General features: G+C 68.4%; 48 protein-coding genes and 2 pseudogenes (2 of these 50 cut by a window edge). 31 read left to right on the top strand and 19 right to left on the bottom strand.

The features are described 5' to 3' along the window. From U4Y91_RS25985 to U4Y91_RS25960, 6 genes are all read left to right on the top strand, one after another. Nucleotides 1-547, top strand: the final stretch of a protein-coding gene (locus U4Y91_RS25985; protein WP_321807488.1) for a sn-glycerol-3-phosphate ABC transporter ATP-binding protein UgpC. 608 nt of this gene lie to the left of the window's left edge; only the last 547 of its 1,155 coding nucleotides appear in the window; the start codon falls outside the window, past its left edge; its stop codon occupies nucleotides 545-547. A 63-nt stretch (nucleotides 548-610) separates the two neighbouring features. Next, complete coding sequence (locus U4Y91_RS25980) at nucleotides 611-1,849, top strand: ABC transporter substrate-binding protein (RefSeq protein ID WP_321807487.1); 1,239 nt, start codon at nucleotides 611-613, stop codon at nucleotides 1,847-1,849. Between the two features lie 97 nt (nucleotides 1,850-1,946). Next, the gene (locus tag U4Y91_RS25975) at nucleotides 1,947-2,864 is read left to right on the top strand and encodes a sugar ABC transporter permease (protein ID WP_321807486.1); all 918 of its coding nucleotides are present in this window, start codon (nucleotides 1,947-1,949) and stop codon (nucleotides 2,862-2,864) included. An 11-nt stretch (nucleotides 2,865-2,875) separates the two neighbouring features. Beyond that, a complete protein-coding gene (locus U4Y91_RS25970; protein ID WP_321807485.1) occupies nucleotides 2,876-3,727 on the top strand; it encodes a carbohydrate ABC transporter permease in 852 nt (283 codons plus the stop codon). 36 nt (nucleotides 3,728-3,763) lie between these two features. Further along, nucleotides 3,764-5,734, top strand: coding sequence for a beta-galactosidase (locus U4Y91_RS25965; RefSeq protein ID WP_321807484.1), 1,971 nt, complete (start codon nucleotides 3,764-3,766; stop codon nucleotides 5,732-5,734). Nucleotides 5,735-5,738: 4 nt separating this feature from the next. After that, complete coding sequence (locus tag U4Y91_RS25960; protein WP_321807483.1) at nucleotides 5,739-7,007, top strand: sugar efflux transporter; 1,269 nt, start codon at nucleotides 5,739-5,741, stop codon at nucleotides 7,005-7,007. Between the two features lie 153 nt (nucleotides 7,008-7,160). On the opposite strand, the gene U4Y91_RS25955 is transcribed toward U4Y91_RS25960, so the two are convergent. From U4Y91_RS25955 to U4Y91_RS25940, 4 genes are all read right to left on the bottom strand, one after another. After that, nucleotides 7,161-8,327 (bottom strand): arabinogalactan endo-1,4-beta-galactosidase, encoded by a 1,167-nt coding sequence (locus U4Y91_RS25955; protein ID WP_321807482.1) that lies wholly within the window; start codon nucleotides 8,325-8,327, stop codon nucleotides 7,161-7,163. Between the two features lie 398 nt (nucleotides 8,328-8,725). Then, nucleotides 8,726-9,304 (bottom strand): DUF4337 domain-containing protein, encoded by a 579-nt coding sequence (locus U4Y91_RS25950; protein WP_321807481.1) that lies wholly within the window; start codon nucleotides 9,302-9,304, stop codon nucleotides 8,726-8,728. A 349-nt stretch (nucleotides 9,305-9,653) separates the two neighbouring features. Further along, complete coding sequence (locus tag U4Y91_RS25945) at nucleotides 9,654-10,742, bottom strand: aldose epimerase family protein (protein WP_321807480.1); 1,089 nt, start codon at nucleotides 10,740-10,742, stop codon at nucleotides 9,654-9,656. A 27-nt stretch (nucleotides 10,743-10,769) separates the two neighbouring features. Beyond that, nucleotides 10,770-11,963 carry a DNA-binding transcriptional regulator gene (locus U4Y91_RS25940; RefSeq protein WP_321807479.1) on the bottom strand — a complete coding sequence of 398 codons (1,194 nt, stop codon included), beginning with the start codon at nucleotides 11,961-11,963 and terminating at the stop codon, nucleotides 10,770-10,772. Nucleotides 11,964-12,229: 266 nt separating this feature from the next. On the opposite strand from U4Y91_RS25940, the gene xylA reads away from it, so the two are divergent. The 8 genes from xylA (at nucleotide 12,230) to U4Y91_RS25900 (ending at nucleotide 24,770) form a co-directional block, all read left to right on the top strand. Next, nucleotides 12,230-13,552 carry a xylose isomerase gene (gene xylA / locus U4Y91_RS25935; protein WP_321807478.1) on the top strand — a complete coding sequence of 441 codons (1,323 nt, stop codon included), beginning with the start codon at nucleotides 12,230-12,232 and terminating at the stop codon, nucleotides 13,550-13,552. A 4-nt stretch (nucleotides 13,553-13,556) separates the two neighbouring features. Continuing rightward, nucleotides 13,557-15,035, top strand: coding sequence for a xylulokinase (xylB, locus tag U4Y91_RS25930; RefSeq protein WP_321807477.1), 1,479 nt, complete (start codon nucleotides 13,557-13,559; stop codon nucleotides 15,033-15,035). Nucleotides 15,036-15,168: 133 nt separating this feature from the next. Then, nucleotides 15,169-16,197, top strand: a complete 1,029-nt coding sequence (gene xylF, locus U4Y91_RS25925; RefSeq protein ID WP_321807476.1) for a D-xylose ABC transporter substrate-binding protein — start codon at nucleotides 15,169-15,171, stop codon at nucleotides 16,195-16,197. Between the two features lie 101 nt (nucleotides 16,198-16,298). Further along, on the top strand, nucleotides 16,299-17,858 hold the full coding sequence (gene xylG / locus U4Y91_RS25920) for a D-xylose ABC transporter ATP-binding protein (RefSeq protein WP_321807475.1): 1,560 nt from the start codon (nucleotides 16,299-16,301) through the stop codon (nucleotides 17,856-17,858). Further along, entirely contained in the window at nucleotides 17,855-19,054 is a 1,200-nt protein-coding gene (locus U4Y91_RS25915) for a sugar ABC transporter permease (RefSeq protein WP_044844279.1), read from the top strand. Before xylG ends, U4Y91_RS25915 begins: the two co-directional genes overlap by 4 nt. A 36-nt stretch (nucleotides 19,055-19,090) precedes the next feature. Continuing rightward, a complete protein-coding gene (locus U4Y91_RS25910; RefSeq protein ID WP_321807474.1) occupies nucleotides 19,091-19,420 on the top strand; it encodes a hypothetical protein in 330 nt (109 codons plus the stop codon). Between the two features lie 515 nt (nucleotides 19,421-19,935). Then, nucleotides 19,936-22,233 carry a LamG-like jellyroll fold domain-containing protein gene (locus tag U4Y91_RS25905; protein WP_321807473.1) on the top strand — a complete coding sequence of 766 codons (2,298 nt, stop codon included), beginning with the start codon at nucleotides 19,936-19,938 and terminating at the stop codon, nucleotides 22,231-22,233. Between the two features lie 185 nt (nucleotides 22,234-22,418). Beyond that, nucleotides 22,419-24,770 carry a hypothetical protein gene (locus U4Y91_RS25900; protein ID WP_321807472.1) on the top strand — a complete coding sequence of 784 codons (2,352 nt, stop codon included), beginning with the start codon at nucleotides 22,419-22,421 and terminating at the stop codon, nucleotides 24,768-24,770. On the opposite strand, the gene U4Y91_RS25895 is transcribed toward U4Y91_RS25900, so the two are convergent. Beyond that, a complete protein-coding gene (locus U4Y91_RS25895) occupies nucleotides 24,749-25,030 on the bottom strand; it encodes an alginate lyase family protein (RefSeq protein ID WP_321807581.1) in 282 nt (93 codons plus the stop codon). The two genes, U4Y91_RS25900 and U4Y91_RS25895, sit on opposite strands and share 22 nt — an antisense overlap. A 17-nt stretch (nucleotides 25,031-25,047) precedes the next feature. Between U4Y91_RS25895 and U4Y91_RS25890 the strand changes: the two are divergent. Then, nucleotides 25,048-25,164: pseudogene (locus U4Y91_RS25890) on the top strand (oxidoreductase); the annotation flags it as partial. A gap of 75 nt (nucleotides 25,165-25,239) precedes the next feature. Here U4Y91_RS25890 and U4Y91_RS25885 read toward each other — a convergent pair. The 9 genes and pseudogenes from U4Y91_RS25885 to U4Y91_RS25845 form a co-directional block, all read right to left on the bottom strand. After that, nucleotides 25,240-25,410 (bottom strand): hypothetical protein, encoded by a 171-nt coding sequence (locus U4Y91_RS25885; RefSeq protein ID WP_170297508.1) that lies wholly within the window; start codon nucleotides 25,408-25,410, stop codon nucleotides 25,240-25,242. 272 nt (nucleotides 25,411-25,682) lie between these two features. Continuing rightward, a pseudogene (locus tag U4Y91_RS25880) lies at nucleotides 25,683-25,799 on the bottom strand (DUF72 domain-containing protein); the annotation flags it as partial. 88 nt (nucleotides 25,800-25,887) lie between these two features. Then, entirely contained in the window at nucleotides 25,888-27,846 is a 1,959-nt protein-coding gene (locus tag U4Y91_RS25875) for a phosphatase PAP2 family protein (protein ID WP_321807471.1), read from the bottom strand. Between the two features lie 238 nt (nucleotides 27,847-28,084). Further along, entirely contained in the window at nucleotides 28,085-29,605 is a 1,521-nt protein-coding gene (locus U4Y91_RS25870; protein WP_321807470.1) for a GGDEF domain-containing protein, read from the bottom strand. A gap of 169 nt (nucleotides 29,606-29,774) precedes the next feature. Further along, nucleotides 29,775-31,247, bottom strand: coding sequence for an NAD-dependent succinate-semialdehyde dehydrogenase (locus U4Y91_RS25865; protein ID WP_321807469.1), 1,473 nt, complete (start codon nucleotides 31,245-31,247; stop codon nucleotides 29,775-29,777). A 107-nt stretch (nucleotides 31,248-31,354) separates the two neighbouring features. Then, nucleotides 31,355-31,846 (bottom strand): Lrp/AsnC family transcriptional regulator, encoded by a 492-nt coding sequence (locus U4Y91_RS25860; RefSeq protein ID WP_006749694.1) that lies wholly within the window; start codon nucleotides 31,844-31,846, stop codon nucleotides 31,355-31,357. A gap of 86 nt (nucleotides 31,847-31,932) precedes the next feature. Continuing rightward, nucleotides 31,933-33,333 (bottom strand): aspartate aminotransferase family protein, encoded by a 1,401-nt coding sequence (locus U4Y91_RS25855; protein WP_321807468.1) that lies wholly within the window; start codon nucleotides 33,331-33,333, stop codon nucleotides 31,933-31,935. A 160-nt stretch (nucleotides 33,334-33,493) separates the two neighbouring features. Next, complete coding sequence (locus U4Y91_RS25850; protein ID WP_257774280.1) at nucleotides 33,494-34,420, bottom strand: 2-hydroxyacid dehydrogenase; 927 nt, start codon at nucleotides 34,418-34,420, stop codon at nucleotides 33,494-33,496. A gap of 12 nt (nucleotides 34,421-34,432) precedes the next feature. Then, entirely contained in the window at nucleotides 34,433-35,293 is an 861-nt protein-coding gene (locus U4Y91_RS25845; protein ID WP_321807467.1) for a GNAT family N-acetyltransferase, read from the bottom strand. Between the two features lie 470 nt (nucleotides 35,294-35,763). Between U4Y91_RS25845 and U4Y91_RS25840 the strand changes: the two genes are divergently transcribed. The 13 genes from U4Y91_RS25840 to U4Y91_RS25780 all read left to right on the top strand — a co-directional run bounded on the left by U4Y91_RS25840 (nucleotide 35,764) and on the right by U4Y91_RS25780 (nucleotide 51,594). Then, nucleotides 35,764-36,432, top strand: a complete 669-nt coding sequence (locus U4Y91_RS25840; RefSeq protein ID WP_044844272.1) for a haloacid dehalogenase type II — start codon at nucleotides 35,764-35,766, stop codon at nucleotides 36,430-36,432. Between the two features lie 211 nt (nucleotides 36,433-36,643). Then, the gene (locus U4Y91_RS25835) at nucleotides 36,644-38,182 is read left to right on the top strand and encodes a methyl-accepting chemotaxis protein (protein ID WP_321807466.1); all 1,539 of its coding nucleotides are present in this window, start codon (nucleotides 36,644-36,646) and stop codon (nucleotides 38,180-38,182) included. 844 nt (nucleotides 38,183-39,026) lie between these two features. Beyond that, nucleotides 39,027-40,610: an ABC transporter substrate-binding protein gene (locus U4Y91_RS25830; RefSeq protein ID WP_321807465.1), complete on the top strand. Its 1,584-nt coding sequence runs from the start codon at nucleotides 39,027-39,029 to the stop codon at nucleotides 40,608-40,610. Nucleotides 40,611-40,689: 79 nt separating this feature from the next. After that, a complete protein-coding gene (locus U4Y91_RS25825; protein WP_321807464.1) occupies nucleotides 40,690-41,643 on the top strand; it encodes an ABC transporter permease in 954 nt (317 codons plus the stop codon). Between the two features lie 30 nt (nucleotides 41,644-41,673). Beyond that, nucleotides 41,674-42,633 (top strand): ABC transporter permease, encoded by a 960-nt coding sequence (locus tag U4Y91_RS25820; RefSeq protein ID WP_321807463.1) that lies wholly within the window; start codon nucleotides 41,674-41,676, stop codon nucleotides 42,631-42,633. Continuing rightward, on the top strand, nucleotides 42,633-44,519 hold the full coding sequence (locus U4Y91_RS25815; protein WP_321807462.1) for an ABC transporter ATP-binding protein: 1,887 nt from the start codon (nucleotides 42,633-42,635) through the stop codon (nucleotides 44,517-44,519). The genes U4Y91_RS25820 and U4Y91_RS25815 overlap by 1 nt, the downstream gene beginning before the upstream one ends. A gap of 112 nt (nucleotides 44,520-44,631) precedes the next feature. Continuing rightward, the gene (locus U4Y91_RS25810) at nucleotides 44,632-45,966 is read left to right on the top strand and encodes an FAD-binding oxidoreductase (protein ID WP_321807461.1); all 1,335 of its coding nucleotides are present in this window, start codon (nucleotides 44,632-44,634) and stop codon (nucleotides 45,964-45,966) included. 25 nt (nucleotides 45,967-45,991) lie between these two features. Next, nucleotides 45,992-46,138 carry a hypothetical protein gene (locus U4Y91_RS25805; RefSeq protein WP_321807460.1) on the top strand — a complete coding sequence of 49 codons (147 nt, stop codon included), beginning with the start codon at nucleotides 45,992-45,994 and terminating at the stop codon, nucleotides 46,136-46,138. Between the two features lie 11 nt (nucleotides 46,139-46,149). After that, nucleotides 46,150-46,602 carry an AraC family transcriptional regulator gene (locus U4Y91_RS25800; RefSeq protein ID WP_321807459.1) on the top strand — a complete coding sequence of 151 codons (453 nt, stop codon included), beginning with the start codon at nucleotides 46,150-46,152 and terminating at the stop codon, nucleotides 46,600-46,602. Nucleotides 46,603-46,718: 116 nt separating this feature from the next. Then, nucleotides 46,719-47,453, top strand: coding sequence for a cupin domain-containing protein (locus U4Y91_RS25795; protein ID WP_321807458.1), 735 nt, complete (start codon nucleotides 46,719-46,721; stop codon nucleotides 47,451-47,453). Between the two features lie 2 nt (nucleotides 47,454-47,455). Continuing rightward, nucleotides 47,456-48,781 carry an FAD-binding oxidoreductase gene (locus tag U4Y91_RS25790; RefSeq protein ID WP_321807457.1) on the top strand — a complete coding sequence of 442 codons (1,326 nt, stop codon included), beginning with the start codon at nucleotides 47,456-47,458 and terminating at the stop codon, nucleotides 48,779-48,781. Between the two features lie 86 nt (nucleotides 48,782-48,867). Next, nucleotides 48,868-50,337, top strand: coding sequence for an aldehyde dehydrogenase family protein (locus U4Y91_RS25785; protein ID WP_321807456.1), 1,470 nt, complete (start codon nucleotides 48,868-48,870; stop codon nucleotides 50,335-50,337). Between the two features lie 36 nt (nucleotides 50,338-50,373). Then, nucleotides 50,374-51,594, top strand: coding sequence for a M20 aminoacylase family protein (locus tag U4Y91_RS25780; RefSeq protein WP_415750497.1), 1,221 nt, complete (start codon nucleotides 50,374-50,376; stop codon nucleotides 51,592-51,594). A 319-nt stretch (nucleotides 51,595-51,913) separates the two neighbouring features. Here the strand turns inward: U4Y91_RS25780 and U4Y91_RS25770 are convergent, their stop codons facing one another. Continuing rightward, entirely contained in the window at nucleotides 51,914-52,219 is a 306-nt protein-coding gene (locus U4Y91_RS25770) for a hypothetical protein (RefSeq protein ID WP_321807579.1), read from the bottom strand. A gap of 692 nt (nucleotides 52,220-52,911) precedes the next feature. Beyond that, nucleotides 52,912-53,058, bottom strand: a complete 147-nt coding sequence (locus tag U4Y91_RS25765) for a DUF3096 domain-containing protein (protein WP_321807455.1) — start codon at nucleotides 53,056-53,058, stop codon at nucleotides 52,912-52,914. 234 nt (nucleotides 53,059-53,292) lie between these two features. Between U4Y91_RS25765 and U4Y91_RS25760 the strand changes: the two genes are divergently transcribed. Then, nucleotides 53,293-53,469 carry a CsbD family protein gene (locus tag U4Y91_RS25760; RefSeq protein WP_321807454.1) on the top strand — a complete coding sequence of 59 codons (177 nt, stop codon included), beginning with the start codon at nucleotides 53,293-53,295 and terminating at the stop codon, nucleotides 53,467-53,469. 49 nt (nucleotides 53,470-53,518) lie between these two features. Here the strand turns inward: U4Y91_RS25760 and U4Y91_RS25755 are convergent, their stop codons facing one another. After that, nucleotides 53,519-53,902 carry a type II toxin-antitoxin system VapC family toxin gene (locus tag U4Y91_RS25755; RefSeq protein WP_321807453.1) on the bottom strand — a complete coding sequence of 128 codons (384 nt, stop codon included), beginning with the start codon at nucleotides 53,900-53,902 and terminating at the stop codon, nucleotides 53,519-53,521. Next, entirely contained in the window at nucleotides 53,899-54,105 is a 207-nt protein-coding gene (locus tag U4Y91_RS25750) for a type II toxin-antitoxin system VapB family antitoxin (protein ID WP_321807452.1), read from the bottom strand. The genes U4Y91_RS25755 and U4Y91_RS25750 overlap by 4 nt, the downstream gene beginning before the upstream one ends. Before the next feature lie 171 nt (nucleotides 54,106-54,276). Here U4Y91_RS25750 and U4Y91_RS25745 point away from each other — a divergent pair, with 171 nt between their 5' ends. Continuing rightward, nucleotides 54,277-55,920, top strand: coding sequence for an MmgE/PrpD family protein (locus tag U4Y91_RS25745; RefSeq protein ID WP_321807451.1), 1,644 nt, complete (start codon nucleotides 54,277-54,279; stop codon nucleotides 55,918-55,920). After that, a complete protein-coding gene (locus tag U4Y91_RS25740) occupies nucleotides 55,917-57,248 on the top strand; it encodes an LLM class flavin-dependent oxidoreductase (protein WP_321807450.1) in 1,332 nt (443 codons plus the stop codon). The genes U4Y91_RS25745 and U4Y91_RS25740 overlap by 4 nt, the downstream gene beginning before the upstream one ends. Before the next feature lies 1 nt (nucleotide 57,249). On the opposite strand, the gene U4Y91_RS25735 is transcribed toward U4Y91_RS25740, so the two are convergent. Continuing rightward, nucleotides 57,250-57,671, bottom strand: the 3' portion of a protein-coding gene (locus tag U4Y91_RS25735) for an amino acid ABC transporter ATP-binding protein (RefSeq protein WP_321807449.1). The gene runs 418 nt beyond the window's last position; the window shows 422 of its 840 coding nt (coding positions 419-840); the start codon falls outside the window, past its right edge; the stop codon is at nucleotides 57,250-57,252.

The following is a 57,671-nucleotide window of genomic DNA, read 5'->3' as shown; positions in this document are numbered from 1 at the left end:
CGACCGGATCGTGCTGCTGCACGCGGGTGACGACGTCGCGCGCTTCGGTAGCATCGCGCAGGCCGGTGCGCCGCTCGAGCTGTATCACCGGCCGGCCAACCGCTTCGTCGCGGGCTTCATCGGCTCACCGCGGATGAACTTCCTGCCGGCGCTCGTCGAGGCGAGCGATGCGCACGGCTGCCGGCTGCGGCTGGACGGCAGCGGCGAAGCGCTCACGCTGCGCGATCGCCCGTTGCCGCGCCACGTCGGCAGCGGCGCGCGCGTGACGCTCGGGATTCGTCCCGAGCATCTGACGGTCGGCGCGTCCGGCGATGCCGACCAGCCGGCGATCGTGCGCGACGTCGCGCTCGTCGAGCAGCTCGGCGAAGCCGCGTACGTGCATCTCGACCAGCCCGGCGGCGTGCCGCTGCTCGCGAAACTGCCGGGCCAGGCCGCGTTGCGGCGCGGCGAACGGCATGCGTTTCACGTGTCGCCGTCGCGCTGCCACCTGTTCGACGAGGCCGGCATCGCGTTGCCTGCCGTCCACGGCGAAGCGGCGTTCGCGTAGCGGCGCACTGCCGACCGGCCGCGCGTGACGCGGCACCCATCACACCAATACCAGGAGACAACAATGAGACTTCGTGCGAGCCGATTGCTGCTTGCCCTGACGACTGCCGCGGCATGCGCCGCGGGGACGGCCGATGCGGGCACGCTGAAGGTGAATGTCGCCGCGCGCGGCAACCAGCGTGCGACGTGGCAGGCGGCGTTCGACCAGTTCCACAAGGCGAATCCGGATATCGACCTGAAGGTCAGCTACGTCGGCGAGGAGGCGTACAAGGTGCAGATGTCGGGCTGGCTCGCGACCGATCCGCCCGACGTGCTGAGCTGGAACAACGGCGAACGGCTCGCGTATTTCGCGAAGCGCGGGCTGATCGAGGACCTGAGTTCCGACTGGCAGAAGAACGGCTGGAACGATACGTATGCGGCCGTGAAGCAGTCGTCGACGTACGGCGGCAAGCTCTACAGTCTGCCGCTCGGTTACGACGCGTACGGGCTCTTCTACCGCAAGGACCTGTTCGAGAAGGCCGGCATTCATGGCGAGCCGGCCGACTGGCCGCAGTTTCTCGACGCGTGCCGCAAGCTGAAGGCGGCCGGCATCGCGCCGATCGCGGTGGCCGCGCGCGATGCGTGGACGCTCGCCGCGTGGTTCGACTATCTCGACCTGCGGATCAACGGCTATGCATTCCACCAGAAGCTGATGGCCGGCGACGTCGCGTATACCGATCCGCGCGTGCGGGCCGTGTACGCGGCCTGGAAGAAGCTGATCGACGACAAGTATGTCATCGACAACGCGCTGTCCTACGATGTCGATTCGCTGAGCCCGCTGATCGTCAACGGGCAGGCCGCGATGACGCTGATGGGCACCTGGTATTCGGCAGGCCTGCTGAGTGCGGCGCGCAACCCGATCGGCTTCTTCCGCTTCCCGGTGATCGATGCGTCGGTGCCGCTTGCGGAGGATGGCCCGGTCAACGTGCTGATCGTGCCGGCGAAGGCGCACAACAAGACGGACGCGCGCCGCTTCCTCGCGTTCATGGGGCAACCGGCGGTGAGCGGCGAGTTCGCGAAGGGAATGGGGCAGCTGCCGTCGAACAACAAGGCGCCCGAGCCGCAGGACCCGATCTCGAAGATCGGCTTCCGCACGCTCGCGACGACGCCTGGCGGCATCGCGCAGTTCTACGATCGCGACATGACGAAGGAAATGGCGGACGAGGGGATGAAGGCGATGCAGCAGTTCCTGTCCGACCCGACGCAGCTCGATGCGATCCTGCAGCGCCTCGAGCAGACTCGCAAGCGCATCTACCGGAAATAACGCGCCGCGCGGCCGGGCCGGCGCATGCCGGTCCGGTGCTTCGTTGTCACCGTCTCGTTCATTGGGTTCGTTTGGTTCGTTTCGTCGAAGGTCACTCATGTCAACCAGCCTGTCCGAAAGCGCCGCGCGCCGCGATGCCGGCCCGCAGCGGCATGCGCGCGCGTCGCTCGCGCGCCGGCGCAACCGCGCGGCCCTGTGGTTCGTGCTGCCGGGATTCGCGCTCTTCACCGTGTTCGTGCTGTATCCGATCGTCAGCAGCATCTGGCTGAGCTTCCATCACTGGGACGGGATGACGCCGATGACGTATGCCGGGCTCGACAACTATCGCGAGCTGCTGCAGTCCGACACGTTCTATGTCGCGCTGAAGAACAACGTGCTGTGGCTCATGCTGTTCCTCGCCGCGCCGCCGCTCGGCCTCGCGCTCGCGCTGTACCTGAACCAGAACGTGTTCGGGATCCGGCTCGTGAAGTCGCTGTTCTTCGCGCCGTTCGTGTTGCCCGGCGTCGTCGTGGGCCTGGTGTTCTCGTGGTTCTACGATCCGACCTTCGGACTGCTGAAATTGATCGTCGGGCATGGGATCCCGGTGCTCGGCGATCCGCGCTATGCGACCTACGGCGTGATCGTCGCCGCGCTGTGGCCGCAGATTCCGTTCTGCATGATCCTCTACCTGACCGGGCTCACCGGCATCAACGGCGAGATCGTCGAAGCGGCGCGGATGGAAGGCGCACGCGGCTTCACGCTGCTGTGGCACGTGATCCTGCCGCAGCTGCGGCCCGCGACCTTCATGGCGGTGGTGCTGACCGTGATCGGCGCGCTGCGCAGCTTCGACCTGATCTCGGTGATGACGGGCGGCGGCCCGTTCGACAGCTCGACCGTGCTCGCGTACTTCATGGTCGACCAGGCGATCAAGTACTACCGCGAAGGCTATTCGGCCGCGATCGCGGTCGTTCTGTTCGCGATCATGCTCGTCTACATCGTGTGGCAGCTGCGCAAGCTGGTGCGCGTCGAATCGTAAGGATCACCAATATGTATCCGATGCCCGTGTCCCGGTGGGGACGTCCCGCCCGCATGCTGTACCGCCTGTCGCTGCCGTGCGCGCTCGCGCTGTGGCTCGTGCCGCTGCTCGCGGTGCTCGTCACGTCGATCCGCTCGACCGACGAAATCATGGCCGGCCATTACTGGGACTGGCCGAAGCAGTTCGCGCTGATCGCCAACTACGGTACCGCGCTCACGCAGACGCCGATGCTGCATTACTTCGCGAACAGCATCCTGATCACGGTGCCGTCGGTCGCCGCATCGATCCTGCTCGCGTCGCTCGCGGGGCACGCGCTCGCGAACTACCGGTTTCGCGGCAATCTCGTGCTGCTCGGGTTGTTCGTCGCCGGCAACTTCGTGCCGATCCAGATCCTGATGATCCCGGTGCGGCAGATCATGCTCGGCGTCGGCCTGTACAACACCGTGTGGGCGCTCGTGCTGTTCCATACCGCGTTCCAGACCGGCTTCTGCACGCTGTTCCTGCGCAACTTCATCCGCGAGCTGCCGTTCGAGCTGATCGAGGCCGCGCGCGTCGAAGGCGCATCGGAGTGGGCGATCTACTGGCGCGTCGTGCTGCCGCTCGTGCGGCCGGCGCTCGCCGCACTCGCGATCCTCGTGTTCACGTTCGTGTGGAACGACTACTTCTGGGCGCTGTGCCTCACGCAAGGCGACGACGCGGCGCCGATCACGGTCGGCGTCGCCGCACTCAAGGGGCAATGGACGACCGCCTGGAACATCGTGTCGGCCGGCTCGGTGCTCGCGGCGCTGCCGTCGGTCCTGATGTTCTTCGCGATGCAGAAGCACTTCGTCGCGGGGCTCACGTTCGGTGCGACCAAGGGCTGATCCGTCCCATCCATTTTCTTCTGCAAGGAATCCACGATGCACCTCGGCGTTTGCTACTACCCTGAACACTGGCCGCGCGAACAATGGGACCGCGACGCGCAGCGGATGGCCGAACTCGGCCTGACCCGCGTGCGGATCGCCGAATTCGCGTGGAGCCGGATGGAGCCGGAACCGGGCCGCTATGACTGGGCGTGGCTCGACGAAGCGATCGACACGCTCGCCGGCCAGCGACTGAAGATCGTGCTCGGCACGCCGACCGCCGCGCCACCGAAGTGGCTCGTCGATCGCCATCCGGAGATCCTGCCCGTCGGCGCGGACGGCGGCGTGCGGCAGTTCGGCTCGCGTCGCCATTACGACATCGCGAGCCCCGTGTATCGCGAGCACTGCGTGCGCATCGTCGACGCGATGGCGCGGCGCTACGGCGCGCATCCGGCGGTGATCGCGTGGCAGACCGACAACGAGCTCGGCTGTCACAACACGCTGCCGAGCTATACGCGCGCGGCGCTCGAAGGTTTTCGCACATGGCTCGCCGTGCGCTACGGCGATATCGGCACGCTCAACCGCGCGTGGGGCAACGTGTTCTGGAGCATGGAGTATCGCGGCTTCGACGAGATCGAACTGCCGCGTCATACGCCGACCGACGCGAATCCCGCGCATCTGCTCGACTTCCGGCGCTATCAGTCGGACGAGGTCGCGCGGTTTCATGCGGCGCAGGTCGACACGATCCGTCCGCACGCGCCGGACCGCGACCTGCTGCACAACTTCATGGGCTTCTTCACCGAGTTCGATCACTACGCGTTCGCGCGCGGCGGTCTCGACGTCGCCGCGTGGGACAGCTATCCGGTGCCGCGCACCGAAGTGCTGCCGCTCGACGAAGCGGACAAGCGCCGCTGGGCGCGCACCGGCCATCCCGACGTGTCGGCGTTCTCGCACGACCTGTATCGCGGTGTCGGCAACGGCCGGATGTGGGTGATGGAGCAGCAGGCGGGGCCCGTCAACTGGGGGCCGTACAACCCGGTGCCGCATGCCGGCGCGGTGCGGCTGTGGACGTGGGAAGCGTTCGCGCATGGCGCGGAACTCGTATCGTATTTCCGCTGGCGGCAGTATCCGCACGCGCAGGAGCAACTGCATTCGGGGCTCAACGCGCCGGACGACCGGCTGTCGCCGGGCGGTCATGAGGTGGCGCGCGTCGCGCGCGAACTGGCCGCACTGGAACCGGCGCTCGTCGACGGCGCGCACGAGGCGGCCCGCGTTGCGCTGCTGTTCGACTATGCGGCCGACTGGATGATCCGGATCCAGCCGCACGGCGCCGACTTCGACTACCAGCAGCATGTGTTCGACTGGTATCGCGCGCTGCGCGAACTCGGGCTCGACGTCGACATCGTCGCGGCCGATGCGGACGTGTCGCGTTATGCGTTCGTCGTCGCGCCGACGCTGCCGGTCGTGCCGGATCGCGTCGTCGAGCAGGTCGCGCGTGGCGATGCGCAGTGGCTGTTCGGGCCGCGCACGGGTTCGCGCACCGCGGACTTCGCGATCGCGCCGGGCCTCGCCCCCGGCAAGCTGCGCGACGTGCTGCCGATGCGCATCGCGCAGGTCGAGTCGCTGCGGCCGTCGCTCGCGCCGCGCGTTTCGTTCGATGGCGTCGACGGCCATGCGCTGAAATGGCGCGATCACGTCGACCTCGATGCGGAGCCCGGCATCGACGTGCTCGCGGCCTGCGACGACGGCGTGCCCGCGCTCGTGCGGCGCGCTCACGTGACGATGGCAACCGCGTGCTTCGATCGCTCGCTGTTGCGCGCGATCGTCGGCCGCTGCGCGCGCGATGCCGGACTGCCGGTGCGCGCGCTGCCGGACGGCGTGCGCCTGCGCCGGCGCGGGCGGGTCGTGTTCGCGTTCAACTACGGCGATGCGCCGTGCCCGCTGCCCGCGCCGGACGGTGCGCGTTTCGTGCTCGGCGGCCGCGAACTCGGCGCGGTGGACGTCGCCGCATGGGTCGAGCCGGACTGACGCGATGCAGTCGTTGCGGCCGCTGCGATTGCAGTTCGCGCGCCTCGCCGGGATCGCGCATTTCGTGCCGCTGTCGGCGGCGGCGCTAATGCTCGGCGTCGCGATGTCGTTTACGGCGCCGTACCTGTCGCTGTTCGGCGTGGAAGCGGCAGGCATGTCGCCGTTTCTCGCCGGCATCTTCATGACGTTGATCGCGGCGAGCGGCGTCGTCGCGAGCTCGTGGGCCGGGCGCTGGTCGGATCGTCGCGAGCGGCATCGGCCGCTGCTCGTCGTGTCGCTTGCGGCCGCCGCGCTCGGCTTCGCGCTGCTGTGCGTGCTGCGCATGCACGGGCAGGTGATCGTGGCCGGCACGATCCTGCTCGGCGCGGGCGCCGTGTCGCTGTCGCAGATCTTCGCGTTCGCGCGCGCGGTGCTGCCCGTCGACGACGATGCGCAGCGCGAGCTCGCGTCGGCCGCGCTGCGCACGATGCTGTCGGTCGCGTGGGTGTTCGGTCCGGCGCTCGGCGCGCTGATCCTCGCGCAGACCGGCTTCACCGGGCTCTTTCTCGCGGCTTCCGCGGGCTTTGTCGCGTGCGCGGCGATCGTCGCGCGGATTCCGGAGCCTGCGCGGCGTCCGGCCGCCGTTCACGTGCGTGCGGTCGACTACGCTTCAGCGCCGTCGGGCGATGCTGCGTCGGTCGTCGTCGTCGCGCCGCGCGCGCGTGTGCTGCGGACCCTCGTCGCGCTGACGCTGATGGGGCTCGCCGCGAACGCGACGATGATCGTGCTGCCGCTGTACATCGTGCGCGGGCTCGGCGGCACGCCGACGAACGTGTCGGCCGCGCTGGGTCTGGCCGCTTTGCTCGAGATTCCGATGATGCTGTGGCTCGGCATCCGGTCGACGCGGCTCGACAAGGCACGCTGGCTGACCGCGTGCGCGGTCGTGCATGCGGCGTATTTCATCGGGCTCGCGGCGGTGACGCGAGTCGACCTGATCCTGCCGCTGCAGTTGTTGAGCGCATGCGTGGTCGCGATCACGTCGTGCCTCGGGATGACGCGCGTATGCGACCTGATGCCCACGCGCCCCGGTACCGCGACTGCGATGTTCTTCAGCGCCGCGCGGGTTGGCTCGATCGCGTCGGGTGTGCTGTCGGGGGCGTGCGTCGACCTGTTCGGCTATCGTGCGACGTTCGCCGGGTGCTGCGGGCTCGCGCTTGTGGCGTGCGTGCTGCTCGCGCTGGATGCGCGCGGCGAGCGGGGCGGTGTGAGCGGAACGGCGCAGCGAGCGGCATGAGCGACACAAACGACGCAAACGACACAAACGACGCAAACGACGCAAACGACGCAAACGACGCAAGCGAAACCACACCGCCCGCACGACACCGCTTCAATCCACCGCACTGACGCACGATGCGCCGGTGCGGTGAAACGGCGATGCCGTGAAGCGTCAACGCTTGCGATATGCGTCGAGCGACGACAGCGCGTTACCGTGGAAGTCGAACAGCGTATTGTTGTCCCACTGATCGCCCGCGCCGAGCTTCCAGCCGACACCCGGCGTCGGGATCCATTCCGGCTCCCACCAGAACACGCCCTTGCCGCGATTGCCCGGCACGCCCTTCACGATGTCGACGACCGCCGCGAGGAATTGCGCCTGGCCAGCCGGCGACGGCGGGAACGCGGTCGAGCCCGTGTTTGTCATCGCGTTCGGCTCCGAGTCGCCGTCGCTGGTGGTCCACGGATACGCGGTCTCGACGACGATCAGCTCCTTGTCGTAGCGCACGGCGAGATCGTTCGCGTTGTTGCGCAAGTCGTCGAGCGAGCCTTGCCACTGCGGGTAATACGACAGGCCGATCACGTCGAACGCGACGCCGCGCTGCGTCGCGCTGTCGAACCACCAGCGGCTTTTTGCGTTGTCGCCGCCGCTGTCGACATGCAGCATCACCTTGATGCGCGGATCGACGGCCTTCACCGCGTCGCGACCGGTCTTCAGCAGCTGCGCGAGGTTGTCCCACTGGTCGTAGCGGCCGAGCGGCCACAGCATGCCGCCCGTGATCTCGTTGCCGATCTGCACCCACTCGGGCCGCACGCCGGCGCGCTGCAGCTGGCGCAGCACGTCGGTCGTATAGGCCGACAGCAGTGCGCACGTGTCGGCGAGATTCTTGCCGGCCCACGCGTGCGGCGGGTATTGCTTGCCCGGATCGGCCCACCAGTCGCTGTAGTGGAAATCGATCAGAATGCGCATGCCGAGCGCGGCCGCGCGCTTCGCGAGCGCCACGACATGGGCTGCGTCGTTGTAGCCGGCCGCATCGCTCTGGTTCGCGGGGAAGAAATCCGGATTGCCGGGATCGTTCCATACCTTGATGCGGATCGAATCGACGCCGTGCGCATGCAGGATCTTCAGGCAGTCGCGCGGATGCCCGCGGTCGAAGTACCGTGCACCGTGCGCCTCGAGTTCCGGCAGCGTCGACACGTCGGCGCCCATCGCGAACGGGATACCCGCGCTGCCTGCGGCGCGAGCGACGCCTTGCGCGACGGCCGGCAACGCGCCGGCCAGGTCGACGCACGCGAGCGCCGCGGTCGAGACACTCCAGCGCAACATCGATCGTCTGTTCATCGTCATCCTCCAGTATCGGGCCCGGTCGATCGATCGCAGGATCGCGGGCTTCGTTGGTTTAAGCGCTTAAATTTCAGCCTCGATACGAGGCCGGATCGAGCGTAGCGCAGCCGCCGATGCCAACGCAAAGAACGCGTGCGTTGCCTACTATCTGGCGACGGGCGTGGGGACGGTGAGGAGAGGCAGGCGGATCAATCTTGCGCCCGGTGCAGAGTCGTGCTTTTCTCAGGTGCCGTTCGTTGGGAATCGAATCTTGAGCCGTCTGACTGCATGAAGCCACGCGGGCCACGGCGATGATCGCCGCACCGGGAGCACGTTGGGCCCGATGCGCGCGTGGCTTCACGTATACAACACGGCACGGTCGAGATATGACTGGGCTGTGACGGCCTCGCCGTCAATCAAACCCCAAAGAACGCCAACCCCGCCATCACGATGCCAATCGCGGCCACGCCGATCGACAGACCCTGCATCCATGAACGGCGCGTGAGGATCGTGATCGCCGCCAGTGCGATCGAGATCTGGATGACGGTCGTCGCCTGCGACCACCGATGGTGTCGGTGCATCCGCGCCTCGCTGGCCGCGTTGTTCTTCTCGACTTCCTTTTCGAGCGCCTCGGCATGTGCCCGGATCGGTTCCTTGTCGGCGCGGTATCGTGCGGCGTCCGCCTCGAACCGCTTCCGCTGCGGCGACGATTCCGGGCTCAACGCGGCACCGAGTTCGGCGAGGTTCTGCTTGTTGCCCTTCGCCTGATAGTAGGCCCACTGGTTCGCAGCCTCGGTTTTCCGGATCGCGGCGTCATTCTTGTAGAGCAACGCGAGGCTTTCGTCGGCACCGCTCTGGTAGGCCGATATCGCACCGAAGCAGGCAAGCACGGCCGTCAGCACGGCGATGCGCGACGTACCCGGATCGCTGCCGTGAGCCGCGTGCGGTTCCACCGCATGGTCGTGAGGGCCATGAACTTCGTATTCTTCAGACATCCGTGACAAACCCGCAAGAGTTGAATGAATCCATCGCCGGCCGATCGCGCGCAGACGCTCGATCGCACGTGGGAGTCTGACACAGGTTCGCGCGCCGGCGATGCTTTCACGCGGCGCGCCAACTCGTCGCGTCTCGCGTCATGCCGGCAAGCGATCCGGATTCTCGTCGGACCGCATCGCGGCCGATAAACGATAGGCGGACGCTGCCGACGCGGAATCCAGAGTCCAGCCTCCGTCCTTAGCGTGCTGACTCGATCGATCTCATCCGCGCGCACGCCACCGGCGGGGGCTCGCGCCTGACGGGGATTGGTGCGTTCGCATGCGATCCGGCCCGACGCGTCCGCTATCGCTACGCGCGAACGCCGACTCGATACCGCGTCGTCTGGCGATACGTGTTGCCCGGATGAAGAATGGTTTCGTCGCGCAACGCGTCCATGTTGACCTGGTTCGGAAAGAACCCGGCTTCGACGCACAGCGCCGCGTGCCGTCGGCACGCCACACCGCCGCTCACGCGCACACCGTCCAGATAGTTGCCCGTATACAGCTGCAACCCGCGCTGATCCGTCGACACGGCAAGCTCCCGGCCGCTTTCCGGATCGTAGATCGACGCGACGGACCGCACGCCGCGCCCAGGGTCGCGCAGTACATAGCAGTGATCGAAGCCGCGCCCGCGCGTGAGCTGCGCATGCGGCCAGTCGAGGCGGGCGCCGATCGGCGCGCTCTGCCGGAAATCGAACGCGCTACCCGTCACGTCGGCGGTGCCGGTCGGGATCAGCGCATCGTCCACTTCGACGAACGCGTCGGCGTCGATCTGCAGCAAGTGCCCGCGCACGTCGCTGCCCGCGCGCCCGCTCAGGTTGAAGTAGCTGTGATTGGTCAGGTTCAGCGGCGTCGGCGCATCGGTCACGCCCGCGTAGTCGATCGTCAGCGTGCCGTCGTCGTCGAGCGTGTAACGCACCTGCACCGTCACGTTGCCCGGAAATCCCGCATCGCCTTCCGGCGAATCGAGCCGCAGCGTCAGCCCGCCACGGTCGTCGACCACGTCCCAGCGCGCGCGGTGAAAGCCGCTCGCGCCGCCGTGCAGCAGGTTGCCGTTCTCGTTGCGGTCGAGCGTGTGGTCGACGCCGTCGAGCGCGAAACGCGCATTCGCGATCCGGTTCGCCCAGCGGCCGACCGTCGCGCCGAGGTAGGCGCCCGATTCGACGTAGTCGGCCGGCGTGTCGTGCGCCAGCACGATATCGGCGAAGCGCCCGGTGCGGTCGGGGGCGAGCCACGACACGACGGTCGCGCCGAGATCGCTGACGACGACGCGCATGCCGTGCGCGTTGCGCAGCGTATAGCGTCGCACCGGATCGCCGCCGGGCAGCGTGCCCCACGGTTCGGACGGAATGCGGCCGACGTCGGATGCCGGGCGGGGAGAGTCGGTGTCGATATGCATGAGTGGGTTCGCTCGTGAGCGGTGAATTCAGTGGGCGGGCGCGGTGCGCTCCTGGTATTCGCGCGGCGTGCAGCCGAGTTCGCGGCGGAATACCGCGTACATGTATTGCAACGACGTGAAGCCGCAGCGGATCGCGACTTCCGCGCTCGACGCGTTGCGGCTCGCGAGCAGCGCCTGCGCGGCCTCGAGCTTGTGACGCAGGATTTCCTGGTGCACGGTGCGCTGCAGTTCGCGCCGGAAGTGCTCTTCGAGCAGCGAGCGCGACACGCCGACATAGTCGGCGACCTGTTCCGTCTTGATCCCCTGGCACGCGTACTGCCGGATGAAATGCCGCGCGCGCATCACGTGCGGGCTCGCGAGCGGCTGGTGGCGCGTCGATTCGAGCACGTTGATCCCGACCGGCGGCACGAGGATGCGCTGTCCGGGAAAACGCGCGCCGCGCAGCATCCGGTGCAGCAGGTGCGCGGCGGTGCGGCCCATTTCCTCGGTGCCCTGGATCACCGACGACAGCGGAATGCGCGTCAGCGTGCGCGTGAGCGGATCGTTGTCGATGCCGATGATCGCGACCTGTTCCGGCACCGCGATGCCGGCGATCAGGCACGCCTGCAGCAGATGCCGCGCGCGCGCATCGGTGACCGCGATGATCCCGACGGGCTTCGGCAGCGCATGCAGCCAGCCGATCAGCTGCTCGATCGCGTGATTCCAGCCCGACGCGCTCGTCGACAGGCCGCGGTAGATCGGCGCGTCGAGCCCGTCTGCGCGCGCGAGCCGGTCGAATGCGAGCTCGCGCTGCTGCGCCCAGCGGTTCTCCTGCGCGACCGGCAGGCTGTACATCGCGAAATGCGCGAGCCCTGCGCCGATCAGGTGCGTATAGGCGAGCGACACGAGCTTCGGGTTGTCGGTCGCAATATATGGGACGCCGTGCGGATACTGCGCGGGATCCTCGTACGACGAGCCGACCGCGACGATCGGCAGCGGCGAGCCGGCGAGCGCGTCGGCGACGGCCGGATCGTCGAAGTCCGCGATGATGCCGTCGCCGTCGAAGCGTTCGATGCCGGCGAGCCGGCAGCGGAAGTCGTCCTCGAGGAACAGGTCCCACACGACACGCGTCGTGTGCAGGTACTGGCCGATGCCGCTGATGATCTCGCGGTCGTAGACCTTGTTCGCGTTGAACAGCAGCGCGATGCGGTGCGGTGTCTGGGCGGAAGAGGCGCGGGTCATGTCGGTCTGGGGGCGGGCGCCGCTCGGGCGTCCCGCCGTTGTCTCCGGGGCGCGCGGACGGTGCCGCGCGATTCTCTGGTGTCCGGCGATTGTAGGACGGAACGCGCACTGCGCGCAGCGGCTGGCAAGAAACGTTAAGCGTGGTGCGCAATTTCGCAATTGCCGGCCGGCAGGCGCGCGGGCACGATCCAGCCAACCGGATTCGGCCGCGTGCGTCGTCGTCGCGACGCGCGTTGCGCTGCAACAAGACCCTACACGGAGACGCCATGTCGTATTTCGAACACATTCCCGCGATTTGCTACGAAGGCCCGCAGTCGGACAACCCGCTGGCTTACCACCATTACGACCCCGAGAAGCGCGTGCTCGGCAAGACGCTCGCCGAGCATCTGCGGATCGCGGTTTGCTACTGGCACACGTTCGTATGGCCGGGGCACGACATCTTCGGGCAGGGCGCGTTCCAGCGGCCGTGGCAGCAGCCGGGCGATGCGCTCGAACGTGCGCGCATGAAGGCGGACGCGGCATTCGAGTTCTTCACCAAGCTCGGCACGCCGTTCTATACGTTCCATGACACCGACGTCGCGCCGGAAGGCGACAGCCTGCGCGAATACGCAGCCAATTTCGCGCGGATGGTCGACTATCTCGGCGAGCGCCAGCAGGCGAGCGGCGTGCGGCTGCTGTGGGGCACCGCGAACCTGTTCTCGCACCCGCGCTTCGCGGCGGGCGCTGCGACGAACCCGAACCCGGACGTATTCGCGTGGGCTGCGACCCAGGTGTGCCATGCGCTCGACGCGACGCACCGGCTCGGCGGCGAGAACTACGTGCTGTGGGGCGGCCGGGAGGGCTACGAGACGCTGCTCAATACCGACCTGAAGCGCGAGCGCGAGCAGTTCGCGCGCTTCCTGTCGATGGTGGTCGAGCACAAGCACCGGATCGGCTTCACGGGCGCGCTGCTGATCGAGCCGAAGCCGCAGGAGCCGACCAAGCACCAGTACGACTACGACGTCGCGACCGTGCACGGCTTCCTCGTACAGTACGGACTGCAGAACGAGATCCGCGTGAACATCGAGGCGAACCACGCGACGCTCGCCGGTCATTCGTTCCATCACGAGATCGCGAACGCGTTCGCGCTCGGCGTGTTCGGCAGCGTCGACGCGAACCGCGGCGATCCGCAGAACGGCTGGGACACCGACCAGTTCCCGAACAGCGTCGAGGAGCTGACGCTCGCGTTCTACGAGATCCTGCGCCACGGCGGCTTCACGACCGGCGGGATGAACTTCGACGCGAAGGTGCGGCGCCAGAGCGTCGATCCGGAAGACCTGTTCTACGGCCATGTCGGCGCGATCGACGTGCTCGCGCTCGCGCTCGAGCGCGCGGCGGTGCTGGTCGAGAACGACCGGCTCGACGCGCTGCGCCGGCAGCGCTACGCGCAGTGGGACGACGCGTTCGGCCGCAAGATCCTGTCGGGCGGCTACACGCTGCAGTCGCTCGCGGACGACGCGCTCGCGCGCGGCGTGGACCCGCGGCACGCGAGCGGCGCGCAGGAGCGGCTCGAGAACATCGTGAACCAGGCAATCTACGGGCTGCGCTGACGCCATGTATCTCGGACTCGATCTCGGCACGTCGTGCGTGAAGGCGGTGCTGCTCGACCGCGACGGTGCGGTGCGGGCGAGCGCGAGCCGCCCGTTGACGGTGAGCCGGCCACGGCCGCGCTGGTCGGAACAGGCGCCGCACGACTGGTGGGACGCCGCCTGCGGCGCGCTCGCCGCGGTCGTCGCCGATGCCCGCGCGGGCGGCATCGATCCGCGCGACATCGCCGCACTCGGGCTCACCGGCCAGATGCACGGCGCGACGCTGCTCGACGCGCATGGCGAGGTACTGCGCCCCGCGATCCTGTGGAACGACGGCCGCGCGGATGCAGAGTGCGCGGAACTCGAGCGGCTCGCGCCCGCGCTGCGCACGGTGGCAGGCAACGTCGCGATGCCGGGCTTCACCGCACCGAAGCTGCTGTGGGTGCGCCGGCACGAACCCGATGTGTTCGCACGCATCGCGCACGTGCTGCTGCCGAAGGATTATCTGCGCTACCGGCTGACCGGTGCGTTCGCAACCGATCCGTCGGATGCCGCCGGCACGCTGTGGCTCGACGTCGCGAAGCGCGACTACGACGACACGCTGCTCGGCGTGTGCGGGCTGTCGCGCGCACAGATGCCGACGGTGTTCGAGGGCAACCGCGTGACGGGCACGCTGCTGCCGGCCGTCGCGCGCGCACTCGGGCTGCGCGAGATCCCGGTGGTGGCCGGCGGTGGCGACAACGCGGCCGGCGCGGTCGGGGTGGGGATCGTGCGGCCCGGCGATGCACTGCTGTCGCTCGGCACGTCGGGCGTGTATTTCGCGGTGTCGGACGGGTTTCGCGCCAACCCCGAATCGGCGGTGCACAGCTTCTGTCACGCGTTGCCCGATACGTGGCACCTGATGTCGGTGATGCTGAACGCGGCCGGCTGCATCGACTTCACCGCGCAACTGACCGGTTACGACGGCGTCGCGGCGCTGCTCGCCGATGCCGAGGCGAATGCGCGCGCGACCCGCCCGTGGTTCCTGCCTTACCTGAGCGGCGAGCGCACGCCGCACAACGACGTGAATGCGAAGGGCGTCTTCTATGGGCTGGCGCCCGATACACGGCGCGCGGATCTCGCGAACGCGACGCTCGAAGGCGTCGGCTTCGCGCTGCTCGACGGCATCGACGCGCTGCACGCGGCCGGGCTCGAGCCCGCCGCCATCACGGTGATCGGCGGCGGCTCGCGCAGCGCTTACTGGACGCAGATGCTTGCCGACCTGAGCGGACGTGCGCTGACGCTGCGCGCGGGTGGCGAGGTCGGTCCGGCGCTGGGCGCCGCGCGCCTTGCGCGTCTCGCGCTCGAACCGGATACGCCGCTCGGCGACGTGTGCCCGCAACCGCCGGTCGTCGCGGTGCGCGAGCCCGATCTCGCGCGGCACGCGTGGTATCGCGACATGCGGCGGCCGACGTTTCGCGCGCTTTACCGCGCGCTCGAACCGGTGTTCGCGACGGGTGCGTGACGCGCGGATGGCGCGCGCGGTTCGCATCGCACGATGCCGCGCGTTGCGAGGACTCGATGCGGGCGGCGCACTCATGCGCCCGCCCGATGTTCGTGAAGTTGTTCGACAAGTTCGATAACAAGGAGTGGAGACAATGAAATCCGTGACACGTCGTACCGTATTGAGTTCGCTTGCCGGCGCCGCTGCGCTGGCGATGTTCGCGCTGGGCGCGCCGCTCGCGCATGCGAGCAAGGACAAGCCCGAGATCGGCTTCTGCATCGACGACCTGCGCGTCGAGCGCTGGTCGCGCGATCGCGATTACTTCGTCGCGGCCGCGACGAAGCTCGGCGCCAAGGTATCCGTACAGTCGGCCGACGCGAGCGAGGCGCGGCAGATCTCGCAGATCGAGAACCTGATCTCGCGCGGCGTCGACGTGATCGTGATCGTGCCGTTCAATTCGAAGACGCTCGGCAACGTCGTCGCCGAAGCGCGCAAGGCCGGCATCAAGATCGTGTCGTACGACCGCCTGATCCTCGACGCGGATGTCGACGCGTACATCTCGTTCGACAACCAGAAGGTCGGCGAGCTGCAGGCGCAGGGCGTGTTCGACGCGAAGCCGAAGGGCAACTATTTCCTGCTCGGCGGCGCGCCGACCGACAACAACGCGAAGATGCTGCGCGAGGGCCAGCTGAAGGTGCTGAAGCCGGCGATCGAGCGCGGCGACATCAAGGTCGTCGGCCAGCAATGGGTGCCGGAGTGGAGCGCATCGACCGCGCTGCGGATCGTCGAGGATGCGCTGACCGCGAACAACAACAAGATCGACGCGATCGTCGCGTCGAACGACGGCACCGCGGGTGGCGCGATCCAGGCGCTCGCCGCGCAGCACCTGGCCGGCAAAGTGCCGGTGTCCGGGCAGGATGCGGATCTCGCGGCCGTCAAGCGCGTGATCGCCGGCACGCAGACGATGACCGTCTACAAGCCGCTGAAGCTGATCGCGAGCGAAGCCGCGAAGCTCGCGGTCGATCTCGCGAAGGGTGCGAAGCCCGCGTTCAACGCGCAATACGACAACGGCAAGATGAAGGTCGACACGGTGCTGCTGCAGCCGACGCTCCTGACCAAGCGCAACGTCGACGTCGTCGTGAAGGACGGCTTCTACACCCAGGCCCAGCTCGCGAGCCAGTAACCGCGCGATGGGCATGATGCACGCGGCCGGCCAGCGAAGTGTGGCCGATCTGGTGCGGCCGCAGCTCGCCGGCCGCGTGCGCACTGCGAGGCAATGAACGTATGACCGAACCCTTGCTGACGATGCGCGGCATCGTCAAGGCATTCGACGGCGTGAAGGCGCTCGACGGCATCGACCTGACCGTGCGCCCCGGCGAGTGCGTCGGCCTGTGCGGCGAGAATGGCGCCGGCAAGTCGACGCTGATGAAAGTGCTGTCGGGCGTCTACCCGCACGGCACGTGGGACGGCGAGATCCGCTGGGACGGCGCGCCGCTCGCTGCGTCCGGCGTGCGCGACACCGAACGCGCGGGCATCGTGATCATCCACCAGGAACTGATGCTGGTGCCCGAGCTGTCGGTCGCCGAGAACATCTTCCTCGGCAACGAGATCACGCTGCCCGGCGGGCGCATGCACTATGCGGAGATGGTGCGGCGTTCGGAAGCGCTGCTGCGCGAGCTGCGGATCGACGCGATCAACGTCGCGCAGCCGGTGATGAACTACGGCGGCGGCCACCAGCAGCTGATCGAGATCGCGAAGGCGCTGAACAAGCGCGCGAAGCTGCTGATCCTCGACGAGCCGTCGTCGTCGCTGAGTGCGGCCGAGACGCGCATCCTGCTCGATATCGTGCGCGACCTTAAGCGCCGCGGCGTCGCGTGCGTGTACATCTCGCACAAGCTCGACGAAGTCGACGCGGTATGCGACACGGTGACGGTGATCCGCGACGGCCGCCATGTCGCGACCGAGCCGATGCGCGCGCTGACCACCGACCGGATCATCGCGATGATGGTCGGCCGCGAGATCCGCAATCTGTATCCGCGCGAGCCGCACGAAATCGGCGACGTCGTGCTGGAGGCACGCAACGTGACCTGTCACGACGTGGCGAACCCGCGCCGCAAGCGCGTGGACGAGGTGTCGTTCAGCGTGCGGCGCGGCGAGATCCTCGGCGTCGCCGGGCTAGTCGGCGCGGGCCGCACCGAGTTGATGCAGGCGATCTTCGGCGCGTATCCGGGCGCGAGCACGGCGACCGTGCGGATGAACGGCCAGCCGCTCGCGATCCGCTCGCCGGCCGATGCGATCCGCGCGGGCATCGCGATGGTGCCGGAGGATCGCAAGCGCCACGGGATCGTGCCGCAACTCGGTGTCGGCCACAACATCACGCTGTCGGTGCTGCGCCGCTTCGCCGCGCGCGGGCGGATCGACGCGGCCGCCGAACTCGATGCGATCCGCACCGAGATGCAGCGGCTGTCGGTGCGCGCAGCGCACCCGTTCCTGCCGATCGCGAGCCTGTCCGGCGGCAACCAGCAGAAGGCCGTGCTCGCGCGGATGCTGCTGGCCGACCCGCAGGTGCTGATCCTCGACGAACCGACGCGCGGCGTCGATGTCGGCGCGAAGGCCGAGATCTACCGGCTGATCTTCGCGCTCGCGAAGCGCGGCGTCGCGCTGATCGTCGTGTCGTCGGAGCTGCCGGAAGTGCTCGGGCTGGCCGACCGCGTGCTGGTGATCGGCGAAGGCGAGCTGCGCGGCGATTTCGTCAATGACGGTCTCACGCAGGAACAGATCCTCGGCGCCGCGCTGAAACCCGTGCGGCAGCCGTCCGAACCCATTGCAGCGAGTGCACCATGAATACCGAACTTTCTTCTTCTCCCGCCGTGCCGCCGGGCGCCGACGCGCGTCGCACGCACGGCCATCCGCTGCGCCAGGTGTTCGTGCGCTACAAGGTCCTCGCGCTGCTGTTCGCGGTCGCGGCGATCTGGGTGTTCTTCTCGGTGCTGACCGATGGCGCGTTCGTCACGCCGCGCAACGTGTCGAACCTGCTGCGGCAGATGTCGATCACCGGGATGCTCGCGTGCGGCATGGTGTTCGTGATCATCGCGGGCGAGATCGACCTGTCGGTCGGATCGCTGCTCGGGCTGCTCGGCGGTGTCGCGGCGATCCTCGACGTCAATCGTCACTGGCCGGTCGCCGTGACGGTGCCGGCGGTGCTCGCGCTCGGCGTGCTGGTCGGGCTGTTCAACGGCTGGTGGTCGACCTACCGGCGCGTGCCGTCGTTCATCGTCGGGCTGGGCGGGATGCTCGCGTTCCGCGGGATCCTGCTCGGCGTGACGGGCGGCTCGACGATCGCACCTGTGTCCGACGGCTTCGTGTTCATCGGCCAGGGCTATCTGCCGCGCGCGGCCGGCGACGGCCTCGCGGTGCTGCTGTTCGCGCTCGTCGCGCTGCTGGTGCTGCGGCAGCGCGCCACGCGGCACCGCTACCGGCTCGCCGTCGCGCCGCTGTGGCAGGACGTCGCGAAGGTCGTCGGCGCCGGGGCCGTGCTGTTCGCGTTCGTCGCGACGCTCGACCGCTACGGCGGCATTCCGGTGCCCGTGCTGCTGCTGCTCGCGCTGCTCGGCGCGTTCTCGTGGATCGCGACGCAGACCGTGTTCGGCCGGCGCATCTATGCAGTGGGTTCGAACCTGGAGGCGACGCGGTTGTCGGGCGTCGACACCGATCGCGTGAAGCTCGCGATCTTCGCGCTGATGGGGCTGATGTGCGCGTTCGCGGGCATCGTCAACACCGCGCGGCTCGCGGCCGGCTCGCCGTCGGCCGGCACGATGGGCGAGCTCGACGCGATCGCCGCGTGCTTCATCGGCGGCACGTCGATGCGCGGCGGGTCGGGCACCGTCTACGGCGCACTGATCGGCGCGCTCGTGATGGCGAGCCTCGACAACGGGATGTCGATGCTCGACGTCGACGCGTACTGGCAGATGATCGTCAAGGGCGCGGTGCTGGTGCTGGCCGTGTGGATCGACGTGGTGTCGCGTTCGAACCGGCGCTGAGGCGGCGCCCCGGCCGCCAGTTGGCGGGAGGTGGACATGAAACGGAACACGATGCCGATGCCCGGCATCTCCACGCTGACGGCGCCGCCGGTCGCGTCGCCGGCCGTCGAACACGACCACGGGCTCGCGCTCGGCCTGGGTAATCCGCGCGACCGCCGGATCATCGCGGATGCGCTGCGCACGCTGCTGCGCGAGCGCTCGGAAGCGCTCGCGTTCGCGTTGCGGCTGGCGGACGAGCACGATCGTCCGAGGCCGGACGCGAGCGATTTCGCGCTGACCGACATCATTCGGCTCGCGCGCATCGTCGAGCGAGCGGAGCGCTACGGCGACGCCATGAACGAACTCGTCCCCGGCGGCACGCGCTGACACACGAGCGGCGCGGCGAACGACGTTCGCGGGCCGGGCTGCACGCGCCGCCGCCAAAGCAGTCCCGTCAATCACGCTCGATCTTCACCGCCTTCTTTCTTCGCACGATTGCCTCGGGCCGATCGGCCGGCGCGTCGACCTGAATCGATGCGCCCGATCTGCGAACGCATTGCAGATCCCTCGATAAAAGCCGGCTTCGCACGACGAACGCCGGATAGCGCACGCATTGCGCGCATGTATCGAATGCCGGATGCGTCGCGCAAACCGGCGTTTTCGGGCGAGGTTGCGCGTCGGCCGACGGGGCGAGTCCGCCGCCGGAATATTTTTGGACTGGAAAGTTACTCAGGGATGCGGATAATTCGCCGGCAGTTTTCTGCCGCGCGAATCTGATTCGGGGTGCTGGTCATCTGCATGTCACGGTTGCTTGCGAGCCTCCGTGATCCGCGGTGCCTGCCGGCCGGTGTCGCCGCGGATAAAACCATACCAAGGTCAACGAATATACGAGGTCGGGCAACGTGAAAAAAGAATGCAAGGCGGGTGAAAGGATCGAATCGATCCTCGCTACGGAGGCGGCGGTCGGCAACCGCTCGCGGCGGCGGTTCGTGGCCGGGCTGGGGGCCGTCACGTTGTTGCCGGCGTACGGCGGGTGCGACGGCGGCAATGGCGGTGTCGCACCCGCGCGCGTAGCCGCGACGCAGGCGAGTGTCGCACCGGCCGATACGGTGCTGCCGGCATCCGGCGCCGCCGCCGTGACGCCGGGTGGCTTCAGCCACCCCGGGCTATTGCTCGCCGAAGCGGACTTCAAGCGGATTCGCGACTGCATCCAGGCTGGCGAGCAGCCGTGGTCGCACTGGTGGGCGACGCTGTGCGCAAGCTCGGCGACCGATCTCAACGGCAAGCCGGATGCGCGCAGCGCCGTGTATCGCTCCGACCGCAGCGTCTATGCGATGTACCGGGACATCCAGCGCGCGTATTGCTGCGCGCTGCGCTGGAAGATTTCGCAAGACGATCGTTATGCCGATCTGGCGGTGGCGACGCTGGATGCGTGGTCGGCCGTGCTGAAGACGGTATGGTCGAAGCCGCCCGGCTCCAGTGCGCCGGAAGACTGGACCGGCTGGCTGATCGGCGGCATTCAGGGGCACCAGTGGGCAAACGTTGGCGAGCTCATGCGGACGTACTCGAAATGGGCGCCGGACGCCGTCGCGCACTTCCGGAACATGCTGCTGACGGTCTTCGCGAGCCTGGCATCGGGCTGGCTGACGGATACCAGCACGAAGGGCCTGCACTTCGGCTCGTTTGCGAACTGGGATCTCGCCGCCCTGTGCGGCACGTTCGCCATCGGCGTGTTCTGCGATCGGGCCGACCTCTATCAGCAGGCGATCGACTACTACAAGGCGAACAACCTCGGCGACTTCCGCGCGGCGTTCGGCAACGGCGCGGCGGCGCACAGCGTGTACTTCATGCATCCGGGCTACCTCGGACAATGGCAGGAGAGCGGGCGCGACCAGGGGCACGCGACGCTCGGCATGTCGCTGTGCGGCGCGCTGTGCGAGATGGCGTGGAAGCAGGGCGAGGACCTCTACGGCTTCGACAACAACCGGTTCCTCGCCGGTGCGGAATACGTGGCGAAGTCGAACCTGCTCGATGCCGACGGCAAGCCTTACGTGATGCCGTTTGCGCGCCAATGGAGCTCGCAAGGCGTGTTCATCGCGGCCAACAACCAGTCGTATCAAAACCTGCGCGGCTGCTGGGAGCCGCTCTACAACCACTACGTGAATCGCATGGGCATCGATGCGCCCAACGTCACGAAGATCGTCGCGAAGACCGAGCAGAACTACTGGTCCGACAACGGCGACGACATGGTGTTCGGGACGCTCACGCATCGCCTGCCACCCTATGCGGGGCCGATGAAGGCACCGGGTGGGCTGTCCGCGGCCCGTACCGGCGGGCGCGTCGTGCTGTCCTGGTGGGGCAGCGTCGGCGCCGCGTCCTACCGGATCAAGCGCAGCACCGTCGCGGACGGTTCGTTTTCCGATCTCGGCACCGTGTCGGCCGGCGACGTGCCGACCTTCACCGACACGCCGCCCGCCGGCGTCTGGTTCTACCGGATCGAGGCCGTCGGCGCCGGCAGTCAGGGCACCGTGGCGTCCGATTCACTGCGGGTGGCGGTGCCCGGCGAGCTGCAATTGTCGATGGGGCTCGACGACGGCAGCGGCGCCACGGCCGTCGGCTGGAGCTTCGCGGGCGACGGCACGCGCCAGCGCGTCGTCGGCACACTCGCGCAAGGCGCGGCGTGGGGCGCGGGGCGGCGATCGGGCAACGCCGTTGCATTCGACGGTCAACAGGCGTATCTGCAGCTTCCGGCTGGTTTGTTCGGTCAACTGAGCGATTTCACCGCCGGAATGTGGGTATACGCGAACGCACTTCATTGGGACAGCTGCCTGTTCTTCGTCGGGGCCGACAACATCGCGTACATGCGGCTCGCCCCGCAAGCGGGCGGCGGGCATCTGCGCTTCGGGATCGCCGGCGCCAGCTACCACGACGAGCAGTTCGTCGAGGCTGCGACCGCATTGCCGGTCGGGCGCTGGACGCATGTGGCGGTCACGCTGCAGGGCAATACCGGCACGCTGTACATCGACGGCCAGCGCTCGGGCAGCAGCGATCAGCTCCTGCTTTCGCCGCGCCAGGTGGGCGACGGGCTGAGCTTGCTCGGTCGCGATGCGGTGCATCCGTCGTTCAACGGCCGAATCCAGGATTTTCGCGTGTACTCGCGCGCGTTGAGCGACAGCGAGATCGCGACGCTGGCCACGTAACGCGCGATCGCGCCCACGCGGGCCGCGGCAGCGGCCCGTATCGACAGCGCAAGCGCGCGCGTCGTGCAGCGGCCTACTTTGCTCCGGTGTCCCGGCGTTTCGGGGTGATGCATTTGCCGCGCAAGCCGCCGCCGTCCGTTCGCCGCTGACTTGCGCGTATTCACAATGACAAGAGGAGTGATTTCATGGATCTGGACAACGTGCCGGCAGGCGAGCCGGCCGCACATCGATCGACGGACAACAGCATCGAAAACCATGCCCGGCGACACTTTCTGCTGGGTCTCGGCGGCCTCGGCGCCGCCACCCTGCTGTCCGCCTGCGGCGGCGCGGACGGCGGCGGTCCGGCGTCGGCGTCGATCAAGGCCGCTGCTGCGAGCGTCGGCGGCGCGGCCGCCCAGCCCGCCTATACGTGGGGCAACGTGCGGGTCGTCGCCGGCGGTTATGTGACGGGCATCGTCGCGCATCCGTGGGAGCGCGGGCTCTTTTATGCGCGTACCGACATCGGCGGCGCGTATCGCTACGACGCGGCGAGCAGTACGTGGATCCCGCTGAACGACTGGACGCCGCCGTCGAATTCGCACTGGATGGGGGTCGAGAGCATCGCCGTCGATCCGGGCAACCCGGACAGGGTGTACATGGTCGTCGGTCTCAATACCAGCTGGTGGGCGCAGAACGGCGCAGTGCTCGTATCGTCGGATCGCGGCGCGACCTTCACGTCCTATCCGTTGGGCCTGCGGGTTGGCGGCAACCAGGACGGGCGGCAGGTCGGCGAACGGCTGCAGGTCGATCCGAACCACGGGTCGACGCTGTTCTACGGGAGCTCGAACGCCAGTTCGCAACCGACCGCCAACGGCCTGTGGAAGAGCGCCGACAGCGGCCAGACGTGGGCGAGGGTGGGCGGCTTCAATGCGCTGTCGAGTGACGACACGGGCGCCGGCGTCGCGTTCGTCGCATTTGATCCGCGCTCCGGCGGAAACGGTTCGCCGAGCCGGATCCTGTTCGCCGGCGTGTCGACCGCCACGGCGGCATCGACCCTGTATCGCAGCGGCGACGGCGGCGCGACCTGGAACGCGGTCGCGGGCGGCCCGGCGAGCCCGATGATGCCGCAGCGCGGCCTGATCGGCCCGGACCGCAACCTGTATGTCACCTACGGCAACGTCGCGGGGCCCAACGGCATGACGGCCGGCCAGGTGTGGAAGTACGGCATCGACACCGGCATCTGGGAGAACATCTCGCCGCCCAATGCGAACAACTACGCATCGGGTTTCAGCGGACTGGCGCTCGACCCGTGGAACCCGGGCGTCGCCGTCGTCATGACGATGGATCACTGGTGGCCGAGCGACACGATGTATCGCACCGGCGACGGCGGAAAGACGTGGACGGATGTCGACGCGAACGCGGTGCGGGACGCGAGCCTGGCGCCGTGGCTGGCAGATGGCAATGCGCAGGCCGGGTTCGGCAACTGGGCGCAGGTCGTGATCGATCCGTCGAACATCGATCACGCGTTCTATGCGACGGGCGCCACCATCTGGAGCACGTCGAACCTGACCGACGCCGATCGCGGTCTGCCGACCCGCTGGACCATCGGTGCGAACGGCGTCGAGGAAACCGCCGTGCTCGCGCTGGCGTCGCCGACGGCGGGCGCGCCGCTCATCAGCGGCCTCGGCGACATCGGCGGGTTCGTGCATACCGATCTCACCCAAGCGCCCGCGCGGTCGGCGGCGAACATCAACGGCGGCAACGGCACGGGCGTCGATTTCGCGCGAAACGCGCCGGCGAAGATGGTCATGGTCGGCACGGGCGTGGCCGGCGGCACCGCGTTCGGCGCCGTTTCGCAGGACGGCGGCACGACGTGGACGGCGTTCGCGAATCAGGCTGGCTCGTCGAAAGGGGCGGGGGCGGTGGCGTTGTCCGCGGATGGCCGCACGATCGTCTGGGCGCCGTCCGACGTGGCGCCGGTCTACTCGACCGACAACGGCGCGAGCTGGCATCCTTGCCTGGGCGCGTGGACGAACACGCCGCTGCCGGTCGGCGTCCTGGTGCTGTCGGACGGCCTCAACGCGAACCTGCTCTACGCGTGGGACGCCACGAACGGCGTGTTCTATACGAGCGGCGATCAAGGCGCGACGTGGCAGCTTGCCGCCAAGGGGCTGCCGAAGGGCGGAAAGGCATCGACGGTGACCGGCATCCAGGGGCAGGTCTGGCTTGCATCGCCGGCCGGCCTCTATCGCAGCAGCAGCTCCGGCTGGAGTTGGGATGCCTTCCAGCCGGGCATCGTCACGTCGGCGATCTCGGTCGGGTTCGGCAAGGCGGCGCCCGGTGCGAACTATCCGGCGATCTATCTGGCCGGCACGGTCAACGGCGTGATCGCGCTGTTCCGGTCCGTCGACCAGGGCACGACCTGGGTGCAGATCAATGACGCGCAGCATCAATGGGGCGGCTACGCGCTGGTGATCGGTGATCCGCGGACCTTCGGCACCGTTTACGTGTCGCCCAACAGCGGTCGCGGCATCATCTACGGTACTTCGTCAACCTGAACGATTGCCGTGCCGTAGCGGCTGAAGCGGGCGTCGGCGCGATATGTGCCGACGCCCGTGAACGTGTTTGCGGCGTGCGTCACGAGCGTCGCGAGGCGGCCGATCGCGCGATCGTTTTCCCGGTAGAGATCGATATGGCACCGCTGCAGGCGTTCGGCCGTGAATACGCGCGGCAGCAGCACGAACGTGTGTTGGCGCAGAGCGCGATTGCCGCGCGTCACTTCGCGCACGAGCGCGCCGTCGGCGCCGATGTCGCGGATGCCTCTCGTCGAGTCGCCTGCTATCCGGCACGTCGTCGGTCGCGCATCTGCGCGAGAATCTCGCCGCCGGCGCGCTGGCGTTGCCGGAGGACGCCGTGCGCGAACTGGACGGCATCGCGTCCGCCCGCGGTTGAATCCCGCGCGGGCGTCCGGCGACAGGTGGCCGAAGCGACGCCTGAATGCTGCGAAATCCGGCGCTTGTTCCGGGGCTACGTCCGGTCGCGATTGCGGGCGCGCGTCGCGCCGGTGATGACCGCGATGCCGAACAGAATGACGGCGACGATCTCGATGATGTGCTGCGACACGTGCAGCGTCGTCAGGCCCCATGCCACGCCGGCGATGAAAATGATCCAGCCGAGCAGGTAGATAAGCAGGGTCATCGCTTTTCTCCTTGTAGTTGTGGGTCATGACGCCGGTTGCCCGCGTTGCAATACGTGCCGGGCACGGCACCGGAATGCCGGGCGGGTGCGGTGAGACGCCGCGCGAGTCGCGCACCGCCGTCGCGGGACAATCGGCAAACGAAAGGGTGCGCATATTTCGTACCCGGCTCCTCCGCATCGCGCCCGGTTCTTGCAGGCATGAGGTTTGCAGACATTGCAGATGCGCACGGCTGCGGCAACGGCTCAACGGAAGGGTGCGGCGCTGACGTCGATCAGGTCGCCGCGTCGTGCGCGCGCAGCCCGAGGCGGTCCATCAACCGGCGGGCGTCGAAGGGCGCATGCGTTTTCGCATCGTTGTCGAAATAGCAGTACACGTCGCGGGTTCGCGCGTGCCGCATTCGAGCGCGGACGATCGTCCGCGTCGAACGCGCAGCGAGCGGCGCACGGCAGCGCCACGCGCGACTCGCTGCGCTGCGATCACGACGCCGACAACCTGACCGACACCCCCGTCGCCGTATAAACCGGCGTCGCCTTGAACCCGTCGACCGTCACCGTCGAGAACTTCGCGGAAGCCGCCGCGCCGTCGATCAGCGCGATCGTGTCGCCGGCCTTCGGCGCATAGCCGTTCACGAACTTCACGTGCAGCGTGCCGCCGGCGACGGTGAGCGGGCCGCCCACGCGCAGGCGTCCGCCGCCGTTGCCGTCGATGTCGAGTTCGAGCGTCGTGTTGTCGAGCTGCGTGTAACGCGTCGCGATCGTGACGGGTGCGCTTGCCGCGATCGTCACGCTGCCGCCGGCGCCGACGTACACGTCCCCGGTGCCGAACGCGCTTGCCGATGCCGCGGCGAGCGTGCCGCCGCTGACCTGCGTGCCGCCCGTATAGCGGTTGTCGCCCGCCAGCGTCAGCGTGCCGGTGCCTTGCAGCGTCAGCTTGCCCGCGCCCGCGATGTCGTTGCGCCACTGGTCGGCCGCATTGAGCCCGCCCTGCGACGCATCCATCGACACGATCACGTTGCCGTTGAACGCGCCGTAGCCGTCGCCCGCGGCGAACAGGTTCAGGCGGCCCCAGCCTTCCGCATCGTCCATCACCGGATAGCCGGACTGCACTTCGGTGGTCTTCAGCACGACGCGCCGCTGGTCGGCGCTCAGGTACGGGAAGCGCGTCTGGAGCAGAACCTCAGCGCCTTTCGGCACGACAGGCGGTGCATCGGTCGATTCGATCGTGCCGAAGCCGAACGTCATGCGGCGCGTGAAAGCGGCCTTGTTGGTCGCGTAATCGGCGAACCGGTCGGTCGCCGTCGTGCCCGAATGCGCGAACGCGGCGAAGGTCGCGCCGGTCGTCCCCGTGAGCTGCTGAAGTGCCTGGTGAGCCTGACCGTACGCGGCCTGCGCGTCGCTCGCGTACGCGGTGAGGTTCGCCGCGCTGACGGCCAGCGCGAGCATGCGGCCGCCGATCACGTCGAGCGGCGAGTGCATGCCGGCGAGGATCCGGTTCTCGCCCAGTTCGAGGCCGCGGCTGACCATTTCCTGGAAGCGCTCCGGCACGAGCCACGCCATCGTCATCGCGTCGCGCGTCGCTTCGGCCGTGTGGCCGCTGATGAAGCCGCCGTCGGTCGCGGGCGTCGTGCTTTCCGCCGGCACGAGCGTCGGCGCGACGACCACGCTCGCGCTCCAGCGGTACGGCCGTGCGTACTTGTAGAAGCGCTTCGACGGTTCGGTCGACGCGTTGTTGCCCATTTCGTTGAGCAGGTCGACGACTTTCCCGAAGTTCGCGTTGGCGCTGCTGCCGACGCCGACGTTGTTGCCGCTGTCGTTGTACAGCACCGTGGTGGCGTCGGCGGGCACGCTGGTGATGCTGGTCGTCTGCTGCGCGGCCGTGCGCCACGCGCCGGTGAGCGGGCCCATGCCGTCGGTCACGCTGTAGCCCTTGCCGCGCCGGTCGTCGAAGTAGGCGGCATCGGCCTGCTGTTGCGTGCGCGCGGTCGTTGCGTTGACCACGTATTGAACATTGGCCGCCAGCACCGTGTCGTTCAGGCTCGTGCCGCACGGTGTGCCGCTGCCGGGCAGGCCCGAGCAGGTCGACGGCGTGATCGCCGGGAACGCGCCGTTCGCGGCCGCGGTTACGCCCGCGTCGACGAGCATCGTCGACGGCTGCCACAGGTCGAGGAAGCGGCTCACCACGCGCACCGCGGCGTTGGTCGACAGCGTCGCATAGCGCGCGTCGCCGCGCTGGTTGGTCGCGATGTTGTCGACGAAGGCCGGCACGCTCGGCACGGGCGCGCTGTCGACGAAGCCGGGGTCGGCCGGCGGCGCCGGCATGGCCGCGCTGGTCGTGGTGGTCGACGCGACATCGTCGCCGCCGCCGCACGCGGCGAGAACGATCGCACTCGACAGCGCTGCGACGTGCAGCGGGAAACGGCTTCGTGACGCAAACATGCAAAACTCCATCCAGTGTGTTGAAGATGGCGGATTGTCGTGGGCGATCGTGACGCAGCCGTTAAGGATTTGTTGCGGGGCGCGATCGAAGCGCGCGAATGCTCACTATTTGGTGAATTCGTGATGCTGAACGTGATGGACGAGGCGAGCGGGCCATCGGCAACGCACGGCAACGCGCCGGCCATGCATGTGTCCGGCAGGTCTGGTGTTCCTCGGAACAACGACGTCAACGGCGCGATCACGCCGCCTCGGCGGCCGATGCCGCGTCGGCGCGGCACACGCGGTTTCTGCCGTGCCGCTTGGCCGCATAGAGCGCAAGGTCCGCCTGATGCGACAGCGCATGCACGGACCGCGGGTGCGCGCGATGGCCGGTCGCGCAGCCGATGCTGACCGTGAACGGCGGAATCGTCGCGTCGAAGCCGTCGAGCCGGCTGTGTTCGACGGCACGCCGGATCGCTTCCGCGACTTCCGCGGCGCCGCTTTCGTCCGTATCGGGCAGCACCGCGACGAATTCCTCGCCGCCGTAGCGTGCAGCGATGTCGCCGCGCCGCCGCACATTCGCGCGGATGCATTCGGCGAGAAAGCGCAGCGCCGTGTCGCCTTGCGCATGGCCGTAGCGGTCGTTGTACTGCTTGAAGTGGTCGGCGTCGATGAACAGCACCGACAGGCTGCCGCCGCTGCCGCGCTGCAGCCGCGCCCATTCGTCGGCGAGCGCGGCATCGAGCGCGCGGCGGTTGTGCAGGCCCGTCAGCGGATCGGTGCGCGTCTGGTCCGTGAGCAGCGTCTGCTTGCGCAGGTTGTCGCGCAGCGCGAACGCGAGCAGCCACACCACCGCGCAGAACAGCGCGCCGATGACGGACGCCGACACGCCGACCGTCCACGTCAGGCGCGTGATGCCGGCCAGCACGTCGCCCTCGGCCGGGGCGACGACCGCGATCAACGGCGTGCCGGGCACGTGCTGGTACGTATAAAGCCGCGCGACGCCGTCGATGCTCGAGCGCGCCACATAGAAGCCCGAGTCGCGGCTCAGCATCTGCTCGAACGACTTCGTGCGGCGCAGCCGGCTGATCTGCTGATCGCTCAACGGCGGATTTCTCGCGAGGATCGTGCCGTCCGCGCGCAGGATCGCGCTGACGCCGTGCGGTCCGACGTTCAGGCGCGACAGCAGGTGATCGAAGTAGGCCAGGTTGATCGCGACCACCACGATTCCGTCGAACGTGTGATCCGGCCGTTCGATGCGCCGCGACAGGGCGATGGATTTCGTGCCGCCGCGCGAACGCGCGCTATACGCCTCGGACACGTAGAGGCCGACGTTGTGCGCATCGCGATGGACCTTGAAGTAGTCGCGATCGCTGAAATCCCAGTTGTGCAGCGGGCCGCAACATCCGTCGATCTGCCGGCCGTCGCGGTTCGTCACGCCCATGCCGGTCATGTATTGCGCGGTCGTGCGCTCGAACAGCACGTCGTGACGCAGCCCGGTGTCGATGCGCGCGACCGCGGGGTTGCGCAGATTGGCGGCGAGTGCGACGAGCGCATTGTTGGACGTTTCGACGGTGCGCCCGATCTCGCTGACCAGCACGGCGGCGACGTTGCGCGACGTCTCGTGCGCATGTTCGACCACTTCGCTGCGTGCGGCCCACAGCGTCGCCGCGCTGATGCCGAGCGCCGCGAGCGACATCAGCGTACCGAGCACGCCGACGATCAAGTGATTGCGGCCGGCCCAGTCGGCAATTTTCTCGATCGAAGTGGGTGCAGGCATGGCTGGCGCTCGTGCGGGAAGCTCGCTGCGACCGCAGCGGCGCGGGTCAAATCCGGGTTAACGGCAAGTCTGCCCGGAAATCGAGGCCGATTTGCGCCGCGATCGCTGCACGGGCGCCGCAAACGTGTGCGGCAGCGGCGCCGGGCGGCTGCATGCGAACCGCGCGGAATCAGTCGAGCCCGCCCTGGCACAGGTACTTGATCGACAGGTAGTCGTCGAGGCCGTAGCGCGAGCCTTCGCGGCCGTAGCCCGATTCCTTCACGCCGCCGAACGGCGCCGCCTCGCTCGCGAGCGCGCCTTCGTTGATCCCGACGATGCCGGTTTCGAGCCGCGCCGACACGCGCGCGATGCGCCGCACGTCCTGCGTGTAGAAATACGCGGCAAGCCCGAACGGCGTGTCGTTCGCGGCGTCGACGGCTTCGTCTTCGGTATCGAATCGGAACAGCGCGGCGATCGGGCCGAAGGTTTCCTCGCAGGTCAGCTGCATGTCGGCGCTCGCGTCGGCGAGCACCGTCGGCGCGTAGTAGTGCGGCCCGAGTTCGGTCAGGCGCGTGCCGCCCGTCAGCACGCGCGCGCCGCGCTCGATCGCGTCGCCGACGTGGCGCGCGATCTTGTCGACCGCGCGCGCGTTGATCATCGGGCCGATCTGCGCGGCCGGGTCGGTTGCCGGCGCAACCTTCAGCGCGGCAACGCGCGCGGCGAGCTTCGCGGCGAAGGCCTCGTAGACGCCGGCCTGCACGTACACGCGGTTCGGCGACACGCAGGTCTGGCCGCCGTTGCGGAACTTGGCGGCCATCAGCCCGTCGACCGCGGCGTCGAGTTCGGCATCGTCGAACACGATGAACGGCGCATTGCCGCCGAGCTCCAGCGACAGCTTCTTCAGCGTCGCGGCCGACTCGCGCGCGAGCAGCTTGCCGACGGGCGTCGAGCCGGTGAACGTGATCTTGCGCACGCGGCCGTCGGCGAGCCAGTCGGCCACCGCGTCGATGCCGCGTTCGCGCGACGCGGCGATCAGGTTCAGCACGCCGGGCGGCACGCCGGCTTCCTGCGCGAGGAAGGCCAGCGCGAGCGCGGTGAGCGGCGTGTCCTCCGCCGGCTTCGCGACGACCGTGCAGCCGGCCGCGAGCGCGGGAGCGATCTTGCGCGCGATCATCGCGAGCGGGAAATTCCACGGCGTGATCGCGGCGACGATGCCGATCGGCTCCTTGAGCGCACTCAACCGCTTGCCGCGCTGCTGCTGCGGAATCAGGTCGCCGTAGGTGCGCGTCGCTTCCTCGGCGAACCACAGCACGTACGACGCGCCATACGCGACTTCGCCGCGCGCTTCGGCGAGCGGCTTGCCCTGTTCGCGCGACATCAGTTTCGCGAGATCGTCGGTGTGCGCGACGATCGCCGCGTGCCACGCACGCAGGATCGCGGCGCGTTCGCGCGCGGGCGTCGCGCGCCAGGCGGGCAGCGCGCGTGCGGCCGCGTCGGTCGCGGCGCGCGCGTCGGCGGCGCCGCTGTCGGGTGCGTGGGCAACGATGTCGAGCGTCGCCGGATCGGTGACGTCGAAGCGACGGCCGTCGAGCGCGTCGCGCCACGTGCCGTCGATCAGGTTGGCGGTGCGAACGAGTTCGGTTCGGGACAGCGTAAGCGGCATGACAGGTCCTTGGGTGAGGCGGTTCGGCGGCGACGCCGGCGGCGCGGGCGCGCGACGACCCCGCGCGGACAGCGGGCTGCCGCGTTCAAGGGTGCCGCACGTTGCGGTCAGTGCCGTTCGCCGAACAGCGATTCGAGCGGGTAGTGCCGTTTGACGAACGGCGACTTGATGATCACGTAACTGAAATACTTCTCGATGCCGATGTTCTGCTCGAGCAGCCCTTCGACGATCGTCTGGTAATGGCTCACGCTGCGCGTGATGAACTTCAGCAGATAGTCGTAGCCACCGCTCGCGAGGTGGCATTCGACGATCTCGTCGACGTTGCGGATCGCCGCGACGAAGCGGTCGAAGTCCTCGCGCCGGTGGTCGGCCAGCGTGACCTCGGTGAACACGACCTGCACGTCGCCGAGCTTCTCGAGCTGGATGTGCGCGCCGTAACCGCCGATGTAGCCGGCCTTCTCGAGCCGCTTCACGCGGATCAGGCACGGGCTCGGTGACAGCCCGACCGCATCGGCCAGCTCGACGTTGGTCATGCGGCCGCGCTTCTGCAACTGGGAGAGGATGCGCAGGTCGATGCGATCCAGCTTGCTGTCCGTCATGTTTACGTGAGAAGGGAAAAAATGGAATGTCCGGTTACTTTAGAGTCGAACGATGGCCGCCACAAGCCCGGCTTTCCCTTGGCCCGTCACGCCGGCTGCGCATGCGCGACGTCGAGCGCGCGCTGCACGCCCGGGTCGGCCAGCACGTCGTCGAGCGTCTTGCGCACGCGTTCGAACATCAGGTCGAACTCGCCCGCGGTGAAGCTCAGCGCCGGTGCGAAACCGAGCACGCCGTCGCCGAACGCGCGAAACACCACGCCGTTCGCGTACGCGGCCGCCGCGATCTTGTCCGGCACGTTCAGCGCCGCGTCGAAGCGCGTCTTGTGCGCCTTGTCGGCCACCAGCTCGAGCGCGCCGAGCAGGCCGGCCGAACGCGCGTCGCCGACGAGCGGATGCGCGCGCAGCGCGTCGAGCCCCGCCGCGAAGCGCGGCGCCAGCGCCTGGCCGTTCGCGAGCAGCCCGCCTTCGTGATAGAGCTTCAGCACCTCGAGGCCGATCGCGGCGCTGACCGGATGCGCGGAATACGTATGCCCGTGACCGACCGCGGCCGACTCCGTGCGGCTGCCCGCGATGCCTTCGTAGATTTCGTCGGACATCAGCACCGCGCCCATCGGCGCGTAGCCGGCGGTCAGGCCCTTCGCGACGGTCATCAGGTCCGGGTCGACCTGTTCGGTCTCGCACGCGAACAGCGGGCCCGTGCGGCCGAAGCCGGTGATCACCTCGTCGGCGACGAACAGGATGCCGAGGCGCCGGCACGCGTCGCGCATCGCCTTCAGCCAGCCGGCCGGCGGCACGATCACGCCGCCGGAACCCTGCACCGGTTCGCAGAAGAACGCGGCGACGTTGTCCGCGCCGAGTTCGGCGACTTTCGCGTCGAGCGCGGCGACCGACGCGGCGATCAGCGCCTGCGGATCGTCGCCGAGCGGATGGCGGTACGGATAGGGCGACGGGATGTGGTGCTGGTCCGCGCGCGGCAGGTCGAAATGACGGTGGAACGCGGGCAGCGCAGTCAGCCCGGCGCCGATCGACGACGAACCGTGATACCCGCGTTCGAGCGCGATCATGTGCTTCTTCGACGGTCGGCCGGTCGCGTTGAAATAGTGCGTGATGAAGCGCACCGCGGAGTCGACCGCGTCCGAGCCGCCGAGCGTGAAGTACACGCGGTTAAGCGAAGGCGGCGCGAGCGCGGCGAGCCGCTCGGCCAGCTCGATCGCCGGCTGCGACCCGAAATGGAAATAGCCGGTCGCATAGGGCAGCTTCGCCATCTGGTCGGCGGCGGCCTTCACGATGCTGTCGCGGCCGTAGCCGACGTTCACGCACCACAGGCCCGAGAACGCATCGAGCAGCGTATGGCCGTCGGCGTCGCGCAGGAACACGCCGCTCGCGGAGTCGAGCACGGTGACGCCGCGCGCCTCGTGCACGCGGTAGTTGACGACGGGGTGGATCAGGTGTTGACGATCGGCTTCGATCAGCGCGGCTTGGTTCATGGCGGGGAGGGACTCTCGTCGGGTGTCAGCGTGAGTTCATGCTACCGGGCGAGAAATCCGCACGTGTCTTCAATTTGCGCCATGAAACGTATGAAAACGGCGTTTGCACGGGGCGCTTCGGCATTTTCTGCTGCGCGCCCCGCCGGGCCGGGCGCGTGCGTCAGTAGCCGCGCGCGCGATCGACGACGCCGATCATCGGCTGGCCCGCGCGGTGGCGCGCGAGGTTCGCGAGCACGGCGTCGACCGCGGTATCGGGCCGCGTCGCGCTCGCAATGTGCGGCGTGATCCGGATACGCGCGTGTGTCCAGAACGGGTGGCCGGCCGGCAACGGCTCGGGGTCCGTCACGTCGAGGATCGCGCTGTCGAGCCGGCCGCTCGCGAGCGCCGCGAGCAACGCGGCCTCGTCGAGCTGCGGGCCGCGCCCGACCTGCACGAGCGACGCGCCGGCCGGCAGCGCGTCGAACACCCGCGCGCCGAGCAGCCCGCGCGTGCCGTCGGTGAGCGGGAGCAGGCAGATCAGGATGTCGGTGCGGGCCAGGAACGCGTCGAGCGCCGCGTCGCCCGCGTAGCAGTCGATGCCGTCGAGCGTGCGCGGCGTGCGGCTCCAGCCGGCGCACGGGAAGCCGAAGCGCCGCAGCGTGTCGAGCACGGCCTGGCCGAGCGTGCCGAGCCCGAGCACGCCGACGCGCCGCGACGCGGCGGCGCGCACGGGCCGCTCGCGCCACACCTGCGCGCGCTGCTGCGCCGCATAGTCGAACAGGTCGCGGTGGATCGTCAGCACCGCCTGCGTCACGTACTCGACCATCCCTTCGACGATGCCCGGCTCGATCATCCGCACGACCGGGATGTGCGCGGGCACGCGCGACAGGTCGAACTGGTCGATGCCGGCGCCGACGGAGAACACGACCTCGAGATTCGGCAGCAGCGCGGCCGGATCGTCGGGCGGCTGCCAGGCGGCGAGATAGCGGACGGTTTCAGGGTCGCCCAGGTCCGGCCAGATCCGGAACGGGAGGTCGGGCGCCTGTTGCGCGAAGCGCTGCGCCCATTGCGCGCCGCGCACCGGGTCGGCCTTGTAGAGAAAGCTCATCGCGCGTGCCGCTCAGCCGAGCGCCTGGTTCACGATCGCGAACGTGCGCAGCGCCGGGTCGCGCGCGGGCGCCGCGCCGCGCGCCATCGCGACGACCGTGTCGACGCGCGGCAGCCCGAGCCCCTGCAGCCAGTCCGACAGCCCGCTGTCGCCCGGCACGTCGAGCCGCACGAACATCCCTTCGTGCAGCGCGAGCCAGTGGCTGATCAGCGCCTGCGCGCGCAGCGCGTCGGGCGCGATCACCGGGCCGATCACATGGCCGCGGCCGAAGCGGCGGAACAGCGCGAAGCCGAGCAGCTCGCCGTCGCGATCGAGCGCGATCCCGTTCGCGACGCCGAGCAGCGCATCGATCACCGCGTCGCGCGGATAGCCTGCCGCGCGCGAGGCGAGCGCCGCGAGGCGCGGGCCGTCGTTGGTGCCGAGCGGGCGCAGGCGCTCGCCCGGCGGCAGCGAGATCAGCGGCGGCTGGAACGCGGCGCCCTGATGCTGGTCGATCGTGCCGATCGCCTCGAAGCCGAATTTCACGTAGAGCGGTTCGCCGGACGGCGTCGCATGCAGGAAGATCGTGCGCGCGCCGAGGCTGTCGACGACGCGCGCGAGCAGTTCGCGGCCGATGCCGCGGCCCTGGCGCTCGGGCGACACGATCACCATGCCGAGCGACGCGTGCGCGTCGCCGAAGCGCCAGCCGAGCGCGGTGCCGACGATGCCGCCTTCGTCTTCGGCGACGAAGCCGTTGCCGAGCTGGAGCGCGAAGCGCCAGTCGTCGAGCCGGTGCGGCCATTTGACCGCTTCCGACAGACGATGCGCGGCGGGCAGGTCGGTGTCGGCGAACGGACGATAGATGAGCGTGCTGGAAGGGTTGAGATCGGACACGCCGGACTCCGGATGGGTAGGAATGACATATCGACTCTGCCAGCGACACCGCGGCGCGGATAGGACGATTCGCCTGTTTTCCGGCGACGGCGGGCGGCCGGGCGAGATCGACGCAAACCGGCGCGATCGGCGCGCGCGAACGCGCGCTTCATGCCGGCGCGGCCCGCCAATCCGACAGCTTCTGCTGTGGGAATGACACTACGATGGAACTGCAGCGGCGCCGCCCGGGCGAGCCGCGCCGGGCACGCCGGAAGTTGGCGCGCCGCGGTTGCGTGAAGCCTGCCGGGGCGGCCCGCGGCGCCGCGCGCGACCGTGCCGCAGATCGTGCTGCCCGCGGCCGGCAACACGCGGCGAATCTGCGTTTCGACCGGCGTCGAACGATGCGCGACGGATTTTTTGCCCTGATTCAATTGCATTGAACCCAGCCCGTCCCCGGCCCTGCCGGGGTTTCATACCGACAGGACCTCACCATGATCCAATTTGAACCGAAGTTCATCACGTTCGACTGCTACGGCACGCTGACCCGCTTCCAGATGGCGGACCTGGCGCGCGAGATCTACGCGGACCGGCTGTCGCCGGTCGCGATGGAGGATTTCGTGCGCGCGTTCGCGGCCTATCGGCTCGACGAGGTGCTCGGGGCGTGGAAGCCGTACCGCGACGTCGTCGTCAACGCGATCCGGCGCACCTGCGCGCGGATCGGCACGCCGTTCGACGAAGCCGAGGCCGAGCGCTTCTATCATGCGGTGCCGACGTGGGGCCCGCATCCGGACGTGCCGGCCGGCCTGTCGCGGCTCGCGCAGAAGTACAAGCTCGTGATCCTGTCGAACGCCATGGACGAGCAGATCATGAGCAACGTCGACAAGCTCGGCGCGCCGTTCCATGCGGTGTTCACCGCGCAGCAGGCGCAGTCGTACAAGCCGCGCATGCAGGGCTTCGAATACATGTTCGGCAAGCTCGGCTGCAAGCCCGAGGACGTGCTGCACGTGTCGTCGAGCCTGCGCTACGACCTGATGACGGCCGAGGATCTCGGCATCAAGCACAAGGCGTTCGTCAATCGCGGGCACGAGCCGGGCACGCCGTTCTACAACTACTACGAGGTGTCGGACATCGGCCACCTCGCGACGCAGCTCGGGCTGTAAGCGTCGCCGCGCCCGCGGGCGGCTGCGTGCCCTGCGCGCGCGGCCGTGCCGGCAGGCCTGTCGGGACCGGCCAAGGGGACGCGACGGCCGTGCCCGTTTACGCGTCCGCTCACCGCAACGAATCGAGGGTAATTACCGATACGGCGCCATTCAAGGCGGGGCCGCCCGAGCCGATATATGTACCGAACGGTTAATATCGCGAGGCCCCCGCATGAAGTTGTCCACGAAACTGCTGATGCTCGTCGTCGCGGCGCTGCTCGGCGTTGCATTGCTCGCCGCGATGTCGCTGCACACGCTGCGCGACGCGCTGATCGACAGCCGTCGTGACGAGATCGTCATTCTTCTAACCAAAGCCGAGCATCTGGTCGACTCGTATCGCGCGATGCAGGCGAGCGGAACGCTCACCCGGGAGCAGGCCCAGCAGCAGGCCAAGGCCGCGTTGTCCGCGCTCAATGCGAATTCGAAGAGCTACTACTGGGTGACGACGTCCGACGGCGTCAACCTCGTGCATCCGAACGCGAAGTTCATCGGCACCCGCGCCAAGGGCAACCGCACGACCAGCGGCCTGACCGACAGCGAGGCGTACCGCGCCGGAATGGCCCAGGCGCACTTCGCGCTCGTCGACGTGCTGATCAAGCGCAGCCCGGACGCGGACGTGGAGCCGAAACTGCAGGGCGTGGTCGCCATTCCGGACTGGGACTGGTGGATCGGCACGGGATTCTTCTACGACGACATCAACGCGGCGTTTGCGCGGCTCGCGCAGGTGCTCGGCGCCATCACGCTCGTCATCGCCGCGGCGCTCGCGGCGATCGCGTGGGGGGTGTTGCGCAGCGTCCGGCGGACGCTGGGCGGCGAGCCCGCGCAGGCGGCCGGGATCGCGGCCCGCATCGCCGCCGGCGAACTGGACGTGCAGTTCGATACGGCGCACGCCGCGCCGGGCAGCCTGCTCGTCGCGCTCGGCGACATGAAGGCGCGACTGACCGAGACCATCGCCGACATCCAGACCACGACCCACTCGATTGCCGTCGGCACCGGCGAGATCGCGCAAGGCAATCTGGACCTGTCCCAGCGCACGGAGGAACAGGCCGCGTCGCTGCAGCAAACGGCCGCCAGCATGGAACAGATCACGTCGACGGTCAGACAGAATGCCGACAATGCACGTCAGGCGAACGCGCTCGTGACCCACGCGAAGGAGGCGACCGAACTCGGCGGCGCCGCCGTGCGGGAAGTCGTCGAAACGATGCGGCAGATTTCGGACGGATCGGTGCGGATCGCCGACATTACCGTCGTGATCGAGAGCATCGCGTTCCAGACCAACATTCTCGCGCTCAATGCCGCGGTCGAAGCCGCGCGGGCCGGCGAGGAAGGGCGCGGGTTCGCGGTCGTGGCCGCGGAGGTCCGCTCGCTCGCGCAACGCAGCGCGGCGGCCGCGAAAGACATCAAGGGATTGATCGAGGCGTCGGTCGAGCGGGTCGGCAGCGGCAGCCGGCTCGTCGAGACGGCGGGCGCGCGCATGACGGAGATCGTCCGGTCGATCGACCGGGTCGCCGACATCATGGGCGAGATTACCGCGGCATCCGCCGAGCAAAGCACCGGCATCGAACAGATCGGCCTGGCGGTCGCGCAGATGGACGAAGTGACCCAGCAGAATGCCGCGCTGGTGGAACAGGCCGCCGCGGCCGCGTCCTCGCTGGATGAACAGGCGGCACGGTTGAGGGCCGCCGTATCGGTGTTCAGGCTGACGGCCTGATTGCTCGACGGTCTGACTGCCTGACTGCCTGACTGCCTGACTGCCTGACTGCCTGACTGCCTGACTGCCTGACTGCGTGACTGCCTGGCGGCCTGACCGCCTGACCGCCTGACCGCCTGACCGCCTGACCGCCTGACCGCTTGGCGGCCGCGTGCCCGCACCCGCCGGCAACGCCATCACCTCGCCTTCCTGACGCCACGCCGACAGGTGTCCGGCGTGGTGCTCACCAACCTGCCGGCGCCGACCGCGTCGCAGCGGGGAGTCGCGGCTCGGCTGCCCGCCACGGGTTCGCGCCCGGCGTCGGATCATCCGGCCGCATCCCTGTTGTCCGCCTGTCGTCCGGCAAAGCCGCTTCGATGTCGCGGCAATCTCCTGACCTTTCATGCGCCGGCCATCCTCGCGGCCGGCGCCCGCTGTCCGATGCGTGCGCGATGTTCCGGTCGTATCGGGCGCCGCGGGCCGCGAGCACGCATTCCACACAAACATGCGGTTTGCGTGTGCCGAACGCGTTTCGGATGCCGCGCGGCCAATTTTGTCGGCGCAATCTGCCGCGCGAATCACTTTACGATTTCCTTCGTCGCGCACGTATCGCGCAGTCGTCGCGACGCGGCATCGAGCCGATGGCGGTACGCGTGGTCACGCAGCAAATCATGCTGCGCGGGCGGTCCAAAACGGTCGAATCGTATCGTCCAGCCGCCCCGAATCGCGATAACCCGCATTTTGGCGATGCTTAAATGAACTCAATGAGCACGACGTCGCGCCCGCGACCAGCACGCGGGCACGACGGGATTCTCGAACCACGCTGGACCCCAGGACCCACTTTCCACAGTCAGGAGCAGTTCGGATGAGCGACGATATCGACAACGGCAGCAAGGGCGGCTTCACGCGCCGCGACATGATGCGGGTCATGGCGGCGAGCGGCATGATGGCCGCCGGCGCCGGCGGGCTGCTGATGCAACCCGGGAGTGCCTTTGCGGCACCCGCGCCCAAGCGCGGCGGCAAGATCCGGGTTGCGAACGAATCGGGCTCGACGGCTGATACGCTCGACCCGGCCAAGGGCTCGACGGGCGCCGACTACATTCGTTTCTTCATGTTCTACAGCGGCCTCACGCAGCTTGATGCGAGCCTGACGCCGCAGATGAATCTCGCCCAGTCGTTGCAGACGACCGACGCGAAGACGTGGATCATCAAGCTGCGCAAGGGCGTCACGTTCCACGACGGGAAACCGGTCACGCCGGCCGACGTGGTGTACTCGCTGATGCGCCACAAGAACGCGGCCACCGCGTCGAAGGTCAAGCCGCTCGCCGATCAGTTCGCCGACGCGAAGGCGAGCGGCCCGGACGAGGTCACGCTCGTGCTCGCGAGCGCGAATGCCGATCTGCCGGTGATCCTCGCGACGCCGCAACTCGTGATCGTCAAGGACGGCACGACCGACTTCAGCACCGGCATCGGTTGCGGCCCGTACAAGCTGAAGTCGTTCAAGCCGGGCGTGTCGACCGTCGGCGTGCGCAACGACAGCTACTTCAAGCCGGGGATGCCGTATCTCGACGAGATCGAGCTGATCGGCATCAGCGACAGCGCCGCGCGGCTGAACGCGCTGCTGTCGGGCGACGTGCACCTGGTCAACGCGATCGATCCGCGCTCGACGCAGCGGGTCGCGTCGACGCCGGGCTATGCGCTGCAGGAAACCAAGTCAGGGCTCTATACCGACCTGATCATGCGCAGCGACAACCCGATCGTCGCGAACCCCGATTTCGTCGAAGGGATGAAGTACCTGTTCAATCGCGAGCAGATCCGCTCGGCGGTGTTCCGCGGCTACGCGGTGATCGGCAACGACCAGCCGATCCCGCCGGGCCATCGCTACTTCAACGCGTCGCTGCCGCAGCGGCCGCACGATCCGGACAAGGCGAAGTTCCTGTTCCAGAAGGCGGGCGCGCTGGGCGCCGCGCTGCCGCCGATCTATGCGACCTCCGACGCGAACGGGTCGATCGAGATGGCCGTGCTGCTGCAGCAGGCCGGCCAGAAGATCGGGCTGAACCTGCAGGTGAACCGCGTGTCGGCGGACGGCTACTGGTCGAATCACTGGATGAAGCATCCGCTCGGCTTCGGCAACATCAACCCGCGTTCGAGCGCCGACGTGCTGTTCACGCAGTTCTTCAAGTCGGACGCGCCGTGGAACGAGTCGGGCTGGAAGAACCCGAAGTTCGACCAGCTGCTGCTCGCCGCGCGCTCGGAAACCGACGACGCGAAGCGCAAGCAGATGTACGGCGACATGCAGGTGCTCGTCGCGCAGCAGTGCAGGGTCGGCATCCCGGCCTTCATCAGCTTCCTCGACGGCTACGACAAGCGGCTCGCGGGCCTCGGCTCGATCCCGACCGGCGGGATGATGGGCTTCATGTTCGCCGAGCACGTGTGGTGGAACGCCTGACGCCGGCGCGTGCCGCCGCCGTGCGGCCGGTGCGGACTGCCGCGCCGGCCGCACGCGGCCTTTACGGGAGTGAAGTTTCATGAATCGAATCCTGCTTGGACTGATCGGCCGGCGCATCGCGGTCACCGCGCTGACGCTGCTGATCGTGTCCGCGATCATCTTCACGATCACGAACCTGCTGCCGGGCGATGCCGCGCAGGCCGCGCTCGGCCAGTCGGCGACGCCGGAGACGGTCGCCGCGCTGCGCCAGCAGTTCGGCCTCGACATGCCGGCCCACGTGCGCTACCTGCACTGGCTCACCGGGCTGCTGCACGGCGATTTCGGCCGTTCGCTGTCCGGCGACATGCCGGTGTCGGCGATGATCGGCGGGCGCCTGCCGAAGTCGCTCGCGCTCGCGGCGATCACGACCGCGGTGTCGGTGCCGATCGCGCTGCTGCTCGGCATCCTCGCGGCGGTCAAGCGCGAGTCGGTGGTCGACCGCGTGATCAGCCTCGGCACGCTGGCGCTCGTCGCGACGCCGGAGTTCCTGATCGCGACGGTCGCCGTGCTCGTGCTCGCCGTGAAGCTGCACTGGCTGTCTGCGCTGTCGTACAGCGGCCCGATCGAGAGCCTGCACGATTTCCTGCGCGCGTACGCGATGCCGGTGCTGACGCTGTGCGCGGTCGTGATCGCGCAGATGGCCCGGATGACGCGCGCCGCGGTGATCGAGCAGTTGAGCGCGTCGTATGTCGAGATGGCCGTGCTCAAGGGCGCGAGCCCCGCGCGCGTCGTGCTGCGCCATGCGCTGCCGAACGCGATCGGGCCGATCGCCAATGCGATCGCGCTGAGCCTGTCGTACCTGCTCGGCGGCGTGATCGTCGTCGAGACGATCTTCAACTATCCGGGCCTCGCGAGCCTGATGGTCGATGCGGTCGGCAATCGCGATTTCCCGCTGGTCCAGGCGTGCACGCTGATCTTCTGCGTCGCCTACCTGACGCTCGTGCTGTTCGCCGACCTCTGCTCGATCGTATCGAACCCGCGACTGCGGACCTGAGCGTCCCGCCCACCTTCCGAGATGCCGACCATGCACCCGACCGAACCCGTTCATCGCAGCAGTGCGCTGCCGCCGTCAGGCGAACCGCGCTCGCCGTGGGGAGGCGCGACGCCGCCCGCCTCGCCGTCCCCCGACCAGCCGCGCAAGCGCCGCGCCGCACGCATCAGACTGACGACCGGCGGCCGCGTCGGCCTGTCGATGGTCGGCCTGATGCTGTTCATCGCGGTGTTCGCGCCGCTGCTCGCGCCGCACGACGTCGGCGCGATCGTCACGCCGGACGTGTTCGCGCCGTTCGGCGCGAAGCTGCCGTTCGGCTCCGACTTCCTCGGCCGTGACATGCTGAGCCGGATCCTGTACGGCACGCGGCTGACCGTGCTGCTCGCGCTCGCGGCGGTGCTGCTCGCCGCGCTGACCGGCACGACGCTCGGGCTGCTCGCGACCGTGTCGGGCCGCGCGGTCGACGAGACGATGAGCCGGCTGCTCGATGCGCTCACGTCGATTCCGTCGAAGATGTTCGCGCTGATGTTCGTCGCCGCGTTCGGCTCGTCGCTGCCGCTGCTGGTCCTGACCGCCGCGGTCAGCTACATGCCGGGCTCGTACCGGATCGCACGCGCGCTGGCGGTCAACATCAGCACGCTCGAATTCGTGCAGGTGGCGCGGGCGCGCGGCGAGAGCGCGCTGTACATCGCGTGCGTCGAGATGCTGCCGAACATGATCCATCCGATGCTCGCCGATACCGGGCTGCGCTTCACGTTCGTCGTGCTGCTGCTGAGCGGCCTGAGCTTTCTCGGGCTCGGCGTGCAGCCGCCGTACGCGGATCTCGGCTCGCTCGTGCGCGAGAACATCGCGAGCCTCGGCGACGGCTCGGCCGTCGCGATCATGCCCGCGGTCGCGATCGCGATCCTGACGGTGGGCGTCAACCTGTTGATCGACGGCCTGCCGCATCGCGGCCGCCGCAAGGGCGCGGCCGCGGCCGCGGGAGAACACTGATGCGAGATGAAACGACTCCGCTCGTCGAGGTGCGCGGGCTGCGCGTGGTCGGCGGCCGGCCGGGCGGCGAGGAAACGACGATCGTCCACGGCGTCGACTTCGAGATCGCGCGCGGCGAGGTGCTCGCGCTGATCGGCGAGTCCGGCTCCGGCAAGACGACGATCGCGCTGGCGCTGATGGGCCATGCGCGCGCCGGCTGCCGGATCGCCGGCGGCGCGGTGAAGCTCGGCGGCACCGACGTCTGCACGCTGTCGGCCCAGGCGCTGACCGCGCTGCGCGGCCGCCGGGTCGCCTATATCGCGCAGAGCGCGGCGGCCGCGTTCAACCCGTCGCGCACGATTCTCGACCAGGTGATCGAGAGCGCGCTGATCCACAAGACGATGACGAAGCGCGACGCGCAAGCGAAGGCGGTCGAGCTGTTCCGCGCGCTCGCGCTGCCGGAGCCCGAGACGATCGGCAAGCGCTATCCGCACCAGGTGTCGGGCGGCCAGCTGCAGCGGCTGATGGCCGCAATGGCGCTGATTACCGATCCGGAGCTCGTGATCCTCGACGAGCCGACCACCGCGCTCGACGTGACCACGCAGATCGACGTGCTGCAGGCGTTCAAGAGCGTGATCCGGCGCTGCGGGATGAGCGCGGTGTACGTGTCGCACGATCTGGCGGTGGTCGCGCAGATGGCCGACCGGATCGTCGTGCTGAGCGACGGCGTGATCCGCGAAGCCGGCGCGACCGAGCAGATCCTGCATGCGCCGACGCACCCGTACACGCAGAGCCTGATCGCGGCGGTCACGCCGAACGATGCCGAACGCGATGCCGATCGTGCCGAGAAAGCGGCGAGCGCCGCGCCGGCGCCGCTGCTCGACGTGCGCGGCGCGATCGCCGGCTACGGCGCGCGCACCGCGAAAGGCTGGCCCGCGAAGGTGATCCTGCACGAGGTGGACCTGCGCATCGGGCGCGGGCAGACCGTCGGCGTGATCGGCGAATCGGGTTCGGGCAAGACGACGCTCGCGAAGGTGATCGCGGGCCTCGTGCCGGCGACGGGCGGCGAGATCCTGCTCGACGGCGAGCCGCTCGCGCGCGATATCGCCAAGCGCACCAAGGAGCAGCACCGCCGCGTGCAGATCGTGTTCCAGAACGCCGATACCGCGCTCAACCCGGTGCATACCGTCGAGCGCACGCTCGCACGGCCGCTCGCGTTCTATCACGGGATCCGGGGCGCGCGTGCGCGCCAGCGTGTCGCGGAACTGCTCGAGCTCGTGCGGCTGCCGCAGGCGGTGGCCGCGCGGCGCACCGGCGAGCTGTCGGGCGGTCAGAAGCAGCGCGTGAACCTCGCGCGCGCGCTGGCGGCCGAGCCCGACCTGATCCTGTGCGACGAAGTCACGTCGGCGCTCGATACGGTCGTCGGCGCCGCGATCATGGATCTGCTGCGCGACCTGCAGGCGAAGCTCGGCGTGTCGTACGTGTTCATCACGCACGACATCGCGAAGGTGCGCGCGATCAGCGACGACATCGTCGTGCTGTACGCGGGCCGCCGCGTGGAGACGGGCAGCCGCGACGCGCTGTGCGCGCCGCCTTATCACCCGTATTCGCATCTGCTGGTGTCGTCCGCGCCGGAGTTGCGCGCGGGCTGGCTCGACGATGCGGCCGAGCGCTGCCACCGGCCGCTGGTGCCGATCGGCGCGAGCGCGGACGACGCCGAGCTGTGTCCGTTCCTGTCGCGCTGCGCGATGCGGGTCGACGGTGTCTGCAACCGGACGGCACCGGTGCTGCGCACGCTCGACAACGGCGCGCAGGTGCTGTGCCATCGCAGCGAGGAAGACCTCGCGCGCTTCCAGGCGGAGCCGGCGCCGGCGGGTGCCGCACCCGAGCAGCCGGTGCGGCTGTAGCGCGCGACACGCCGGCGCGCCGCATAGTCTGCTGCGGCGGTCGCGCAAAACGGCGATTTGTGCGCGTGCCGCGCGCGAATACGCGGCAACTGCGGTTTTTGACGGTGATTAAATGATTTCCCATGAACGGCCGTCGATCGTCGTCGCCGACATGCTCGAGAAGAATCCGATGAAATTCGAATCGTACTGGCTGGATACCCGCCCCGCGTTTCGCGCCGGCTGCGAAGGGCCCGTCGAAGGGCGGGCCGACGTGGTCGTGATCGGCGGTGGCTTCACCGGCCTGTCGGCGGCGCTGGCGCTCGCGCAGCGCGGCGTATCGGTGGTCGTGCTCGAAGCCGCGCAGGTCGCGGGCGAAGCGTCCGGCCGCAACGGCGGCCAGTGCAATACGGGCGTTGCGCAGGATTATGCGTCGCTGGCCGCGCGCATCGGCGCGGAGCCGGCGAAGCAGTTCTATCGCGCGTACGAAAGCGCGGTGAAGAGCGTCGAGACGATCGTCGCCGAGCACGCGATCGACTGCGATTTCCGGCGGGCGGGCAAGCTGAAGCTCGCCGCGAAGCCGCAGCATTTCGCGGGGCTCGAAAAGACCTTCAACGCGTTGCGCCGCGATGTCGATCCGGACATCGAACTGATCGAGCCGGCGCGGATTCGCGACGAAGTCGCCTCCGACGGTTTCTACGGCGGACTCCTGCAGCGCAACGGCGCGCAGATGCACATGGGCAAGTTCGGCGTCGGGCTTGCGCAGGCGGCCGTACATGCCGGCGCACGCGTCTACGAGCATGCGGCCGTCACGCAGCTCGAGCGGCTCGACGGCGAGCGCCACGCGATCACCTGCACGCGCGGCAGGATCGTCGCCGATCGCGTGCTGGTCGCGACCGGCGCATCGCAGCACGGCCCGTTCGGCTGGTTCCGGCGGCGCATCGCGCCGGTCGGCAGCTTCATCGTCGTGACCGAGCCGCTGCCCGACGCGCAGTTGAACCGGCTGTTCCCGCAGCGCCGCGCATACGTGACGTCGCGCCAGATCGGCAACTACTTCCGTGTGACGCCCGACAACCGGCTGCTGTTCGGCGGCCGCGCGCGCTTCGCGATGTCGAGCCAGCGCTCCGACGCGAAAAGCGGCGACATCCTGCGCGCCGGCATGGCCGAGTATTTCCCGGAACTGGCGAAGGTGCGGCTCGATTACTGCTGGGGCGGGCTGGTGGACATCACCGCCGACCGGCTGCCGCGCGCGGGCCAGCACGACGGGCTCTATTACTCGATGGGCTACAGCGGCCACGGTGTGCAGATGTCGGTGCACATGGGCCGCGTGATGGCCGACGTGCTGTACGGCGCGGCCGCGTCGAATCCGTGGCGCGACCTCGAGTGGCCGGCGATGCCTGGCCATTTCGGGCACGCGTGGTTTCTGCCGATCGTCGGCGCGTATTACCGGATCCAGGATTTCCTGCACTGAAGCGACTGCCCCCGGAGGATTGGATATGACCGCACGATTCGTTTGCCCGCTCGCCGCCGGCAACGGCCGCCGCGACGGGACCGGCGGCGGCGACACGATGGCCGGGCCGAGCGCGCCGTGCCCGATCGCGCCCTGCGCCGCGCAGGGCACTGCCGTGCAGGCGGCCGCATGAGGACGGCGAGCATGGTCACCCTGTTCCACGATGCGGACGAAGGCGCGACGCCTCGCGCAGCGCGTGTTCCGCAGCCCGTATCGCCGGCGATCGGCGAGGTGCTGCGCACGATCGATGCGTCGTTCGCGCAGCCGCTGAACCTCGACACGCTCGCGGCGGTGGCCGGCTTGAGCGTGTCGCGTTTCACCGCACGCTTTCGCGGCGAAGTCGGGTTGTCGCCGCACCGGTATCTGAGCCTCGTGCGCGTGCGGCGTGCGCAGGACTTGCTGCGCGCCGGCCTCGCGCCGTCGGTCGTCGCGACCGAGGTCGGCTTCTTCGATCAGAGCCACCTGTGCCGGCATTTCCGGCGGGTGCTCGGGATCACGCCGCGCGATTACGTGGTCGCGCGGCCGGGCACGCCTGCGCGACCGTCTTCGCTGCGCACGCACACCGACCGCCGCGTAGCGTCGTGTCACGCAGCGTAGGCGCAACGGCGACAGGCACGCCTGACGGATGGCCGGCGAGCGCGCCGGCGATCGACGATTTCCGATATCGCGCGACGGTTTTCAACCCGGCCGCCGCGCACTGCACAGGAGCAGAAATGACCGCAGCTTTCGTGTTGCACCGTGCCGACGGCGCACCTTCGTCAACCGCGTTTCGCAAGCAGGCGTTCGGCGCGAACGATCCTTTCGCGCGACATCGGGAGATCGCCTGGGAAGGGCCCGACGCGATGGCCGCCGGACGTATCGCCTTCGCCGGCGAACTCGACGTGGCGAGCTTTCCGCACATCGAAACCATCGCGATCATCGAAGGCGAACTGACGCTCGAAGCGGCCGGCGCCGCACCGCTCGTGCTGGGCCCGGGAGAAGGGGCCGTGATCGGCGGCGGCACGGCGCTGCGCGTCACCGCGGCATCGCGCGTGCTGTTCACGTTCTGCGCGGCCGCGTGCGCGACACCGACGAAGCGCGGCGTGTTTGCGCTGCGCGCCGACGCCGACTTCAAGCCGTCCGCGACGCTGCCGCCGGAGGTCCTGCTCGGCCCCGCGCCGCAATGCCGCAGCGACAACGTGTTCGTCGACGATGGCGCCGGGTACTGCGCGGGCACGTGGGATTCGACGCCTTATCATCGGATCGTTCGCCCGCATCGCGTGAACGAATTCATGCTCCTGCTGGCCGGCGGCGTCCGGTTCGCGGCGCCCGACGGCAGCGTGCTGTCGCTCGGCGCCGGCGACGCGCTGTTCGTGCCGCGCGGCGCATCGATCGGGTGGGAAAGCAGCGAGCGCGTGGCGAAATTCTACGTCGTGCAGAACGTCCACGTATCCACCGAACGAGACTGACCATGTCCCCTCCGCTGCGCCTTATCGAAACCTCGCCCACGCTGCCGGCCTCGGCCGACGTCGTCGTGATCGGCGGCGGCATCATCGGCGTCTTTACCGCGTACTACCTCGCCCGGCGCGGCATGTCGGTCGCGCTGGTCGAGAAGGGCCGCATCGGTGCCGAGCAGTCGAGCCGCAACTGGGGCTGGTGCCGGCAGCAGAACCGCGACGCGCGCGAATTGCCGATGGCGAGCAAGAGCATCGACCTGTGGGAACGATTCGCCGCCGAATCCGGCGAAGACCCGGGCTTTCATCGCTGCGGGCTGCTGTATCTGAGCAATGACGAGGCCGAGCTGTCCCGCTGGGCCAGCTGGGGCGACTTCGCGAAGACCGCGGGCGTGACGACGTACATGCTCGACAGCAAGCAGGCCGGCGAGCGCGGGCGCGTGACGGGCCGGCAGTGGAAGGGTGGAGTGTTCTCGCCGACCGACGGCACGGCCGACCCGGGCAAGGCTGCCCCGGCCGTGGCGGCTGCACTGATGAAGCTGGGCGGCAGCGTCCACCAGCACTGTGCTGCGCGCGGGATCGAACTCGAGGGCGGGCGCGTCGGCGGCGTGGTTACCGAGGCCGGCGTCATCAGGACGAAGACGGTCGTGCTCGCCGGCGGCGCGTGGGCGTCGTCGTTCTGCCGCCAGCTCGGCATCCGTTTTCCGCAGGCGTCGATCCGTCAGTCGATCCTGAGCGTGTCGCCCGTCGAACAGCGCTTGCCGGATGCGCTGTACACCTCCGGCGTGTCCGTCACGCGCCGCGACGACGGACGCTACGCACTGGCCATCAGCGGCCGCGCGCGCGTGGACGTGACGCCGCAGTTCCTGCGGTTCGCCCCGCAGTTCGTGCCGATGTTCGCGAAGCGCTGGCGCAATCTTCTGCCGGGCGGCCTCGAGGGCATGCGCGGCGGCCACGAAACGCTCAAGCGGTGGCGGCTCGATGCGCCGACCCCGATGGAGGCGGTGCGCATCCTGGATCCGAAGCCCGACATGCCGACCGTCACCGAAACCTATCGTCGTGCCGTCGAACTGCTGCCCGAACTGCGCGAAGCCACGATCACGCACGCATGGGCCGGGTACGTCGACAGCACGCCGGACGGCGTCCCCGGTATCGGCGAAGTGCCGGGCGTGCCGGGATTGATCCTGGCGGCAGGCTTTTCCGGACACGGTTTCGGCATCGGCCCCGGCGCCGGTCACCTGATCGCGGATCTCGCCACCGGCGCGCCACCGATCGTGGACCCGGTACCGTATCAGCCGGGCCGGTTCGCGGATTCCGCCTGGGGCAAGGTTGCCGATTTCTAGTGTGAGGCCGTCTCGCGGTCGACGGTGGCGGCCTCCGGGCTTCCGCCGTTCGCCGGCGCATGGTATCGATTCAAGGACACCCCGCAATGCATTCACCCATCGATTCACCGGTTCGTCACCTGCTGGAAGCCGGCAGGCTGGAGCGCTTCTTCATCGACGGCGACTGGGTTTTGCCTGACGGCGGCGACCGGTTCGCGGTCGTCAGCCCGTCCACCGAAGACACGCTGTGCGAGATCCCGCTCGGCAATGCGCGCGACGCCGACCGCGCGGTGCAGGCCGCGCGCAACGCTTTCGAGCGCTGGGCCGCGACTTCGCCGCAGCAACGCGCCGCACTGCTCGACCGCGTTCACGCGTTGATGCTGGAGCGGGCCGAACGGTTCGCGCTCGCGCTCGCGATGGAAATGGGCGCGCCGATCAATTACGCACGCGGCGCCCATGTGCCGCTCGCGGCCGAACATATCCGGGTCGCGCGCGACAATCTGGCCAGTTACCCCTTCCGGACACGGCGCGGGACGACCGCGATCGTGCGCGAGCCGATCGGCGTGTGCGCGCTGATCACACCGTGGAACTGGCCGATCTATCAAATCACGGCGAAGGTCGGCCCGGCGCTCGCGGCAGGCTGCACGGTGGTGTTGAAACCCAGCGAGCTGTCGCCGCTCAGCGCGTTGCTGTTTGCCGAAGTGATCGCCGATGCGGGCGTGCCCGCGGGCGTGTTCAACCTGGTGAGCGGCAGCGGAACCGAAGTGGGCGAGGCGCTCGCGGCGCACCCGGAGGTCGACATGGTGTCGATCACCGGGTCGACGCGTGCCGGCGTGCTGGTCGCACAGGCGGCGGCGCCGACCGTCAAGCGCGTCGCGCAGGAGCTTGGCGGCAAGTCGCCGAACATCGTATTGCCCGATGCGGACCTGTCGCGCGCCATCGCGCCGGGCGTTGCCGCCGCGTTCCGCAACATGGGCCAGTCGTGCAGCGCGCCGACCCGGCTGATCGTGCCGCGCAGCGTGCTGGGCCGCGTCGAGGCGCTGGCCATCGCGGCAACGCAGCAGCTGGTCGTCGGCGATCCGTTCGCCGACACGACGACGCATGGTCCGCTGGCCAATCGTGCGCAGTTCGGCCGGGTCGCGCAGATGATCGACGCGGGCCTCGACGAACGGGCGAAGCTGATCGCCGGCGGCCCCGGGCGGCCGGCGGGATTCGACCGCGGCTTTTATGCGCGGCCGACCGTGTTTTCCGACGTCCGCACCGACATGGCGATCGCGCAGCAGGAGATCTTCGGTCCGGTCCTCGCGATCCTGCCTTACGATACCGTCGACGAGGCCGTCGACATCGCGAACGACACGGTCTATGGGCTTGGCGCACATGTGCAGGGCACCGACAAGGAACGCGTGCGCGCGGTGGCTGCGCGCCTGCGGTCGGGGCAGGTCCATCTGAACTACCCGGCATGGGATCCTCAGGCACCGTTCGGCGGGTACAAGCAGTCGGGCAACGGCCGCGAGTACGGGATCGAAGGGATGGAGGAGTACATGGAGGTCAAGTCGATCCTGGGCTTTGATGATTGACGCAGCCGCTGCGCGCGAGCGCGGCGGCAGTACAGAATGGAAGCCGTCTACTTTCCGAAGGTGCCGACATTGGATAATCCCGCCCTCCCCGAGACGTCTCTGAAAGCCCATTGCGCGCACTGGGCGACCTTGCGTCGCGACCTGCATGCGCATCCCGAGTTGCGGTTCGAGGAATACAGGACGGCCGACGTCGTCGCCCGCGAGCTTGAAGATCTCGGCTATGCGGTGTCGCGCGGGCTGGGCGGCACGGGCGTCGTCGCGAGCCTGCCGGGTGCGGACCCGGGCCGCGGAATCGTGCTTCGCGCGGACCTGGATGCGTTGCCGATCCAGGAGGCCAACGACTTCGCGCACGCATCGGGCGCGCAAGGCGTCATGCATGCGTGCGGGCATGACGGGCATACCGTCATGTTGCTCGGCGCCGCGCGCATCCTGAAAGACCTGCCGCAGTTGCCGGGTACCGTGCATTTCGTGTTTCAGCCCGGGGAAGAGGGCGGCGCGGGCGCGCGGAAGATGATCGACGACGGGCTGTTCGAGCAATGCCCGACGGAAGCCGTGTTCGGCATGCACAACTGGCCCGGTTTGCCGGCCGGGCATTTCGGGTTGCGCACCGGCGCCATCATGGCCGCCGGCTGCCGATTCAGGATCACGGTGACGGGCAAGGGCGCGCATGCGGCGCAGCCGCACCTGGGCATCGATCCCGTACCGCTCGCCTGTTCGATGGTGCTGCAGTGTCAGACCATTGCCGCGCGGCACAAGGATCCGGTGGACCCCGCCGTCATTTCCGTCTGCATGTTTCATGCGGGCACGACGGACAACGTCATTCCGGACAGCGCCGAGTTGCGCGGGACGATCCGCACGCTGTCGTCGGCATTGCAGCAACAGTTGCAGCGCGACGTCCGGCTCGTGTGCGAAGGGTTGGCCGCGGCTTATGGCGCGCAAGTCGACATCGAGTTCTTTCAGTACTATCCGGCGACGGTCAACACGCCGGCCGAGACCGCACTCTGCGAAGCGGTGATTCGCGACACGTTCGGCGACGAACGCCTTCACCCCGACGTGCCGCCGAACATGACGTCCGAAGACTTCGGCTTCATGCTGGAGGAGCGCCCCGGCGCGTACGTGCTGATCGGCAACGCGCCGGCGGGAGCGGCCGCGCCGGCGCTGCATCACCCGACTTACGATTTCAACGACGACATCATTCCGGCCGGCGTTCGCTACTGGGTCGCGCTGGCACAGCGTTACTTCACGCGATCGCCGTGAGTGCGTGCCGCAATGGCGGGCGACGTCGGATCCAATCCAGCTGATACCGCGCGATTCGCGGGCGCTCGTACCGCAGAGACTCGAATATCGTCGGTCCGAGGTTGCCGCGAAACGCGCGGGACAGGCGCTTTCGTGCATGCCGACCGCGCGCGCCGGGTGCTCGACCTTGGGTGGATCGTTCAGCGAACGCGATGGACGGCGAATCGCCGTGCGCACGAACCAGGACTGAAATGGTCCGAAGCGATCAGGCAAGTCCGTGCGCAAGCAACGAGCGTGTCAAGCCGGAGAGGTCTCCGCCGTTTCTGGTGGCCGCACTTCGCTATTCACGATACTCGTGTTCGTGCATGTGTTCATGCTCGTGCTCGTGTTCGCGCCACGGATCATGTTCACGCGGATGACGATGCATCCAGGCTTCGTGCTCCCAGTAGCGATGGCCGTCCCAGTAGCGGTCGCCGTGCATGCCAATCGTGATCGACACATCCGGCGCCGGGGCGTGATATGGCTCTTCGTACCTCGGCGGCGGTACAACGTAAGTTTGCGCGAAGGCCGTGCCGGCCGCGACGAGCGCGCCGCCTGCCACGAGTGTCGCCAGAATCCGGCGGTTTGCAATTGTCAAGGGCTTCATAGCGCTGTCCTCCATTCAATACCTGAGAACGCGCACGATTCGTTCCCATACGGAGCGGCAGCACTTCGTTGCTATTTCAACCACGCCCCCCGCGTCGCGTCGCAGCCAGCACCGATCCGGTGGCCGCACGCACGACGTCATCGTCGCTACGGATTTGACATGCAATTGCTCCGATGCACAGCGCGACGCTTAAAGGGAAGGAGTGCAGAGCATGATGACGCGAAGCGTACGCACACGCGGACAGGGTATACAACGCACTCGTCATTTCGGTTCCGATCCGACAAAGGAACACTTACATCGAATTGAAACGAAATGGAGGGAAGTGGGGAAAAGTCTGACCAGGGGGAACCGATTTTGCGATCGAGGGGCGTGAAAATTACCCGTTTCCGCCATGCCGATGCCGGGTCGAATATCGCTTCTATCCGAAGGGACGGCCCCTGCGCCGCCTTGCGAGAGGGCGCGCGCACTTGTCGGCATCACGGTTCTCCGCATCAGGCCGCCGGCGCAGAGGCGACGAGTCATTGCATCGAGGAAAGACGCGCGATGTCGTCGTTCTCTCGGTCACTCATCCCTATGCAGACGGCATAGGTGTTGCTCATTGCGCTGGCGGTGTCCGCCGCCGCGGACCTACGCATCGCGTCACGATGGAACTGATGCGCGTCCGTAACCGGCTATCTCGTGGTCATGTCAATTCAATGGATACGTCCGCCGAACAGACCGAGCAGCCCGATGACGATCAGGTAGAGCGCAACGATGTAATTCAGCAGGCGCGGTACCACAAGGATGAGAATGCCGGCGATCAGCGAAACCAGCGGGCCGGCGCTAGTGACGATATTCATGCTTCCTCCGCAAGATTGGCAACGAGTGGCCACAGCCTGCCTTGCCTCCGGCACCCGTTACAGATACGCGAGCCTGGCGAGCGTCTAGCCTTCGACCGTCAACTCGCTGGTCACAAGCGCGAACGCTTCAGCCGGCGCAAGCGCCGTGCCTGCACCGACGTTTCGTCGCGATTCGCTCAGCGTGCCGGACCGGCATGCGCAGTTCGAGCATCCGTCAGTTTCAAGGAGCAACTCATGAACAAAGATCAGGTAAAAGGCCGCCTCAGGGAAGCAAAGGGCAAACTGAAAGAGCTGGTTGGCAAGGTCGTGGGAAATCCAACAGACAGGTTGACGGGCAAGGCCGAACAGATCGTCGGCAAGACACAGGCATCATTCGGCGATGCGAAGGAGCGACTCAAGAAGCGGCCGTAGAGCCTGACGTCGGAGACATCGAACTGGAAGCCATAGGCACTGGCTTCGCTCAATGCAGGTCAGGCGGTAAGTAATGAACCCCGAATTGCTCCGCCAGTTGGGCGAGCCGCCGATCGCGCGTCCAGAGCCAAGTGCTCGGGGTCAACAGCACCGACGCCAGCAGCGTGCAATCCACCGCGCCGCATACGCGCCCATACAGCCGTTCCCGCTCGATCCAGTCCGCTACTTCGGCTGGCGTCGCGAGCCGCGTCTGGCGCAATAACGCGAGATCTCCCAGCGTTCGGGCCCGCGGTTCGGGGAGCGTCCCGCACGTCAGTTCGAGTATCACTAACGGATGCGTCAAGACGTCATCGACACGCAGCAGCTGGATAAGCGCTGGTAGCGGTCGCCGGAAATGCTCGACCCAGACCGATGTGTCGATCAGAACGCTCATCGGGCAGCCGCCTCCGGGTTACGGCGTGGCACATCCGGCATGTCCGGGGCGCGACCGCCAAGCGCGGCAAGACGTTGTCCGGCCTGGACACGCACGAACGTTTCGAGTGCAGCCCGGAACAGGTCGGCCGGCGACATGCCCGGCTCGGCGAGTTCGAGTGCGCGCGCATAGAGCGCGTCGTCGACGGTAACAGTAGTACGCATGATGACTCCTTTGATGCTCGTGTGCATCAAATTTAGCATCAATTCGGCTGCAGTCCAGTCGTGTTTGGAATTCAGTGCACTTCGCTGAAACGCCGCCCCGCATTAGCGGAATAGACGGACAGGATTAGCGTTCAAACAGACGCCATTAGCAAGATCCACGAACTTCGACACTTGGTTCCGACGACAAACCGCGGCAGTTTTGTGGGCCCGGGTCAGTCCGCCGAAAACTCGCTCACACGACGGCACTGTTTACCGGGAGCCGCACATGGCAGCGAACTCACCGACCTCCGTTCAAGCAACGCTGAATACGCGATATCGAAAGCTCGAATACTTGGTTGGGCACGCAAGGATGCTTCGCTAGTATCCAACGCTCCCATGCGAGCAGGAACCGGAAGGTTCCCGGTTGCGCCGCCCGTTGCGGCATTTCGCGACTTTCCAACGGTTGACATGTCTCCCCACTTGATTCCCGACGGCACGGCCGGCGACGTCACGCGCCGGCTGGCCGCAGCGATCGCGTGCGCCGAGCCCGCGCGCGATCCGTCCGCCATCGCTGCCGCGCGGCGCGGCCTGCTCGACTTCCTTGCCGCCGCGTTCGCTGGCGCTCGCGACAACGGTTATCGCAAGCTGCTGGCGGCGTGCGGTCGAGATTCGGCCGGCGCTGCAGCGGTGATCGGCAGTGCGATACCGGCGTCGCCGCAACATGCCGCGCTGCTCAACGGCTATGCAGGCCATGCGCTCGATTACGACGACGTGCACAGCAGCGTGCGTGGCCATCCCGGCACCGTGCTGCTGCCGGCGTTGCTCGCGCTCGCGCAGGTGCGCGCACGCAGCGCGCTCGAACTGCTCGACGCATACGTCGTCGGCGTCGAGACGATGGCGCGGATCGGTCTCGCGCTCGGCAGCCGCCACTACGAACTCGGTTTCCACAACACCGCGACGCTCGGCACGCTCGGCGCGGCCGCTGCCGCGGCGCATCTGGTCGGGCTCGATGCGGCGGCCACCGAAAACGCGCTCGGCATCGCCGCGACGCAATCGGCCGGGCTGCGCCTGCAGTTCGGCAGCGAGGTCAAGCCGTTGCACGCGGGCCTTGCGGCGCGCGCGGGGCTGTTCGCCGTGGCGCTCGCCGAGGCCGGATTGACCGGCGCACCGGGCGCACTCGACGGCCCGGAAGGATTCTTCGCCGTGTTCGGCGGCGGCGCGTCGCAGCCGGCGCGCGTGCTGGCTGACTGGGGCGCGCCGTGGCAGATCGTGTCGCCCGGGCTGTACTTCAAGCCGTGGCCGTGCTGCACGGCAACCCATTACGCCGTGCAGGCCGCGCTCGATCTGCGCGCCAGCCATCGCATCGCGCCGGCGGACATCGAGGGCATCGTGGTCACGTTCCCGCCAGGCGGAGACACGCCGCTGTCGAACCGACTGCCGGCCACCGGCCTCGAAGCGCGCTTCAGCGTGGAATACGCGGTGGCCGCCGCACTGACGGACGGGCCGCCCGGCGTCGCGACGTTCGCCGACGTGCCCGTGCGCGACGACCTGATCGCGCTCGCCGCACGCGTGACGCGGCGCCACGATGCCGCGGCGCCGCGCGCGTCGACCGATCCCGCGACGCGCTTCTCGGTCGTCGAGATAGCGCTGCGCAACGGCGACACGCTGCGGCAACGCATCGAACGCCTCGTCGGTGCCGACGACCTTGCCGCGAAGTTCGCGGACGCGACCGCCCACGATCCCGCACTCGCGTTCGTCCCGGAGCTGATCGATACGATGCGAAGCACGGCCGATCTCGCCCGGCTTTTCCACACCTTTACGTCGCTTCAATCATGAGCACCGATCGCAGCACACTTTCCCGCCGCCAGATGCGCCTCGGGTTGTTCCTCCAGGGCGCTGGACACCACGTCGCCGGCTGGCGCCACCCCGATGCCGAATCCGGCAGCGAGAACTTCGATCTGCTGCGCCACGTCGTGCAGACCGCCGAGCGCGCAAAGTTCGACATGGTCTTCCTGGCCGACGGCTTGACGAGCGGCCCCGACGCGCATCCGTCGATGGCGATGCGCTTCGAGCCGCTGAGCCTGCTGTCGGCGCTCGCGATGCATACGCGGCACATCGGCCTTGCGGCGACCGCGTCGACGACGTACAGCGAGCCTTACCATATCGCGCGCGTGTTCGCATCGCTCGACCATCTGAGCGGCGGGCGCGCGGCATGGAACGTCGTGACGACTTCATACGACCGCACCGCCGCGAATTTCACGCGCGGCAATCATCCGGATCACGCGCAGCGCTACGAGATGGCCGGCGAATTCGTCGATGTCGTGAAGGGGCTGTGGGACAGCTGGGACGACGACGCGCTCGTCAGGGACAAGGCGCGCGGCGTGTATTTCGACCCGACGAAGGTGCACACGCTCGATCACGCCGGACGCTTCTTCAACGTGAGGGGGCCGCTCAACGCGTCGCGCCCGCCGCAGGGCCATCCGGTCGTGATTCAGGCCGGCTCGTCGGGCCCCGGCCAGGAGCTTGCCGCGCGCACCGCGGAAGTCGTGTTCACCGCGCAGCAGACGCTCGAGGAAGCGCAGGCCTTCTATCGCGACCTGAAGGGTCGGCTCGCGGCATACGGCCGTGCCGAGGACGCGCTTGCCGTGATGCCGGGCGTGTTTCCGGTGATCGGCCGCACCGAGCAGGAGGCCAAGGACAAATATGCGCAGCTCCAGCAATGGACGGATACGTCGGGCGCGCTGACGCTGCTGTCCGACCGTCTCGGCCACGACGTGTCGACGTATCCGCTCGACGGCCCGCTGCCCGACCTGCCCGAATCCGATCAGCTGAAGAGCCGCGCGAAGCTGCTTACCGATCTCGCGCGCCGCGAGAACCTCACGCTGCGCGAACTCTACTATCTCGTCGCCGGCGCGCGCGGGCATCGGATCGTATGGGGCACGCCGACGCAGGTCGCCGACGCGCTCGAGGAATGGTTCGACGGCGGCGCCGCGGACGGCTTCAACATCATGCCGCCGTATTTCCCGGGCGGACTCGACGATTTCGTCGGGCATGTCGTGCCGGAACTGCAACGGCGCGGCCTGTTCCGCACCGAATACGAGGGCATGACGCTGCGCGACCATCTCGGGCTCGCGCGCCCGCCGAGCCGCTACGCAGCGCGTTGAGTCAGACCGCGAAGCGCGTCAGGTCGAGTGCGATCGGCGCGCCGTCGCGGCTTGCGTGCGGGCTGCTGGCCGGGCCGAGCGCATGCGCGAGGAAAGCCCGCGTGCGCGTGCTTTGCGGCGCGCGGAACAGCTGCGCGGCCGACCCGTGCTCGACGATCACGCCCGCCTCGGTGAAGTAGACGACGTCGCTGATTTCCTCGGCGAAGCGCATCTCGTGCGTGACGAGCACGCAGGTCATGCCGTCGCGCACGAGATCGCGAATCACCGACAGCACGTCGCCGACGGTTTCCGGGTCGAGCGCAGACGTCACTTCGTCGAACAGGATCAGGTCGGGCTGCATCGCGAGCGCGCGGGCGATCGCGACGCGCTGCTGCTGGCCGCCCGACAGCTCGCCGGGGTAGGCGTGCGCCTTGTCCGCGAGAC

Source organism: Burkholderia sp. BCC1993 (genome assembly GCF_905339865.1).
Classification (GTDB): Bacteria; Pseudomonadota; Gammaproteobacteria; order Burkholderiales; family Burkholderiaceae; genus Burkholderia.
Note: the sequence above shows the minus strand (reverse complement) of the source record. Positions and strands in the feature narration are given on the sequence as shown.

Bases quoted from the DNA above. Each gene is read 5' to 3' on its own strand.
- U4Y91_RS25980 (WP_321807487.1), top strand. From the start codon at position 611: ATGAGACTTCGTGCGAGCCGATTGCTGCTTGCCCTGACGACTGCCGCG.
- U4Y91_RS25975 (WP_321807486.1), top strand. From the start codon at position 1,947: ATGTCAACCAGCCTGTCCGAAAGCGCCGCGCGCCGCGATGCCGGCCCG.
- U4Y91_RS25970 (WP_321807485.1), top strand. From the start codon at position 2,876: ATGTATCCGATGCCCGTGTCCCGGTGGGGACGTCCCGCCCGCATGCTG.
- U4Y91_RS25965 (WP_321807484.1), top strand. From the start codon at position 3,764: ATGCACCTCGGCGTTTGCTACTACCCTGAACACTGGCCGCGCGAACAA.
- U4Y91_RS25960 (WP_321807483.1), top strand. From the start codon at position 5,739: ATGCAGTCGTTGCGGCCGCTGCGATTGCAGTTCGCGCGCCTCGCCGGG.
- U4Y91_RS25955 (WP_321807482.1), bottom strand. From the start codon at position 8,327: ATGAACAGACGATCGATGTTGCGCTGGAGTGTCTCGACCGCGGCGCTC.
- U4Y91_RS25950 (WP_321807481.1), bottom strand. From the start codon at position 9,304: ATGTCTGAAGAATACGAAGTTCATGGCCCTCACGACCATGCGGTGGAA.
- U4Y91_RS25945 (WP_321807480.1), bottom strand. From the start codon at position 10,742: ATGCATATCGACACCGACTCTCCCCGCCCGGCATCCGACGTCGGCCGC.
- U4Y91_RS25940 (WP_321807479.1), bottom strand. From the start codon at position 11,963: ATGACCCGCGCCTCTTCCGCCCAGACACCGCACCGCATCGCGCTGCTG.
- xylA (WP_321807478.1), top strand. From the start codon at position 12,230: ATGTCGTATTTCGAACACATTCCCGCGATTTGCTACGAAGGCCCGCAG.
- xylB (WP_321807477.1), top strand. From the start codon at position 13,557: ATGTATCTCGGACTCGATCTCGGCACGTCGTGCGTGAAGGCGGTGCTG.
- xylF (WP_321807476.1), top strand. From the start codon at position 15,169: ATGAAATCCGTGACACGTCGTACCGTATTGAGTTCGCTTGCCGGCGCC.
- xylG (WP_321807475.1), top strand. From the start codon at position 16,299: ATGACCGAACCCTTGCTGACGATGCGCGGCATCGTCAAGGCATTCGAC.
- U4Y91_RS25915 (WP_044844279.1), top strand. From the start codon at position 17,855: ATGAATACCGAACTTTCTTCTTCTCCCGCCGTGCCGCCGGGCGCCGAC.
- U4Y91_RS25910 (WP_321807474.1), top strand. From the start codon at position 19,091: ATGAAACGGAACACGATGCCGATGCCCGGCATCTCCACGCTGACGGCG.
- U4Y91_RS25900 (WP_321807472.1), top strand. From the start codon at position 22,419: ATGGATCTGGACAACGTGCCGGCAGGCGAGCCGGCCGCACATCGATCG.
- U4Y91_RS25885 (WP_170297508.1), bottom strand. From the start codon at position 25,410: ATGACCCTGCTTATCTACCTGCTCGGCTGGATCATTTTCATCGCCGGC.
- U4Y91_RS25875 (WP_321807471.1), bottom strand. From the start codon at position 27,846: ATGTTTGCGTCACGAAGCCGTTTCCCGCTGCACGTCGCAGCGCTGTCG.
- U4Y91_RS25870 (WP_321807470.1), bottom strand. From the start codon at position 29,605: ATGCCTGCACCCACTTCGATCGAGAAAATTGCCGACTGGGCCGGCCGC.
- U4Y91_RS25865 (WP_321807469.1), bottom strand. From the start codon at position 31,247: ATGCCGCTTACGCTGTCCCGAACCGAACTCGTTCGCACCGCCAACCTG.
- U4Y91_RS25860 (WP_006749694.1), bottom strand. From the start codon at position 31,846: ATGACGGACAGCAAGCTGGATCGCATCGACCTGCGCATCCTCTCCCAG.
- U4Y91_RS25855 (WP_321807468.1), bottom strand. From the start codon at position 33,333: ATGAACCAAGCCGCGCTGATCGAAGCCGATCGTCAACACCTGATCCAC.
- U4Y91_RS25850 (WP_257774280.1), bottom strand. From the start codon at position 34,420: ATGAGCTTTCTCTACAAGGCCGACCCGGTGCGCGGCGCGCAATGGGCG.
- U4Y91_RS25840 (WP_044844272.1), top strand. From the start codon at position 35,764: ATGATCCAATTTGAACCGAAGTTCATCACGTTCGACTGCTACGGCACG.
- U4Y91_RS25835 (WP_321807466.1), top strand. From the start codon at position 36,644: ATGAAGTTGTCCACGAAACTGCTGATGCTCGTCGTCGCGGCGCTGCTC.
- U4Y91_RS25830 (WP_321807465.1), top strand. From the start codon at position 39,027: ATGAGCGACGATATCGACAACGGCAGCAAGGGCGGCTTCACGCGCCGC.
- U4Y91_RS25825 (WP_321807464.1), top strand. From the start codon at position 40,690: ATGAATCGAATCCTGCTTGGACTGATCGGCCGGCGCATCGCGGTCACC.
- U4Y91_RS25820 (WP_321807463.1), top strand. From the start codon at position 41,674: ATGCACCCGACCGAACCCGTTCATCGCAGCAGTGCGCTGCCGCCGTCA.
- U4Y91_RS25815 (WP_321807462.1), top strand. From the start codon at position 42,633: ATGCGAGATGAAACGACTCCGCTCGTCGAGGTGCGCGGGCTGCGCGTG.
- U4Y91_RS25810 (WP_321807461.1), top strand. From the start codon at position 44,632: ATGATTTCCCATGAACGGCCGTCGATCGTCGTCGCCGACATGCTCGAG.
- U4Y91_RS25805 (WP_321807460.1), top strand. From the start codon at position 45,992: ATGACCGCACGATTCGTTTGCCCGCTCGCCGCCGGCAACGGCCGCCGC.
- U4Y91_RS25800 (WP_321807459.1), top strand. From the start codon at position 46,150: ATGGTCACCCTGTTCCACGATGCGGACGAAGGCGCGACGCCTCGCGCA.
- U4Y91_RS25795 (WP_321807458.1), top strand. From the start codon at position 46,719: ATGACCGCAGCTTTCGTGTTGCACCGTGCCGACGGCGCACCTTCGTCA.
- U4Y91_RS25790 (WP_321807457.1), top strand. From the start codon at position 47,456: ATGTCCCCTCCGCTGCGCCTTATCGAAACCTCGCCCACGCTGCCGGCC.
- U4Y91_RS25785 (WP_321807456.1), top strand. From the start codon at position 48,868: ATGCATTCACCCATCGATTCACCGGTTCGTCACCTGCTGGAAGCCGGC.
- U4Y91_RS25780 (WP_415750497.1), top strand. From the start codon at position 50,374: ATGGAAGCCGTCTACTTTCCGAAGGTGCCGACATTGGATAATCCCGCC.
- U4Y91_RS25770 (WP_321807579.1), bottom strand. From the start codon at position 52,219: ATGAAGCCCTTGACAATTGCAAACCGCCGGATTCTGGCGACACTCGTG.
- U4Y91_RS25765 (WP_321807455.1), bottom strand. From the start codon at position 53,058: ATGAATATCGTCACTAGCGCCGGCCCGCTGGTTTCGCTGATCGCCGGC.
- U4Y91_RS25760 (WP_321807454.1), top strand. From the start codon at position 53,293: ATGAACAAAGATCAGGTAAAAGGCCGCCTCAGGGAAGCAAAGGGCAAA.
- U4Y91_RS25755 (WP_321807453.1), bottom strand. From the start codon at position 53,902: ATGAGCGTTCTGATCGACACATCGGTCTGGGTCGAGCATTTCCGGCGA.
- U4Y91_RS25750 (WP_321807452.1), bottom strand. From the start codon at position 54,105: ATGCGTACTACTGTTACCGTCGACGACGCGCTCTATGCGCGCGCACTC.
- U4Y91_RS25740 (WP_321807450.1), top strand. From the start codon at position 55,917: ATGAGCACCGATCGCAGCACACTTTCCCGCCGCCAGATGCGCCTCGGG.